We start from the raw sequence: 56,433 nt of genomic DNA on the forward strand, positions 1-56,433 counted from the left end.
CGTGGACAAGGCCAGCTCGTGCTCCTCGTCGACCACAAGCCAACCCTTGTCCAGGAGCGATTGCAGCACTGGGCGAATCTCGTCACCCAGCTCCTTCGCCAGGTCGTCATCGGTGGGGGAGAGGCCTTCCTGGGCGAGGCTCGCCACGTGGAACACGACGGCTTCCTCTCCCGCGGTGATGTTGAAGTCCATGACGTGAAGGTATGCGAGCTCCTTGGCCGTAACACGCCGAGGACCCTGTCGTAGCGGGCCGGCCGTCGCGGCTTGCTCTTGTCGATGGCACCGATGGCGTGGCTGAGGCCAGTGGGGGTGCAGCGAGGCCACGCGTGCGTGGTCCGTCGGCGCACCCGCCATGGTGGCTGACTGTCTTCGGCTGAGGTTCAGACGGGGCGTGCGAAGGAGCTGCTGTCGGTCGGGTGCGCCAGGGCTGGGCCGTCTCTGGGCCGTCCGAGGGCCGCCGAGGCCGACCGATGGCGACCGAGAGTGACAGACGATCTACAGGCGTCAGCGGCAGAACCCCAGGTCACAGGCCCCCGGCCGAACGGGTCTCCCCCGAGGGGTAGTCGTCAGGCAAGATGGGGCGCTTCTCACCACCTGGGCGCAGGTGCCGATCGACAAGCGTGCCGATCTCCCCTGCACGGGAACTGTTCCGCTGACATCAACGACCCCGCATAGTCGCAGCCTTCCGCGCATGCAGATGCCCCCGTGCGCGCAATTGGGCCCAGCCAAGGTCGAGTTGAAGGTAACCTACAAGGCTGGTGTCGGCGCAGATGCGTGCCGGATTGAACAGCGAGCCGCAGTCAACACGGGCGTCCCACAACAGAGGTCGCAGGGACTGTGGCACATTGTCGGGGTGGGGCAGGGCGCCACACACTCGACGTCTGAAGCGTCAGAATTCCTGAGCTCAGACCTGGCAATCCGCACTGTGCAGGGATCTTGCGAGCATCCGGGGCAGCGGTGTATCTCGCATTGCAACCGGCTCCCTAGAGAATCCCCGCATCGATGAGTTTTCGATAGTTTTGTTTGATATAACCCTTCCCTCTCTGATGGCGGCGCCGAAGGAGGAGCTCCCACTCTTTGGATTTATCCGACGAAATTCTAGTTTGAGCCGTCTTCAGGTTCGCCCAATGCCTATCGAAGTCGCGCTCAAATGCATACTGGGTGACCGTGAGGTCAAAAATAAGTCGCTCCAAGTGGCTCAACATGTTCTTTTGTAGGCGAAGGTGCCAGAGAGTTAGCGCATTCAGTCTGGCGGTTCGGTCTTGATTGACGCCGTTACGCTGTTCATTGAAAGCCACGATCCATTGTCCGTGTGCTAGGCAGTTCCTGGTATTGATGAGTGATTCCATCCAATCATCAATCACGGATTTCATGCCCGCAAAGTAAGCAGCACTGGTATAAGGAAGAGCTGAGGGTATTTTCGCGCGGGGTACGTTGTAGCGGACCGAAAAAGCCTCAATGAGAACCTGATTCCACATTTCGAGAACGGTTCGCTCGCTCATGACACGCTGCTCGCTAGATTCCGGGAAGCCAGGTGAGCTGATGATCGTCATCAGGCGATCCTCGAGCGTAGCGCCGAGGAGGAGCGCACAGGTCCGGGTCAACGCGACAACTTCGTGCTCGTCGCCGTGCCGAATGGCTTCCTTGCAAGATCTGCTAGCCACCTCGAAAGACATTTCGAGGGCTTCCATGTTGCGGATGTGCGCGCGATGGCGCTTCTCGCGATCCACGAATGTCTCTCCAGAGTGCAATTGCCGAAGTCGGCAGAATCTACCACTGTCATTGGCAAACTCTGCCGACCTCGGAATCGAACCGAGGAACTCTCACTAGGTGAGCGTGTTATCGCGCGAAATCGCCGGCTCGAATTCGCACACCATTACACCAATCGACACTGAAGTCGAATGCTTCAATGGCCGGAAACATTATCCTTCGCCGCAAAACTTATCGTAGTGATGCCTGCTTGTAAACCTCTCGGTCGGTCATCTCTTCCCTGCGTGGCGTGCGATGCCGAGCGTCGAATCGCGTGGCCGCCGGGGCTGCAGGGATGGGTCTGACGCTGGGATCAACGCGCTTCTGTCGCCTCGGGGTTCAACTCGATGCCTGTCCGTGGGCTATGTGATCAAGCAAGCCACTGCGGCGACCGACAGTCACTAGACCATCCGAACGCCACAACGTTTCCCTCACCGACCAATCAGCTCCACCAGTAAGGTCCGCACCATCCCCCTTGCACGAGGCTCCCCCTCGACCAGTCCGAGCAGGTCCTCGGCGACACTCACCCCACTACCCTGCAAAGCCACAACAGCCTCGCCAGCGCCCGCCACGGCCGTGCTGGTCACACCGGCGTCCGTGGACCGACCGGGGACCCGGACACTCCTTCCGGGGGCGGCCGGCAGTTTTTTCGCCGGCTGGCGCGGGTCTGGCCGGCGGCGGTTACACCGGCCACCTCACCGACTGGACCGACCAGCATCTCGGGCTCGTCCTCGACATCGTCCGCCGCAGCGAGGACGTCTGCGGCTTCCAGCCACTGGCCCGCCGCTGGGTCGTGGAACGGTCCTTCGCCTGGTTTCTGCGCAGCCGCCGCCTGGTCCGGGACTAAGAACGACGCACCGACACCACCGAAGCCGCCATCCACTGGCCGATGATCGCCCTCATGAACCGCCGCCTGGCCGCACAGCCCCATCGGCCTGCCGCCCTGTCGGCAGGGTGAACCTTCCGGGCTTTGTCTCCACCAGCCAGCCCCGTTCCGCCAGCCTCTTCAGCCGTGCTCGCCACCCTCGACCCGTGAGGCCGAGGCACTGTCCCAGCCGAGCACCACGGCCGCCCGCCGGGCACCCAGCCCGTCGCGGCTTCCCCCGCGGCGACCATCACCGCCTGGTAGTCCACCGACAGGTCTTCGACCCGCCCGCGTTCTGGCGATGCGGCACCGCACGGCGCGGGCCCACCGGCTCCCTCGGCGACGGGCAAACGACCGTCTCGGTCGGTTTGTTCCTCCTCGGCGAGCGCCTCCAGATACTGCTCGAGGCCGATCGTCCGAAGCCTGAGGATCTCCTCCGCCTCCGCCAAGTCCGCCCGCACCCGCTCTAGTTCGGCTTCGAGCTCCTCCACCAGCACGGCAGTGGTCTTCCGCCGCGTTTCCAGGACCGCCCGCATCGGCGGCATCCGCCACCCCCAGGCCGACTCGATCAGCGAAGCAGTCGGCATTGAGCGAACGTCTGCGCTCCACCGATAGCACTGCGAGGGCGGTTCGGGGGCTGCCGCAGGATCGAACTCTAAAGTGAGTGTCGCAAGCTCGAATCCTGCCGGGGCGCCAGCCTCCGCCCTCCCCTGGGGAGGGCTTGTTGCTTGTTCAGGGCATGTCTCGCTCGGTATAGCGAACCCCTGATCCCCTTCCCCGATGATCAAGGAAAAGGTTGTACGCTGTCCAGGTTTGGCCGAGTTCGAAGCGACCCTATCGATTACGTCTCAGAAGGCGGCAGTCCCTGACGCAACCTTCCCAGCGGCGACGTGATTAGAGATGATCAGCCTGTGACGACAGATGGCATCGACGGCACCTGGGCCCTCGGAGAGCTGGATCACTTCTTGCAGCTCACCGCGTTCCAAAGGGTGCCGGATCCTCCCGGCGTCGTGAGCGTCACGTCCCAGCTCGGAAATCGCGGCAGGCAGAGCGAAATCATCGAGTCTGCATATGTGATCGAGAAAATCCTTGATCGTGTCATCCCTGACTGGCGGACCTCGGTTCCCGACTCACGTAACAGGACGATCAATCGCTGGCACCAGCACCGAGAAGCGACTCAGCGAGCCAAGGTTGCCCTCCAGCGAGACGCAGAGATCGCCGAGAAACTGGGCGATGGCGCGCCCCGCCTCAACGCCGGCCACTTGCACCCATGGGTGTGGGAGGCGGCCCGGTCGCTGTGGCAGAGCGGTCACTACCGCGAGGCTGTGCGCGTTGCCTCGGTCAAGATCAACGCTGAAACACAAAACAAGGTCAACAGGCTGGATCTCTCCGAAACTAAACTATTCAACGAGGTCTTCTCTGAAAAGTCCCCAGAGCCAGGAAAGGCTCGTCTACGCGTCGTCCCGGACGACGGTAGCCCCACTTTCGGCAGCGTCCATCGCGGAGTCCGCGCCTTAGCAGAAGGCTGCTACTCCGGTATCCGAAATCCCACGAGTCACACGATTCAGGCGGAGCTACCGACTGATCACGCCCTAGAGCAATTGGCGGCCTTCAGTGTTCTGGCCCGGTGGATCGATGGTGCTTCGGTGGACCGCTGACCATGCAGCAGTGAGGCTCCAATCGCACGCTCATCCAACCGATTGAGCCCCGATATAATCCCTGTAGATCTAGGGTCCTGAGCATGGTGAACATGGCAGTTGAGGCAGGCGATGCTGCGACCTGGGCCAGCACACTGGTCGCCGTGCTCGTCGCCGTCACGACATGGTCGCAGAGCAAGAAAACGAGGGGCGAACAGGAAGACCGGGCACGTATGCAGCGCGAGGTCACAGACCTTGCGCATCGTCAGACCGAAGCCGCGGAGCGTCGGCTTTCGCAGTGGAGTCCGACACCGCTCAGCCACAGGTCAGCCTCAGAGCAAGCCCTAGATGCTCTTAGCTTCCCAAGCTGATGGTTCGCCGTTGGAGTCTGTAACGATCAGGCACTGCCCAGGCTTTACCCGCGGCGCCGATGTGATGCTCTGGTCATGGTCAGCGAGGACATTTCAACGCACCACACCAGCCCAGCCGATGGCTTCCCCGCAGAAGCCCCTGCCGTTCTCACGAAGCGTCATAGTGAGATAGCGACGAAGACGCTGGCTCTCACTGCGGCGATCGCTCTAGCTTGCGGCGCCAGCGTCGGATACCTCATCGCGCACTCCACTAGATCAACAAACGCATCAACGCCTGAGAGTGATCCGATAATTGCCGGGGTCAGCAAGAGGACCGTCTGCAAGCTCGTGAGCGATGCGATGCAACAGCAGCTCAGCATCAGCGAGGCATCTCCCGTGGCTGAGGAGAAAGGTGGCGCCTCGTGCTATTTGATGATCACGGAGGACGGCGCGGCTGATCCCGCTGGCTTCGTGGTCGCTTTCTACCCCACCACAGCGTCTTTGCAGCAGACAGTGGATGGTACGGACGTGATCCCGGAGAAGGCAGAGCCGCTGTTGGTCCAGGGGCGTGCCGCCGCTCGACAGGTCCTGTATGGCGACGCATGGAAAGCTCAACTGACTGTCGACGTAGGTGACGGGGGAACTCTCTACGTCGAACGGTTCGGCCCCAAGGACTCGCTGCCAGAACGAGAACTGCGTCGATCCGTCGACGACCTCGCGTCGAGCGTTCTCAAGGGGCAGGGCGCGTGAAACCAACGCGTGACGGGCCTGATAACCCTGAACACGATTGAACTCGACTGCGTGACAACGAGGACGTGCAGCGGCGGACAACTGCGGACGGCCACGAACCGACGCCGCAGGTGAGCATGAGGCAAGCCCAAGGCAGAGTCGCCGCCCAAGTTGCTTCGGGAAGAAAAGGCCGTGGGTTCAAATCCCGCCACCCCGACAGCTAAAACGCAGGTCAGGCCCGGTGCTAAGCAATCAGCATCGGGCTGCCTCGTTCTCCGGGGCCCTCTGGAGAAATCCTGGAGAAGATTTGAAGAGCCTGCTCGACCACGTGCCGGGGGAGGTCGCCCCACTCGACGAACCGCCCCAGTGCTCGCGCGTCACGGAACAACTTCGCCTCCTGCCCACTACTTGAGCCGAAGCCACGTCTCGCGTCTCGTCAGCGAGTGCTATGTCCGCTTATCGACGAGATTGCCTTTTTGTAGTCAAGGAAGGGGCCTGACGGCGCTTGGGGGTCGGTTGCAGGATGCTTCCCACGCTGGATGAACTCAGCCGTGGGAGCGGAGCAGGAGAGTGGCGAGAGGCACAGCCGTAGCTGCAGACCCGGACGCTGCACGTCGCTCAAGGGGGACCTGGTCAGCTTAGCGAGATCCGCCGCGAGCTGATCGCCGAGCGCCTTCGTGATGCTGGGGGGGGTGAAGCTTCGGTGGAACGCCGACCTCTCCGGCTCCCTGCTGTCGCCGTCGTAGCCCCCGTCGTCCTCTTCGTGGTTCTGCCAGCTGTGGGGCGACATCGCACGAGTTTCTCCGGCACACAGGTCACAATTAGCACTGCTCCGCGGTATGGTTTGGGCTGCACTGAACTGCTAGGAGTGGAAAATGCAACGGACGTCGGTTGAGCTCTTCGCGGGCGGGGGCGGGCTGGTCCAAGCCAGCACGAACACCGGCTTCCGACACCTGCTGCTGAACGAGTTCGCGAAGAGGGCATGCGAGACGCTTGAGGGCAATCGCTTCGACGCGTTTCCCGCGGACGTCGATTCCGATGTGCTGGCGAAGTGGCTGGACCAGATCGACAAGCAACGCGCGGAGGGCTTCGAAGCTGCGGGCGCCGTCGAGCGGCCCCACTACCCTCCCCTGGTCTCCGGCGACGTCCGAGAGTTGGACATGCGTTTCCTCAGGGATCGCAATGTTGACCTTCTGGCCGGCGGGCCACCATGCCAGCCGTTCAGCCTTGGTGGAGTCGCGAAGGGCGATGAGGACGAGCGGAACATGTTCCCGGAGATGTTCCGGGCGGTTCACGAGATCCGTCCCAAGGCCGTCATCTGCGAGAACGTCCGAGGACTCCTTCGCCCGTCCTTCGCTCCCTACTTCGAGTACATCAAGCGCGAGCTTTCCCTGCCGTCCGTGAAGCGCGGTAAGGGTGCCACGTGGCAGCAGCATGACCACGCGTTGCGGGAGCGGCTCGACGCGAAGGACACCGATCCGACGGAGACCTACGAGGTCACGCAACACGCCGTGAACGCCGCCGACTACGGGGTGCCGCAGATTCGCAACCGCGTGATCCTCCTGGCGTTCCGCGCTGACCTGGGCGTGGACCCGGAGTTGGTCAAGCGCGCTATCGCGCGCACCCACTCCCACGCGGCCCTCGCGCGGACCATCCTCGATGGCTCCTACTGGAAGCGCCACGAGCGGGCGGGCGCCGAGATTCCGGAGCGCGTCATCGATCTGGTGACCTCGCGCTACGCGAACGAGCAGCTGTCGTTCGAAAGCGGGGATGAGGAGCTCCAGCCTTGGCTCACCCTTCGAGACGCCATAATGGGGCTCCCCGAGATCAACACCAGCATGTTGGACAAGACGACGGAACAGGGCGGATTCCCCGACCACATCGGGTGGCCCGGAGCCAGGATCTACGACGGGCACACACCGAACGAACTTGACCGGCCGGCCAAGACCGTCAAGGCCGGGGTGCACGGTGTGCCCGGTGGCGAGTCGGTGATGCAGCTCGACAACCTGGTGCGCGACGAGAAGACCGGCCTACTGCGCCCCGAGCACCGGTACATGACCGTGCGCGAGGCAGCCAGGGTCATGACCTTCGGCGATGGATGGACCATGGCGGGCCCGCGGGGTGAACGCATGCGCCAGCTGGGCAACGCGGTTCCCGTGAAGCTGGGCGAGGTGTTCACCAGCGCCGTCGCGAAAGCCCTCGACGACGCGGAACAACGCTCGTGAACGCCGCCGCCGAGTCCCGGCAAGTGGGCTGGAAGGACAAGCCGCCGCCCGAGAGAGCCTGGCGGGGACGGCAGGGACGGACCAGGAAGGCGATCGTCGCCGAGCAGGATCGTGCCGCAGGTGGTCGCGAGGGCCGCTACGTCAAGCGTAAGGACGGCGACTACGCGCTGGCCTCGATCACGCTGAAGTTGTTGCCCAGGACTCGTCGGATCAGGGCCTATATCCGCTGGTCGGAGAACGGGCGTTCGCCCGCCCTGTATGTCGGAGAAGTGGAGCACCCGACGCGTGCGGCGAACCTTGAACAGGCTTGGCAGATCGCCAAGGGCCGGGGAATGGTCGGAGAGCGTCCTCTTCCGGAGGGGTCGTGGGCGTCGTCCCCTGCCACGCGGTCATCGATGCGCGGGAACCGAGGCCGCGACACGGCACCGGAACTCCGAATCCGCTCACTGTTGCATCGCGAGGGTCTGCGCTACCGCGTATCGGCACGGCCGCTTCCCGGAGTACGGCGAACCGCCGACCTCGTCTTCACCCGTGCTCGTGTCGCCGTCTTCGTAGACGGGTGCTTCTGGCACGGGTGCCCCGATCACTGCCGTCCAGCACGCACGAACAGTGACTTCTGGCGCAGCAAGATCGAAGGAAACCGCGCCAGGGACGCCCAGACCGACCAGTTCCTGGCGAACGCGGGATGGCGCTCCATCAGGATCTGGGAGCACGAAGATCCCGTACAAGCGGCGGGCCGGGTCACCGCCGCCGTTCGCGACTTTGCGGCACGGGATGATCACAACGTTTCGTGATTCAGGAGCTCGTTGACGGCGTCGGAGGCCCGGCACAGGTTGATGCGCCCGACCGTCGCCCTCGCTGAAAGCGAGGAGGCCGTCCCCAATGTTGACGCCAACCTCGACCAACAGCCCCAACGGTGGTTCGACGCGCTCATCGAGCTCTACGGGCACCCTCGCCGGTTCACTGATCACGGAAAGAGCCCCCAACGACCGCTGGCGTCTACCACCAGCATTACGGATCGCCGTGGGGCGTTGCGATTGCGACGGTTGGCGACCGGGTCTCGCAACCGCCATAAGCCACTCAACTGGATGGAGCGGCAGGGAACTTACCGCCGATTGTCAGCGGTTCCCTCTACCCTCTTCATCACGCGTACGGCTCTACCCGAGCCGCACACCGAAGCGCTGCCCGCGGTAGGGCTTTCTTCGGCGTGCCCGCGCGAGACGAGTACAGGGGGGTCCGTCCATCTATGAAGATCACACCTTCGGCGCGCGTGCTGCGCATGCTCGGTGAAATCGAGTTCGACGAGTGGCAGTGCATCGCCGAGCTGATCGACAACGCCTTCGACGACTTCACGGAGATCCATCGGTCCGGGACCCCCTGGGCGGGCGGGTATCGCGTCAGCGTCGAGCTCCCCGACTCCGCGCAGGGCCAGCTCGTGATCACCGACACCGGTCGCGGCATGACGTACGACCGGCTGGAGCGGGCTGTACGGGCCGGCTGGTCGGGCAACGACATGCACGACAAGCTCGGCCTCTTCGGTATGGGGTTCAACGTCTCGACGGCGCGGCTCGGCAAGCGCACGCGCGTCCTGACCACGCGCCAGGGCGACACCGAGTGGATCGGTGTGGAGATCGACCTCGACCGCATCGGGGACGACTTCGAGGCGGAGGACATCACGGAGCCGAAGGCCGATCCCAACGAGCACGGCACGCGTATCGTCATCAGCCGCCTGCATCCCACGCGCGCTCGGTGGCTGCAGAAGAACGGCTCGGCCCTGCGCAACATCCTGGGACAGGTCTACTCCTGGATGTTCCTGAACCGTCCGTTCGAGCTGTGGGTTGGCGGCTTCCAGGTGAAGCCTGTCCGCCACTGCCGTTGGGGAGACGACCGCTCGGTCCTCTACAACAACAAGGAGCGCATCCCCGCCTACATCGAGATCGACCAGAAGCTGGAGAACGGTCTCGCCTGTGGTGACTGCGGACAGTGGCAGCTCACTGATCGCGACGCCTGCGAAGACTGTGGGAGCGATCGACTCACCGTTCGTGAGCGCCGGGTGCACGGGTGGCTCGGCATCCAGCGTTACATGCACAAGCACGACTACGGAATCGACTTCCTGCGCAACGGTCGCAAGATCCTCCGCTGGGACAAGCAGCTGTTCACCTGGCGCAACCCTGACGGAGCGGTGGGCAACGAAGAGCCGGAGTATCCGGTGGACCTCGCCCACCAGGGCGGCCGCATCATCGGGGAGATCCACCTCGACCACGTCCCGGTCACGTACCAGAAGGACGCCTTCGAGTACGGCGACCGCAGCTGGCGCTCGGCCGTCGAGATCGTAAGGGGGGTCGCGCCGCTGCTGCCCCAGCGCGCGGCGAACCTTGAGTACGAGGAGAACACCAGCCCGCTCGCCCTCCTCTTCAAGGGATATCGTCGTAACGACGCCGGTCTGCGATACCTGGTCCCGGGAGACGGCCGCAAGCCGATCCACGACGACACCCGTCGGTGGGGACAGGAGTTCCACAGGGGCAACCCCGACTACCAGACCGATGAGCGCTGGTGGCAGGCTGTCGAGGACCACGAGGCCGCCAAGAGCAGGGGCAAGAACTCGAAGGCGGCAGCCGCCACCCCGGGAAAGCCCGACGAGGCGGCCGTGATGGAGGCGCTCGGTTTCGACGGCACTGAAATCAGTGGTCCGAGTGCCCCCGCGACCGGTTCGGACGAGACGCCGCCCGATGCCCAGGAGCAGGCCCCGACGGCCGGCGGCGAGTCCGCTCCCGCCGCGCCGGCCCCGGAGAAGCGCAAGGAGACGCGGCAGGAACGTGTCACGCGCTACACGGAGAACTCGACCACCTATCCGGCCCTGAGCCGCTCCTTCGGCCACCCGCGCGTCGGATTCGTCGAGGTCGAGGCACGTCGACTCACGGCGGGGGGCCTCACCGACGAGAACCTCCACCCCACCCCCGTCCTGCTGGACCAGCGCGGCGGCAACGCCCTCGTGGCGTTCCTCGACCTCGACCATCCGATCTTCCAGAGGTTCGGTGCGGACCCGGCCGACCTGCTGCTCGCGGAGATCGCCGTTCTGCTCAGGGTTCAGGCGGAGACGGAGTGGAGCCATTCCGAGCTCATCGCGGCGATCCGCGTGGAGTCGCTGCCCGCCACCGCTCTGGATGCCCAGATGATCAGCGCAGAGGCGCAGGAACTGCTTGCCGAGATCCGGCACCGCATGGCGATCGAGCTGGACCGCTCCGGCGAACCGGGGAAGGCGTTTCAGTTCCTCTCGCCCGACGAACTCACCCACACCGAGCACACCATGATCGCCAACGGCAAGGTCACCCGCACGACCGACCTCGGTGCGAGCGGCGAGTTCCTGCTGCACGTGCCCGCCCTTTTCCTGGTCCGGCTCGTCGAGTCGCTGCCGTCGCTGTTCATGGACAACCGCGTCTTCCAGGGCGTCTACGAGGGTGTCGCCTCCGCGTCCGCGCGGCGGCTCAGCCTCACGCGCACGGTCGGCTACCTCTCCGATGTCGCGACGCAGGCGACCTACGCCGGTGCCAGCCTTCCGGACCAGATGCTGCGGACGAGGCTGAGCATCCGTCTGCTGGCCGACGATCTCACGGAGGAGAGGTGAGCGCCGTCTTCCTCTCGGCCGACGAGCTTCTGAGGGGAGGACCCACAGGTCTCACGCACGCCGTCGAACGGGCCCTCTGGTACCTCGGCTTCAACGACGTGCGCGTCATCGACGGCGCCGGCGACCAGGGCGCGGATCTCTTGGCGGTACGCGGTCGGGAGCAGTGGGTCTTCCAGTGCAAGTGGAAGGCCGGAGGGAAGGTCGACCGGAGCGGTGTCGACGACCTGGAGCGCGCGCGTACGCGCTACCGCGCGGACAAGGCCGTCCTGGTCACCAACACCGACATCAACGCGGCGGCGGAGGCTCGCCGTGTGGCGCTCAACGGAGTCGGCGTGCCGATCACCGTCTGGCACGGCGCGACCCTGCGGTCGATCGGGGAGCGCATGCCCGAGACCGTTCCCGCGAAGTACGCCCTGCGCCCGTACCAGGCCGAGGCGGCGGACGCGGTGGTCCGGGACCTCGATGCAAACGGCACCGCGCTGCTCGTCCTCGCGACGGGTCTCGGGAAGACCGTGGTGGGCGGGGAGATCATCAGCCGCCACCTCACGACCAATCCGGACGCCAGGATTCTCGTCGTCGCGCACATGAAGGACCTCGTCGCCCAGCTCGAGAAGGCGATGTGGCGGCACATCCCCAAGTCCGTTTCCACGCGCCTCCTGACGGGAGAGAGCCGACCCGAAAACCTCGACGGAGTCGTGGTCGGAACGGTCGAATCCGTTCTCAGTGCCGTGCGCGTGGGCTACCGACCCGACGTCATCATGATCGACGAGACGCATCACGTGGCCGAGACCGGCAGGTTTGCGGAATTGCTCGACCTGTGTGGGGATGCCGAGCAGTTCGGTGTGACGGCGACACCCTGGCGAGGAGACAAGTTCGACATCACCTCCCGCTTCGGGTATCCGAGCTTCAAGATGGGCATCGCGGAAGGCATGGCCGCAGGCTTCCTCTCCGCCGTCGACTACCGGCTGTACGTCGACAATGTCGACTGGAACGCCGTCCGGGACGCCAGCGTGCACGGGCAGTCGATCAAGGACCTCAATAAATCCCTGTTCCTGCCGCAGCGCGACGAGGAGATCGTCGAGCACTTCCGTGAGGCGTGGCGGACCACGACGGAACCGAGGGCCATCGTCTTCTGTCAGACCATCGAGCACGCCGAGCACATGGCCAGGTTGTTCGCCGCGTCCGACGCGGCGTGGGCCAACGCGTCGTTCCTGCACAGCGCGCTCCCGCGGCAGCGACGCCAGATCCTGCTGAACGAGTTCCGGCTCGGCCGGGTGCCGGTGATCACGTGTGTCGACGTCTTCAACGAGGGCGTCGATGTTCCGGACGTGAACCTCATCGCGTTCCTGCGGGTCACGCACAGCCGGCGGATCTTCGTCCAGCAACTCGGGCGCGGACTCCGGCTCAGCCCCGGCAAGAAGGCCTTGAGGGTCCTCGACTTCGTGACCGACATCCGCAGGGTGGCGGCGACCCTGGAACTCCGGCGATCGCTGGAGGCCCAGGAGAGCGAGCACCTGCGCGTACGGATGCCACATGCCTCCCGTATCCAGTTCAGCGACCAGACCGTCGGGTCGCTGATGGACCACTGGATCCAGGACGCGGCGGACCTTGAGACCGCAGCGGACGAGGTCCGCCTTCAGTTCCCTCTGACGAATGGAATCGAATGACCAAGTACGCGATCCCCTCGGACCTGGAAGAAGAGGTCGTGCGTCTGCTCTACAAGCGGGCCGCCGACCTCAACTGGACCTATCTCACGGACACCGAGCGCACCCGTCACTATCAGGCGTGGACCTCCGACCCGCAGGTGGGAGGACGGCTCCTTCCGTTCATCGGGAAGCCGGAGAACGTCCGGCCGTGGCTCAAGGACAGGCCCATGAAGGAGTACATCCGGGCGACCTACGGGGTGGGCAAGTGGGCTCCGCTCGTGGTCAGGCCGGCCACTCCGGTCAGCGTTCTTGTTGAGAAGGCCCTCGGTCACGGTTGGGAAGTCGATCTTGAGACGCTCGACATCAAGCCGCTCTGCGTGACGATTCGCCACGAGGACGACGAGGAGATGGAGCAGCGCTTCGCATGGGCGCCCATGCGCGACTTCAAGCATCTCGCGTGGGCGGCCATCGCGGCGCAGGCCGGCGGCGACCCCTTGCCGTGGGTCATCTGCACGGTGGACTCGTTCGTCCGGAAGATCACCCCGGAGCAGAAGGCGACCAACGAGCGGATCGTGAAGCGGCTTGGTCTGATCAGCGCGCACGTCACCGATGGCTGACCGGGGCTCCGCCATGACGATGGATGGCGACTGGCTTCAAGCTGCTTTCGGCGCGCTTCCCGCCCGGTCACAGCGCATGATCGAGGATCGCGCGCTCGGGAAGACGCTCGGAAGTATCGGGCAGGAACATGATGTGACCCGCGAACGGGTCCGCCAGTTGCTCCTGAAGGCACAGAAGCAACTCTTCGCTAGCGCCGATGTCTTCGTGGATGACTGGCGTGATCGGCTCACTACCCTCACCGAGCGCTCGGCCGTGCCCCAGTCCGAGGTGGCGGCAGTGTTGGGCGTACGTGATCAGATGGGCGTAGGGCTTCTCGTCGAGGCGGTCGGGGCTGAGCACCCGCTGACGTGGGCCGGTCGTCTGCGCGGCTGGTGGACCCGCAGCCCCGGTGCTCTGGAAGTGCTGCTTCGGCGAGGAGTGGAGGAGGCACCGCTGCGTGGGGAGGACGTAGCGGTGACCTTCGCGGCCGCCGGAGTACCGGATGAGGTCCCTTTGCTGGATCTGCTGGGACATCCGGACAGCCCTCTGGTGCCTGGCTTCGAGGGAACTTGGCTACGCCGTCGCGCCCGCGGCAGGGACGCGGCGTACCTCTTCCTCCTGGCGAACGGTGAACCCTGCCGCGCGGAGGAGTTGCTGGCACCGACGGGGATCAGGCGGAAGCCCGCCGTCGCCGAGGCTCTCAGGCGGGACGAGAGGTTCGTGCAACTCCGATTGGAGGGGAAGTGGGCGCTGGCCGAATGGCCCCACCTGAACGTCACGCCGTACCCGAACGCCATGGAGGCCGTCGTCGCTGTGCTGACCGAACTGGGGCCGCTACCCAGGGACGCTCTCTTCGTGAAGGTCTCCGAGCGCTACCCGGTGACCCTGTGGCGCCTGCACCAATGTCTGCTGGACGACAGGGTGGGCATCACGGAGGACGGTTTGATCGAGCTGGTCGCGCGAGGTGCTACCCCGATCGAGGAAAGCGAGCCGGCAAAACCGGCGAGGATGGCCGTCGATCCTGCGGGAAACGTCTTTGGCGTCCGGCTCACGGTGGACAAGGACGTCCTTCGGGGTAGCGGCGTCGTCGTCAGCAGCTGGCTCACATGGCAGCTCGGAATGCGACAGGCCCCCATGGCCAGGACCTTCTCCATCGCCGGTCACCCCACACCGATCGTCCTCAAGCGGGCGACGAGCGCGGCCCAGATCTCCAGCCTGCGGGTACTGGCGAAGGAGAACGGAATGGTGGGCGGCTGCGAATTCGTCCTCTTCCTCCGCACGGACGACTCGACGGCACGAATAGAGCACGCTTGTGCCCGGCACACCTGCCCTGCGATGAGCGAGCCTTCCAGGATCGAGGGAGGAGCTTGACGCTTTGTCCAGCAGTGGCCCACCATCCCGGATCGGCTGAGGCGCCATGTCGGCGGGCACGGATACAGCAAGGCGCGGCCGAGTAGCCAGCTCGGGACAAGCAGCCATACCAAGCGAGAGCTTGTGCCAGGGATCGTGGACCACCCGTGGACGCGTACCGCATGATGAGTTAGGTGTAGGGCCGTGACCTGCCGCGTTGCACTGCTAGCAAGGGCCCTCCGGAGCCGTGTGCGCAGGTTCGAATCCTGCCGGGGGCACTCGCCTAGGAACAGCAGAAATCAAGCGCTGACCAGGGCGGATGCCGAGAGTAGAGGGCGGGAGTCAGTCTCACTGACTCCCGCCCTCTCTCGTTGTCTCGCACGGTTCGTGTGTGAGGAGCGTGTGGGATCGCCCTCAGAGAGGGCCTGGGCCCTAAACAGTTGGCCCGGCGGGTCGAACTTCTCAGGTGCTAGCTTCACTAGGCTGATCAACGATCAGGTCAACGGCCGGCTACTGCTCGCACGGATCACGGGTGGGGGATGAGTGGCAACATACTCAACAGTTCTGGATATCGATCAACGCCTCATCGAAATCGATGCTGAGATATCGACAGTCCGGTTCATCAAGCGATGCACACTACTCTGGATATCGGTTGGAAATCCGTTCATCCTGAGTGGAATTGTGGCCGGAAACTACCTGATCGACTTCTCGCATCCGGGCGGCGGCCGCGTAGCCTTGAATGAGCTTGGCGGCATCGGCCTCATAATTTCAATAATCGCATCCATTGCCTGCTGGTGGTATTGGCGCAACCAAATGACGGAGAGAACAGTAGAACTGCGCCAGCTTGAAGCAGAACGAATCTCTCTCCAAGCACGGGATACAGGGGCAGAAAACCTGCCTACCGCCTTCCATGTCTACTATGAAACTGCACCCAGCTATCGCGATGAGTACCGCCGGAGCGCCGAAAAATACAGAGGAAGACATAACCTCTTCCAGCTAACCGTAATCGTCGGTTCAATCCTCACCTCGGTAAGCACCACAGCTTCGGCAGAGCAAGGGGTTTGGAGTTGGCTCGCGGTGGCCCTCAGCGCCTTGGTCAGCATCTCCGCAGGAATCATTGCGTACTTTAAATTCCGAGAGCGCAGCCTCAACCTGCAACAGACAGCAGACGCAATCGATTTGGAGATCCAGGCTTACTCTTTGCGCATTCGACGTTACAAGAATCTAACACCAGAGGAAGCATCAACTCTGTTCGCAGAAGAGGTCGAGCGAATTCGGGAAGAGCAACGGAAGAAGGAACTTCAGCTAGAGCAACCTCCCGAATCCGCACCCGATCAGCGACCGCAGCTAACATCCAACTAACGGGGCAGACTCGGCAGGCCCTCAAGAGAACCTGCCGAGAAACCAAATGCTGTGAATATCTCTCACTCTTGAGATTCGGCGAGCATCCAACCCATCACTCGCTCAATTCTCCTATTGTTCTCTTCAGCGCTGTCGTCAATTACGCCTGCATAGCGACGGTGGATAACCTCCGGTGAGTTACCTGCACGCCGGGCCACCTCTGCAACTGGAAGGCCGGCACGGAGCCAGTTCGTGATGCACGTGGCTCGGAGGTGGTAGGGCTTCCGAGCCAAGGGCGAAGTCACCTTGTCCGGCGGGAGTGCCAGTGGCCGGGCTTCCTGCCACACCCGCCAGTAGCTAGAGGTACCGAGTAAGTCCCCCCGCTCATTGGGGAAGATCCGCCCGTCCTTAGCGGTGCCGAACTCCTTCAAGTGTGCTCGTAGCATCGCCACCAGAACGGGCGGGATTGGTACCGGCCTGTCCGTTCCAGACTCCCGCGACTTCAGCCCTCGCTTGTCGTGCCGCTCGCCCGAGTCGGTCCACTTCTTACCCGAGATCGGACGCGTCTCCCAGAGAGTGAGCATCCCCCATCCCTTTTCAGGGAGCTGGCAGTCAGACAACCGGAGTCCGACCGCTTCGGCCGGACGCATCGCCGCGTACAGGATGCAACCGAAGAAGGCGACAAGGCGCCGCCCCCGGTTGCGGTGCACCGAGCCGACGTACGAGACGGCGGTGAGTAGCTGCCTCCCCTGTGTCTCATTGACCAGCACCCGCGGATCCACAGCATCGCTCCTGCCGGAAGCAGGCCGCTTCACTCCCGCCAGTGGATTCCCTTCCAGATATCCCTCCTGAACCGCGTAGTCCATGGCCGTGTTGAATCCGCGACGTCGGCGTTGGTACGTATCCGCTGCCGCCGGTTTGCCGTCCAGCTTGAACGACAGTCGGTAGTGGACGTCACGCACGACCTTGGAGTCACTGAGAGCCGACAGGGGAAGTAGATGCTTCGCCAGCCACGCGCAGACTTTCTCCATATCCGGCGAGGGCTCTTCACCCTTGTGCGCGGGTACGACGGCCCACCGCACGGCGCGCCGCACGTCTTCGACGGCTGGCGCCCCGGGGCTCTCCCCCATCATGCCGAGGGCTGCGGTAGCGAGGCTGTCCGCCAGGCCTTCACGGGTCTTCGCTGCGGCAGTGCGCCAGCGCACCGCCATGTATTCGCGAGAGAAGTCCCACCATGACGGATCCGGCTTGGTGCTCGCCTTCTCTGCCGCTGCCCGGATTTCTGACTGGGGCAGCCCGGTTTCTACGTCGAAGGCTTCGCCTTTGCGCATGGCGTGCCACAGTTCCGAGCGGCGGCTCTCGGCAAGTGCCGTTGTCGTGAAGGTCGCATGGCGAACTTTGCCAGCGACCACCCAGCGAAGTTGGTACGGCGCTGTCTTGCTGGAAATCTTGCTGACTTTCCAGACGCGGACGTCGGTGGAAAAGTTGGGTTCTTCGCGCCTGGCCGGGCGCTCGCCTCCGCGAGCGCCCGGAGCCGCGCTGGCCCTGCGGTTGGTCACGCGGCTTCCTCCAGGGCTGCGATCCAGCGCTCCAGTTCTGAACGGCGTATGCGTACGCCGCCGTTCGGGAGCTTGATGGCCTTGGGGCCTTTCCTCTGCTGTCGCCAGCGATAGAAGGTCGACAGAGGCACATCGATTTCCTCGATGACCTGGGAGATCGTGAGCATCTCGTCACGCGCCACGGTCGGTTCCTTCCGGGTTCTCGCGAGGGGAACGGGAGTCGGACAGGTGGGACAGTCCCGATTCCGGCTGCCCCACCTGTTCGTGCAGGTCAGATGAGATATTGGGACAGTCGGACAGCTGGGACACCCCTGGCGTTCCCTGTGTCCGGCTCTCGGTGTCCGGGTAGTACCGGCCGCTGGCGTCCTTGGCCAGCTGTCCGTCTGCGGCCATGCGGGAGCAGGTACGGCGGACGTTCTCGGCATCGAGCTGCGGCAGCGCGGCGACGACGTCCCGAGGGCGCGTGCCGGGGTTCTCCCGGACGTGGCGGAGGATGGCGGCGCGGGTGTCGCCGATGGTGTGGTCGGTGACCGGGCCGTCGAGCATCTGCCAGGCGCCGGAGGCAGCCTGGAACTGAAGCGCGTACTCGGCTTCGTCCACGTCGCGTCCCGTCACGTGCAGGATGCCGTCCGCCTGGCCCCGCGCCCGCTTAAGGACGAGCGTGGCGTCCGCGGCGCCGGCGACTCCGTTGGTGCCGGACACCTCGGTCAGGAAGTCGTCCGAGCCTGCCTTGCGGACGTGGTGGACGAGCACCACGGCGATGCCGTAGTGATCGGCGATCCGCTTGGCGTAGCCGACCGCGACATAATCCGCGTCGTACGCGGACACGCCCTGCGGGGCCTGGCCGCGCATCTTGGCGAACACGTCGATGACGACCATGCGGGCGTGCGGGTTGCGCTCCAGCCAGTTGGCGATGGCGTCGCTGCCGCCCTGGGGGAAGGGCGGGCATTCGGTCACCAGGGTCAGGCCGGCTGGAGCTGTCTGTTCCCCGAGCATCTTGCCCATGCGGGTCTGGAGGCGGCGCGGGGTGTCTTCCAGGGCGAGGTAGAGCACCGGGCCGCTGTCGACGGGCAGGGAGCCGAAGGCGTTTCCGCCAGCGGCGACCGCGAGGGCCAGGCCGAGGGACAGCCAGGACTTGCCCACCTTGGGTGGTCCGGCGAGCAGGCTGACGCCCTCGGCGAGGATGCCGGGCACTGCCCACTTGGGTTCGGGGAACTCTGCGGCCATGAGTTGATCCGCTGTCCAGGCGGTGCGCGGGCGCTCCCGTTTGGGTAGCTCGTGCGGGGCCTGTTCGGGATCGCTGGGCACCGAGTACAGGTGCAGTGGAGGGATCGGGTTGGTGCTCATGCCGCCCCGTCCATTGCGGTGTTGAGGCCGTTGGCGACGGCGCGGCGGGCGTACTTCTCGGGGACACCGACGGAGACGGCCGCATCGATGATCTGGGCGCCGATGGCATCCAGCCCGCAGGGTCCAGGGCACTGCGCGTGCCGGCTGGCCTGGAACCGGGCTACCTGGAAGGCCTGTGATCCCGCGCCGGATTCGGTGTGGCTGCGGACCAAGGCGAGCCCGTGGTCCAGGCCGGTGCGCACGTACTGCTCGGTGTGCCTGCACCCGGTGGCAACGGTCCGGTCCCACCCCCCTCGCGCGCTGGAAGAAGAGGCCACCCTCCCCCGGGCGGGGGTGGCCTCTTCTCGCACGGCGAGCGCGTGGACGGCGGACGGCAGGTCCGTCATGATGCCGTCGCCGGGGCCGAGCCAGCGGGCGTAGGCCATGAGCGACTTGACGTCCACGCCGGGCCGGACCGCGTTGGCCGACCGCATGGCCCCTCGGTAGAGCCAGTGCTGACCGCGGGTGGTCGGCACCGTATGGGTGGCCGGGAGCGCCGTGCGCGCCCACGCGATGGCCGCCGCGTTGTCCAGGTCGACGACGGTCAGTCCCGCGCCGCCCGGGTGGTAGGCGACGGATGCGGCCTGTTGCCATGCCGGGGCCCACGCGCGGGAGGTGACCACGTCAGGGTCCGTGGTGGCAGCGGCCCATCCGTGGCACGCCGAGGGGCACTGGCAGGGGCCCGCGCTCTTCATGTGCGGCCGGCCGCCGCAGGCGCCGTTCGCGCAGGCGCGGCAGTTGCCGAACGGCACTTTCCCTGCCCGCAGGGGCAGCACCGGCACTCCGGCGCTGGCCAGGTACAGAGCGGTGCGCAGGGGGTTCTCGTCCGGGTGGCCCGAGGAGGGCGGGGACGCGGTCTTGCCTGTGGGTGTCATGCTGGACGTCTCCTGTTCTGTCGAAGGGACAAGAGAGCCGGGGCGGCCGTGGTCTTGTGGTGAGAGACGGCCGCCCCGGGCGTCTCTAGAACGGCGGCTCGTCGCCTGTCGCCGGGGCGCCGGCCGGAGCGGATGCGCTCCATCCGCCGGGAGCGGGTGCGGCGTTGTTCCAGGGGTCGTCGGCTGGGGCGGATCCGGCGCCGTTGCGCTGGGCGCGTTCGACCTTGGCCGTGGCGAAGCGCAGCGAGGGGCCGATGTCGTCGACTTCCAGAGCGAGCATGGAGCGGTTCTCGCCCTGGTCGGTCTTCCAGTTGTGCTGACGCAGGCGGCCGGTGACGACCACGCGCATGCCCTTGGTCAGGGACTCGGCGACGTGGTTGGCGAGGTCGCGCCAGGCGGTGCACCGCAGGAACATCGCGGTGCCGTCCTGCCACTGGTTGGTGGTCTTGTCGTAGCTGCGCGGGGTGGAGGCGACGGAGAATTTGACGATGGCGGCGCCGCTGGTGGTGAAGCGCAGTTCGGGGTCTGCGGCCAGGTTGCCGACGATGGTGATGGGGGTCTCTCCCACGGACATGTGGATCACTCGCTTTCGGTGTGGGTGGGAATCTGGCGGATGACGCGTATTTCGAACACGCTCGGGTCCTTTGTCAGGCGGTTTGATCGGCGGTGTCGTCGCCGAGGGGTGGTTGGTGCCAGGGCGGCAGGGTGGTCAGGGTCCGCGTGCGCCACTGGAGGGCGTAGGGAAGGCAGTTGGCGCAGTTCTTGTGGCTGTGGCCGGGCAGGGGTGCTTTGCGGCGTGCGTCGTAGGACCAGGCGAGGGAGTCGGCTGAGGTGAGGTCGTGCCCGCAGCTGCGCAGACCGAGCGTCTTGAAGCCGAAGCCGTGCAGCCTCATCCCTCTCGCTGCGAGGGTTTTGACGATGGTCGTGGCTTCCCCGGTGGCCTGACGGCGACAGACGGAGCCAAGCCCGACAACGGGTTCGGCGGTCAGGTCGATACCGGCCCGTTGGTAGGCGTCAGCGCAGGCGAGGTAGTCATGCAGGTGCCAGCCCTGGAGGACGGGGACGATCGGCAGATCCGGGGCCGTCTCGCGCAGGTGGAGGTAGTTGTCGATCGTGCGGCGTTGATGTTCGCCGACGCTCAGACCTGTCAGGCCGGTGATCCAGGGCTCGCACATCCAGTCCATGGGTGCTGCCCACGTCAACTGGCCGATCTCGTCCCGGAAGCGGCGGACCGCGGTGAGGTAGGTGCGGGCGGGGGTGCGCCAGGTTCCGTACATGGACAGTTCGGTGAAGCCGCCGGAGTCCAGGGCCCACGGGGCTGTCGCGCGGGGCAGCGTGCGCCGGGACGCCAGGCGCCGGTAGGAGACGAACAGGGGGACGTTCGCGGTGCCCAGCCATCCGGGCTGATGCGTACCGAGGAAGAACCTCACCGCGTCCTCCGATCGTCACTGGCGGGAAGTTGCGGAAGTCCCGTCGCGGTGAGCGCCTGCGCGTCGAAGCCGGGGAGTGCGGCGCGGGCGGTGAGGGCCTGCGCGAGGGCTTCGGCGTACGCGGCGCCGGTGCGGGCCACCTCGATCTGCGTGGTGCCGCGGATGGTCTCGACGCGTTCGAGGTGGGCGCGTTCCTCGCGGCGGTCGCTGACGTGCCGCTCGTGCGCCACGCGGGTGCGGCGGTCGGTGCGCCAGTAGCGGGCGGCGAGGCTGTAGGCGCCGGCGGTGGCGACGGACCACAGCAGCAGCGGGAGCGGGAGCCCGTCGGCGTATCCGGCGACGCCGGCGAAGGCGAGCGCTCCGGAGGCGGCGAACGCGGTTCCCGCGATGACCGGGTCTCCGGCGCGGCCGACGCTCGCGCACGCGCCCGCCGCGGCGGCGCCGATGGACAGGGCGGCCATCAACACGGCGTTGCCGAGGGAGTGTTCGGCGCCGTGGGCGTTCCAGAGGCGGGCGAGGGCGAGGACGGTCGTGGTGGCGAGTGCGGGTGCGGTCTTGGGCGCGGCGAGGGCGAGCCAGTGCCGGGCGACGATGGGTTCGTTCACGATGGTCTCTCCCGTCAGTTGCCGAGGTCGGCCAGTGCGGTGGCGGACGCCTGGACGAGGTTGTGGATGGGTTCGTAGGCGCCGGTCCCTGCGGCGAAGAAGCCGAACAGGAACAGCACCAGGGCGGCGCCGCCACCGGCGGACTTGGTTTTGACGGCGAGGGCGGACGCGGCGCCGAACAGCAGCACGGCGGAGATGTTGAGGATCACGGGAACTCGCTTCCGGGCGAGGTGGGTGGGTGGATGGGCTCTGCGCGCCCCGGGTGCTGGCAAGTTCGGGGCGACAGACCGGCGACCGTGCCTGCCTGGCTCCAGCTAGGAGCGGGGTCCGTCTGATGACGGGCGGTCGCCGGTCGTCTGCTCAGTCGGTGCCGGCGCGGTAGATGCGGGCCCAGCGGTTGTAGAGCCAGCGGCCGGCGCGGATGCGCTTGCCGGTTGCCTTGCAGCGGCGGCAGTCCTTGCCGCGCTTGAGGCGTCCTTTGCGGTCGGTCTTGAGTGCGTGGCCCATGCCGCGGCAGCGGCGGCAGTTGCCGAACGGCGAGGCCGCACACAGTCCGCCGTAACTGAAAGTGACGGCGATCAGGCAGGCGACAGCGGCGAGGATGGGGGTCATGACGGGCCCTCCGGGCGGGTTTTCGGGGTTTCCGCTGGTGGGCCGCTAGGCACTAGCGGCCTGATCACGCATGATGTGGGGTGCTAGCGGTGCCGCTAGACCTAGCGGGGTGTGGTGCTAGGTCTAGCGGCGGTTTCCGCTCAGCCCGCGTCCCGGTTTCCATCACGCTCCGCGATCGTCGCGGTGATGCGGGCGCGTTCGATGCCTCGCCGGTTGGCGCCCTTGCCGGACTCGGTCTTGCCCCACACCTGGCCGGTGGCGATGCCGTGGGGCTTGAGGGCTGCGGCCAGTCCTTCGGCGTCCCAGCCGCCGTAGACGTCCGGCCGCAGTTCGGCAAGCCGGGCGACGACGGTCTCGGACCACACCTTGGGTTCCTCGGCGGGGACGACGGCGAGGATGTCGGCGAGCAGGTCGTATCCGGCCGCATCGCTGACCGGCGGTTCCTGCCCGAGGGCGTGTCCGGCGAGCGTGCCCGCCTTCTCGCGCAGTGCGCGGGCACGCAGGGCGATGGCCTCGGCCAGTACCGAGTTGACGTTCACGGAGCGCACGATGCGGGCGTCCGAGCCCTCGCCGACGAAGTAGCAGATGCCCTTGTCGGCCCAGGCGAACATCGTCGCGCGCACCCCGCGCTTGTACGACGACGTACCCAGCACCATGTCGTTCTCCAGCTGACCCATGACCTTCAGGCACCAGCGGGCCGAGGCGTTCGCAGAGATGCCGGTGGGCAGCGACTTGGCATCCGGGCGCTGCGTGGCCAGCAGCAGCACGATTCCGGTGGCGGGGCCGCGCTTGACCAGGTCGGTGCAGATCTCCTCGAACTCCGCCCCGTACTTGGGGTGTTCGAACCACTTCTGGCACTCGTCCACCCCGATCACGATCGGGTGCAGTCCCAGCGACGGCTTGTCCGCCAGCTCGGTGGTGACCTTGGACTCCGGGCAGATGTCCCGCGGCAGGGAGCGGATCACCTTCGCGCGTCGGCGCAGCTCGCCGCGGACCTCGCGCATGTCCGCGAGCGCGTACTCGAAGTCCTCCTCGTCCTCTCCGGCCCGGTGGCGGTAGGAGACCTGGTCGCCGACCGGGTCCAGGTCGCCGGTGCCCTTCATGTCGTAGCTGTGCACTTCGGCGCGCGGGTCCAGGGCGGCGAGCAGCAGGAGCAGGCGCAGCAGGAAGGTCTTGCCCATGCGCGGGATCGCGCCGATGACTCCGGCGATGTACATGAGGGTGACCTCGACCCAGCGTCCGCGCTGGTCGGTGGCGAACGCGGCGGGCTTGAACAGGTCCACCGTCCCGGACTTGGCCAGCGGCCACGCGGGCACCCTGGTCTTGGACATGTCCTGATCGCCGACCCACAGCACCAGCCGGCCGGTGTGCTCGTCCGGCACCGCCTCGGGCCACACGCAGCCCAGCGGACGGCGCAGCCCGGAGGCGAGGCGTTCGCGGCGGTCCATCACGTCGGTGACCGTCACGCCGTACGGCAGGTCGCCCTCGGCACGCCAGCCGGGCCCGTCGCGGGTGATCGGGGCGGTGAAGGCGAACCCGTCCCGGCCCTTGCCCTGCGCCTGGTTGATCGCCGGAATACCGAGCGCACCGAGGGCCCGCAGCACGATGTCCGAGGTGAGCTTGGGCGCGTTCGGAAGTTCCACAGCCCTGTGGACGACCGGGGCATCCGCTTGGCGTCCGGCGGAGCCTAACGCCATCACGACCGCGCTCACCGACACCGCCTGGAGCCAGTCCGGGGCGAGGACGTAGAGGGCGAGCGCGGCGCCGATTCCGGTGAACAGGGCGAGCACGGCCACGATGGTGCGCAGCCTCACCCGGCCGTCGCGCTGCCGCGACAGCTTGAGGTACTCGGCGGCGTCCTCGCGGCGGACGGCGGCGAGGCGGACCGGCTCGCCCTCGCGGTCGGCGACCCACCGCATCGTGCCGCCCACGAACCGGGCCGCGCCCGTCGGGGCCCGGAAGGTGAGGCGGGCGGCATAGACCGGGGTGCGAAGGGCGTGGTAGCCGACGGTGTGCGCGTAGTGGCGGGCCACCCACGCGGACGCGGTCTTGAGTTCCGCCAGCGACTTCAGCCAGAGCGGGACGACCGCCCGGCGCTTGGCTCCGGCCAGCCGACCGAGATAGCCCGGACCGGTGACGGCCGGTGCCGACCGGTCGACCATCACGCGGACGGTCGGGTCGGTCGACTCCGTGCCCGACCCGCCCGTGCCGGAGTCGGGTGACTGGTCGGCCGACTCGGTCCGCGCCGACCGTGCCTTGCCGAGGTCGACCACCTCGGCCCGGGGGTCGGCTGTCATCTCTGCTTCCAGCCGGTTGAAGAGTTCGTTGTCGTCGGGGTGGTTCACTGAACTTCCTTCCGCTTTCGGGTGTGAGGGAGAGCGGGCCCGGTCGACGCTGTAGGAGGTGGGCGGCCGGGCCCGTGCCATGACTCTTGCTGGTGGCCTAGGGCGTTGCTAGGCCATGCAGCGGCCACCTGTGGCCAGCCGGCGGCCACGCCATGTCAGGCGGCGTGGGCGGCGGTGCGGGCCAGTGCTGCGGTGACGCGTTCGCCGATCCACTGGGCGACGTTGCAGGACACGGCGTTTCCGGCCTGCATGGTCTGCTCGCCCTTGTTGCCGTGGACGATGTAGTCGGCCGGGAAGCGCTGCGCGAGCAATTGCTCGCGCGGCTGGATCATCCGGTAGTGGCAGTCGTCCAGCTCCGGTGCCGGGCCGAGCAGTCCGGCGGAGTCCTTCGTGCCGAGCGTGTGCAGCGGCTCGCCGGCCGACTTGGCGAGCGCGTTGCGGTAGGGGATGACGAGCCAGTGGTGCCGCCCCTGCCCGGTCACCGTGTCGACCGGCGTGGAGACCGGGCGGGCGGTGGCGTTGCGGCGCAGCGTGACGATGAACGAGTCGTCGACCGGCGGCGGGGTCAGCAGTGCCTCGAACCCCTTGGGGTTGGCCAGCCTTGTGCGCATCGGCTCGCCCGTCAGGGTGGGTTGGGTGTTCCAGGTTCCGCCGGTCGGTACGAGGACCGCGTCCCCGATCTTCACCGTGCGGGCCGCGAGCGGCGCCGTGTTGGCGGGGACCGCGCGGCCGTCGTGCCCGCCGTGGTTGACCGTGAGGACCATCCGCGCCTCACCGAGCAGGTTCAGCCCGGCGCGGATGCGCTTGATGGTGTTCGCGGCCAGCGGGCGCAGCCCGTGCGCACTACGGTCGCCGATCCGCACCCCGAGGTTCGTCCAGTCGATGATGGACGCGGCCGGACGCACGTACGGCTCCACCAGGGCGTGACGGCAGACAGTGTTCGGGCAGCGGTAGTCGTACTGCTGCTTGTACTTGCCCACCCGGCGACCGTTGCGCCAGGTCTGCACCGCCCCAACGTCTTCACCGCAAACGGTGCAGTACGCCAGCGGCGACGGTGTCAGGTCCGGGACGGGGACGTCGGTGCGGGTGAACGCGACGTAGATCCGGTCCCGCCACTGCGGGGCGGGCAGGTTGTCTCCTCCCCCGACGTGGGCGGAGGAGACGGACACGACCTGGGAGCGGTAGCCGAGCAGTTCCATGCCGCCGCGCCACCAGTCGAACAGCTCCCAGTCCACGGCGAATTCGAGGACGTTCTCGCACAGCACGGCGGCGTAGCGGTGGACTTCCGTCGCGCGGATCACGTCGTAGGCGGTGGCCCGGGTGCGTTCCCAGCCCGCGTCTTCCACCCGCCCGTACTCCTCCAGTTCGAGGGCGAGCTGTCCGTGCGTGCGGCGCCTGCCGCCGGCCGGGGAGATCTCCGTGCAGATCGGTGACGCCCACAGGATGTCCGTCCGGGGCAGGCGCCGCATGTCGTAGTTGTTGATGTCCGCGCACAGGTGGTCCGCCTGGCGGTGGTTGGCGGCGTGCGTCTCCACGGCGCGCTGCCAGTGGTTCGCGGCCAAGCGCAGTTCAAGGCCCGCGCCGACCAGGCCGGTGGAGGACCCGCCCGCGCCGCAGAACAGATCGGTGAACGTCAGGCTCATGCCTGATCTCCCCTTCAGGTCAGAGGTCGAACAGGCCCGGTGCCTCGACAGGCTGGGCCTCGCTGGTGCGCGCCGAGCGTGCGGCGGCGGTGTGGCACTGCGGGCACCAGGCCCGCAGCTCCGACGTAGGCAGAGCGGCCGCATTGACGGGCGAGGTGAGCGGGTCGGCGGGCGCGGCGATCAGGCGGATGCGGTGGCCGTGCTTGCTGGTGTAGCCGTCGTGCTCGCGCGGGCAGCGGCCGTCGGTCTTGGCGTGCTCGTTGCCACACGCGCCAACGCACTGGCAGCGGTGCCCGGCCGCTTCCATCACGGGCCGCCAGGTGCCGACAGCCGCGAGGGGCTCGCTCATGCCGCCACCCCCACAACCGGCCGGTCCGTCCGTGCGCCGGTACGCCCGGCACGCCGTCCGGTGACGGTGGCGAACAGCCGGCCCAGCCCCGCGCGGCGCAGTCCGGCACGGGCCTGCTTGGCCGCGTACATAGCCTCGTCCGCCCGCCGCAACAGGCTGGACAGGTCGTCGGCCGGGAAGTCCGCTGCCCGCACCCAGCCCAGCGAGACCGTGGTGCGTATGGCGGGGTCCTGTCTGTCGACAGGGCGGGCGAGGACCCCGCGCAGGACGGTGAGCAGGTCGGCAGCGGCACCGTGCTCGTCGATGAGGACGGCGGCGAACTCATCGCCCCCGAGCCTCCCGGCGACCCCAGCCCGGCCGACGTGCTGAGCGAGCCGGTCCGCGGTCGCCTTCAGCAGCGCGTCACCAGCGGCGTGCCCGTGGGTGTCGTTGATCTGCTTGAAGCGGTCCACGTCAGCCAGCACCACGACCGACCGGGAGTCCTTGAGCAGGGCGGCGGCGCGACGGGTGAACCCGTCACGGGCCCATAAGCCGGTCAGCGGGTCACGCCGTGCCGTGTCGAGGCGGGAGCGCAGCCGCCACGCGTGGACAGCCCAGCCCACAGCGGGCGACAGAGCGGAGAGCAGAGCGGTTACCTGAGTGTTCATGCCACCGCCTCCTGGTCGCCCTCGATGCTGTCGGTGATGGGGTGCAGGCGTCGACCGTCGGCGCGCTCGCTGAGCAGCAGGTCGCGCAGCACTCGGGAGTTCGCGGCCGAGCAGTGCAGCGTGGTCCGGATCGCCTCCGCGTTGATCGCGTCATCCGTCCACTCCGCCGTGGCCGTCCGCGCCTCCGCGAGCAGCTCCGCAGGAGTCCGGGGCGCTTTGCTGGTCTTGGCCTTGGCGGTGCGGCGTTTACGCGCCGGCTTCGCGGCGTCCTGGTGGGGCGGCTCCGGGTCCTGCGGCAGCACGGGCGGCAGGTTCTCGTCGGCCGGAGCCAGTTCCCCCAGCTTCAACAGAACCCGCTCGGGGCGAGGTGTCTTGGAACGCCAGCGACGACCGTGCTGCTGCCGCAGCTGTGCACGGGCCAACTGCCGTTCCCGCTCGCGCCCCAGTGCGTCCGCGTACGAGGTGATCTCCCACAGCGTCATGCGGCGCCACAGAGCGAACGTGGACAGCGGGGCGAGCAGCCAGCGAGAGCGGCGGATCTTCTCCATCCGCCGGCCGGTGACGGCGCCGATCCGGGAGGCGTAGACGTGCGCGGCCACCTCGGACAGGACCACCCACAGCAGCGGCATCGTGCCGTGCGCCACCTTCGCGGACAGCGAGTGTCCGGCCGCGATGTTGAGCCAGCACGTCACCCCGGTCAGAGCCCACGGAACGAAGCGCACCCAGCTCAGCGGCATGTCCGTACGGATCAGCAGCAGGAACGCCGCCGTGAACACCGGGATGGCCACGTCGATACCGACCGGCAGCATCCACGGAGAGGCGAACCCCCAGCGGGCGCCTGCCGCCGATACCGCCTCGAACGAGGACGCCAGGCCCAGCCCACCGACCCCGGCCGCCGTCACGGCGACCGTGCCCAACAGCCACAGCTCGGGCCTCGACAGCTGCGGCACCGCAGAGACAGGCGTCTCGGTCGCGGTGCTCATGCCGCCGCCCTCTTTCGAGGAGTGCGGCGCCGCGCCGGTCGCGGCAGTTCGACGATGTTGAACAGCTGCGGCGCGTAAGCCTCGATCGCCTCGGCGGCGAACCGGCTCACGCGGTCGGGCAGGTCTCGGTACTCGGGGGTGGCGAGGATGTCGCGGGCCGCGTCCAGCCGGGCCGCTCGCTCCTCGTCGCTCTCGCCGTCGACCCCGAGCCACAGCTCAACCGGGGTCCCGAGGGCGAGTTCGAGGAAGTCGGTGTCGTTCACGGCCTGATGGCCGCCGATGTAGGCACGCATGACAGCGCTCCTGATGTCGAAGGGGTGGAGAGACGCCGAGCGGTCGTGGCCTGGTGGTGAGAGGCGACCGCTCGGGATGTGCGCCCTGACCGGCTTGGCTGCCATCAGGGCGAAGTGATCAGCGCTGGACGACGGGTTTGTCCAAGTCGCGGTGGTGGACGGACACGTCGTGTCCGGCGTCGCGCAGCAGCTCGGCCAGTGCTCGGGCAAAAACGGGGGCGCGGTGGCGGCCGCCGGCGCACCCGTCGGCGACGGTGACGGTGCCGTGGGACGGCCCGGACGCGAAGGCGTCGACTGCGGCTGCGGTCGCCAGTGCCAGTGCCGCGATCCCCGGGGTGGCCAGCACCGCGGCGCGGACGGGTTCGTCGTTCGCGGTCATGTACCGCAGTTCGGGGCTCACGTGCGGGTCGCGGAAGTGGTCGCGCAGGTCGATGGTCAAGTGCGCGGCGGGCGGCTCGTCGTGCAGGTAGCCGAACGAAACAATCTCAACGGCAGCGGGCATGAGGGCTCCTCTGAGGTGGAGGGAGGGGCGGCCGTGGTCAGGATGTGGTGAGAGACGGCCGCCAGCAGCACCCCCAAGACGGATTCGATCCGTCGCCATCACGGCGCGTCGGGGCCGCAACGCCAAGGGCGCTGCTCAAGGACTGGTTGCGCTGTACCTCACGAGGGACGAAGTCCCACGTGGCTGCCTACTTGGCCGCGGAGAGGCGGCGTGATCCCCATTCAGTTGTCAAAGATCAACGGCTTCCTTCGGACCCGTTTCATGGGCCCTCCAGATTGGGAGGAACATGTATTACGTGTTCCTCATCTTGCAGCGAGGTGTCCGCTCCGTCAAGCCCTTCGGCTGTTCAGGCTCCGCGGGCCTCTCGCGCTCGATGTACCTACAGATTGGCGCCGGACACGGCGACGCTCGACTCCGCAGCTGTACGGCCTGGGTCGTTCTTGGTTAGCGTGAAGTCGTACCAAGTCGTCCCAGCAGCACGGAGGTTGGTGTGGCGAACGAGCGGTTACGCGGCGCCATAGTGGACTTAGGCCTGACCCTCGACGAGGTGGCTCAACGGCTCGGGGTCGCGGCCAAGACGGTCGAACGCTGGATCAACGAACCCGAACGCAAGCCATACCGACGCTTCCAGTACGCGACGGCCTCGCTGTTGAAGTGCGAGGTGTCGTACCTGTGGCCCGACGAACGCACGTCGGCAGAGGTCACCGCCTCTGGCAACGCAGAGCTGGTCAGGCTCTATCCACACCGGTCCGTGGTGATGCAGACGCTCTGGACAGATCTCTACTCCAGGGCGCGACGCCAGTTCGACGTGCTGGTTTACTCCGGCTTCTGGCTGACAGAGGACGCAACGTTCCACCGCATCGTGAAGGAAAAATCGGCAGAGGGCGTGCCTGTCCGACTCCTCATGGGAGAGCCCGCCTCGCCAGCGGTAGCCGCGCGCGGGGCCGACGAGGGCATTGGTCCAGCGATGGCAGCGAAGATCCGAAACGCCCTGGTCAATTACGGCCCGCTCTTCGGCCTTCCCGGCGTTGAGTTCCGGCTGCACAGCACCACGCTCTACAACTCGATCTACCGAGCTGACGACGAGATGCTGGCCAACGGCCACATCTATGGCGTGGGCGCATACATGGCCCCTGTACTCCACTTGCAGCGCGTCCCTGGCGGCGAACTCTTCGACGCCTACGCTGAGAGCGTGGAACGGGTGTGGGAATCGGCCCGTCCCATCTCCTCGCCGGCCGACTGGGAAGGCGCGAACTGATGAGCCGCATCGACTACTTCCGTGACCCGAACGCCCCGAAGGCCAACGCTGTGGTGCCCTCGGTCACGGCGATCGTGCGGGACGACGCGGGACGTCTCCTGCTCATCCACAAGACCGACAACAATCTGTGGGCCCTGCCGGGCGGCGGCCACGACATCGGCGAACGCATCGCCGACACTGCCGTTCGCGAGGTCTTGGAAGAGACCGGTATCCAGGTCGAGGTGGACAACATCGTCGGGCTCTACACCGACCCTGAACATGTGCTCGCATACGACGACGGAGAGGTTCGGCAACAGTTCTCCATCTGCTTCCGAGCCCACCCCGTCGGCGGTTCCCTGCGCACCAGCAGCGAATCGAAGGAGGTCCGCTGGGTCACCCCTACGGACCTCGATGGACTGGACATCCACCCATCGATGATGCTGCGCATCCGGCACGGCCTCGACGAGTCGCGACCTGATCCCTACATCGGCTGATCGGCAACCGAAGCTTGCGTCAACCGCGCTTCAACCCGATCCGCAGCTGCATGGATCTCGGGCGCCGCGCGCCGAATGAACCGCCAGACGATCGTGTCTGGACCGTATCGCTCCTCGATCTCGCCCAGCCGTTCGGCTGGCGTGGTCTGCGCCCCGTCCGGTGTCGTCGTCATGTCGCAGAAGAGCAGAGCGTCAACGAGGTCCGGCCGCTCTAGCTCGAACTCGCTCTCCAACTCTTGCCGCAGCCCACGTTCCTCTGCTTCCAAAAGCGCACACGAGTGGTGGGCCACCAACCGAACGACCCGCTCGTCCGCACCCTCCTGGTCCCGGAGGAACCGCGCGCCATCCAGCGGATGGAAGCCGGTAACTGCAAGGGCCGGCGAGTAGCCGATGTCATGCAACACCGCGGCGGCTTCCAAGAGTTCGGCGTCGTCGCCCACGATCGGGCTCAGAGAACGAGCGCGCTTGGCGACCCCCAGAGAGTGCGCCCAACGACGCGGGAGCGGATCGGACAGCAGCGATTCGGAGAGCGAGTACGCCCACTCAGTGAGTCCCATGGCGGTCAAGACTACGGCCGGGCAGGGGAAGCCGGGAGAGCGCGCACCGTACGCCCCTTGCCGTGGACAGTGGCCAGTAGACCGTTCCCTTCCATCTGCGCCAGGACTCGACGCACGGCCGTGCGCGAGGCGCTGAAGCGGTGGCAGAGCTTCGATTCGGACGGGTACGGATCACCCACCGACAACGACTCCTCGGCGATCAGGTCCGACATCCGTTCGGCAAGAGACCGCCGATCACCATCCCGCACGATGCGCCACCCAATTCCGGGAGCGGACTGCAGAAGACCCTCAGCTTCAAGAACCTGGAGAGCCCGCCGGACGGTGTTCCGGCCGACACCATGCTCACGCATCAGGTCAGCCTCCGACGGCAACACTTCAGCGTTCCCCTCCACTCCGATCCGCTCCCGGAGCTTCTCTGAGATGACCAGGTAAGTTCCGCGCGGGCTGGCCTCTGACACTCCGGCTCCTCTCACTGCCTTCACTGCCCGTTGCCAAGAGTGCCATGAGGTGCGCACGGGATAGCTAGACCCGTCGTGTCCCACCTGTCCGACTGTCCCAATATGGCACTTGACCTGCACAATTAGGCGGGACAGGGAGATTTACCAGAGTCCCACCTGTCCGGCCTGGGGCCAGGTTGCAACACCCGAGGTGTTGCAACCCCTCATGCTGTCGTCCACAGGGAGCGCCTACGGCGTCCTGCTTTACGAGCGACAAGCCGTTGCCGGAGGGCTTGTCGGGTACTCACTGCCCTCCGGATGTTCAGCACGGGCTGCCATACCCCCTCCGACCGTGCACGACCTGAGATCGCGTGTCGTGCAAACGCCAGCTGCAGCGTCAGCTGGGCCACGCTGACGGCAGCACTAGCCCAGCCGGCAGGGGCGCCTCGTGCGGCAGGACTACGTTCGCGGGTGCTGCGCCATTGGCGCCGGACAGATCGACAGTGCCACCAGAAAGCACCGCGCCCGCAAAGACAACAGTTCCTCCGGAAAACGTCGCATTGTCAAAGCTAGCCAGGCCACCTTGGAATGTTGCGCCGCGGAAGGTAACACTGCCTCCGGAGAACACCGCGTCACGAAAGGCGATCCTGCCGTCACGGCAGGAGATGTTGTCGAAGCAGACCGGGCCACGGGAGAACTCTGCATCGGGAAAGATCACCCGGCCGCCTGAGAAGATCGCGTCACTGACGCTGACCCAACTGCCCGAGAACTTTGCCTCGTGGAAGTCAACCGTGCCGTCAGTGAATTTCGCAGCATCGAATCCGACGAATCCGTCAATGAAGGCCGCATCATGGAATAGGACACGGCCTCCAGAGAACACCGCATTGTTAAAGGTGACTTGGGAACCGGGACAGAACTGTGTGTAGCTGAAGTCGACCTCGCCGCCTGAGAACACCGCACCGGTGAAGCTGACCGTACTGCCGGAGAACACCGCACCAGAGAAGTCTCCGCCGTCAAAGATGACACCAGTGAAGTCAAAGTCATGCCCTTGCCAGGAGTGCTGGTGGTCGGAAGATCGGCGCAAGCGGTCGCGAATCAAGCGGATCACGGTATGACGCACTTCTCTCAGGGCCAAGTAGGCGTGCCTGGCCTCCATGGCATCAGCTGGGAGATCGGCCTCGAGGGGATAGGGCAGACGAAGGTAGGAGCACAACACATCAATGCATGTCTGCCGTAGGTCGCGCGTCGGCGCGTCGTCGGCGAGGCCTGCCAACGCATGCACTCCTCCCAGGCGCACTGCGGCGGAGTCGTCGCCGAGCTGGCCCACGGCTGCGGTGAAACGTTCGGTGTGTAGGCGGGAGGCCTCGCGCAGAGCGCCATCTTCGTCTACGCGCTGGCGTCGATAAGCGACAACCAAGGCGACCAGGGCTCCGGCACCAGCGACTACACCAAAGGAGAGCTTCACCAGGTCAAAGAGAGTTTGGGAGTCGATGCGGCGCTCAGGCTTGAGCCCGCGCGCATCAAGCAAGTCCCACCCGGTATAGAACACCGCAGTGGCCACCAGGACCGCCACAGTGAAGGCCAAGACGAGCACCCGGCCTACTGGCCACAGGCGCAACCCCCGCCGTTCCACCCGGCGCCGCAACGTAGGTACTCCCATACTCGGTCAAGACTGTTGTCGTGACGAGTCGGTTGCAGTCGCCTTACCCATCTGACGGAGATGGCCCGGTGCCGTCGTCCGAACTACGGACTTCGCTGAGGTGGTCACCAAGACCACGCACCGTGTCTTACCTCTTCGTTGCAGGGGCCGGCTTTACGGTACCGAGCCGCCAAGCTGGACAGACACCCTTCCCTCCTGCTCGATCGAGAGTGAGACACCCAACGCCAGAGGACCTGGACGAAGTGGCCGGGTTCCTCACGCGACATAGATCTTTGGCAGTACACGGAACGCGGTGTCCCATCTGCCCCACGGTCCCAACACTTCCGCCGATCTGCGGAAACAAGGACAGCTCAGAACCAGGCTGCCCCAACTGTCCGACGCTCACGCTGGAGACTGGGCACTCCGGTCATTAATGTGCGGGCCGAGGTGTGCGTGAGTTGCACCGCCATCCACACCCACTCGCCGACCGCCCACAGGCGATGGCGGACGCACGAGCAAGCGACGGGCAGTTGCCTCCCAAACCAGAATCCCAATCACGCTGATGATTCAATGACCTGCGCTCCCCTTTCCTCGCCAGCGGGTCATTTTCTCGGCCAACAATGGGTGAATTTCCTGCGCAACGACTGGAACGTTACCGTCATTAGTGCGCACTGGAATGCTGAAGAAGTTCCTCTTCATCTTCCCAGAGACAACCTCTCCTGTCACAATGAACGGTTTGACTCGGTTCTCCTGATTTGGAATGTGAGCATAAATAATCTGCCCCCTCCTGTCACTGATCACTTCAATCCTCAGCCCCTCAATCGTTGGATAGATGTGCGCTAGCGCGATAGCTCGCAACTGCTGCACCACCCTAGGAACTGGTTGAGCAATCTGCGGATTCTTGTCCAAAGGACAGAGTTTAGAAAACGTCTCAGCACCACCCTCGTCTACCTCAGTCTTTGCGCCAATCAAAAGGATGCCTCCCGCGGAGCCATTCGCGAACTGTGCAAGATCCTTCGCGAACTCAAGTCTTCCTTGGGCATCCAAAAGGTCAACCCTTTCTTTGACATCGAACCACTCGTTTTCCACAAGCCATCCGCTCAAGAGTTCAACGTGTCCAAGATGGATGATTCGGAGAACCTCATCGAGCGAGGGCTGATCTGGCCACACGGCCGAGTGGGACGCGAGCGTAAGGAGCTTGGCGCATTCTCTCACCTCACGCAGAGGCAGGTCCTCACTAAGACACACGGCCGAGACCAACCACGAATGATATAGGTAATCTTCCTGCTCTTCCACTGTGCGCAACTTCAGCCCGCACCTCAGCAAGATTCTTTCCGATCGCCGTTCAAATTCAGCTTCATCTACTGTTTGAGCGAACGGGATAGAGAAGCTGGCCAGGGGAGGCTGCCCATGCAGCCACTCAATCCCAGACCAACTGTCGTCGCCATTCAAGTCGAGAGATACCATAAATCCCGGCTTCTTCGAAATTTCCGTCAACTCACCCCAGCGTGACGGAAACCTCAACGTGGAGAGGTCCGGAATTTTTTCGCTGAGCACCTTGACAAGTTCAATCAAACGAACCTCCATTCCCGACGGGTCGAGACACTGCACCTCCAAGTCTTTATCCGGGTACCCATAGTCAATAAATCCGAACAGGTCTATCCCGCCCGCATGAACCACGCCTTTCGCAAAACGGCCTCCGTTCTCCAATTCTTCAATCTCAAGCATCATCCGAATAGCTCACCCGTTCGACTTGTAGAGGGTCCCAGCCTGTGAAACCTCATCATCTACCATCCTGTTTTGCTTCCGCTGCCTAATTCTGAAGCTTTGAGTCCTGCTCGTGATAGCTGCAGCCAGACGGAGTGCCGCGCAGTGAGCCGCTTCGCCGGCGGGCTGCAACACCCTGGTTGTCGCAGCCCCTCACGTGGTCGCCTCTCTTCCAGTCCTCAACACACCTGGAAGTAACCCTCCCCGCGTGCGTGTGGGGGGCGTGTGAGCGAAGCGAGGCGCCGTGCCACACACGGCCTCTTTGCAGGTCAGAGTCATAATCAAGCACGGTGTGACCATGCTCTCCGGATGGATGACGTACGACAGCGGCATTCACGGGGCAGCTCAGCGCTACTTCATTCAGGCGTTGCGTATGGCTCAAGCCGTCGGTGACAGGCTCCTGGGCAGCAGCTTCCTTCTGCGATGAGCCACCCGGCAACCTTCGTCGGAAGTTACCGGGGAGCCGCCGCGCTGGCCCGCGCGGCGAGCATGGGCCGGCGCAGGTCTCGCCCCCACGCTGGCAGCGCAGTTCCGCGCCATGGAGGCGAGAGCACTTGGCCGCATCGGCGACGCACGCGAACTGCAGCAACGGGACTCCTGCACGTGCTGGATGTCAGTACGATTCGCGCATGGGGAACAGGGAGCGCGATGCGCAATGGGGCGAGGAGTTGGCGCAGCACGCCGACGTGCTGGCGGCCGTAGTCCGGGAGTTGATCTCCAAGTTGGAAAAAGTGCCGTTTACGCAAGTGCTTGCCAATCCGAAGGCAGCGCTGTTTCGGGCGTGCCTGCTCCGCCAAGCTGAGTCCATGGAAGCGACGTCGCTGCTGGCCAAGAGCGGACTGGGTCACATGGCCGTGGTGTATGTGCGGCCAGCCTGCGAGGAGTTCTTCTGGCTGAAGTACCTCTCGACGCTCTCGGACGCGCACGTCGCAACGCTCTTCATCAACCTGAGCGGCCAAGAGGCATTGCGTGCCCTGACGGCCCAGCAGCAATTCGCGGGCAAGAAGGGCATGAAGAATCTGGGCTTCCCCACGGCCTTCGTGAACCTCATAACCGGCAAGGCTTCAGCTACTCGGGAGGTTATCGCCGCGGTTGGCAGGGATCTCAATTGGCCCGAGCCAACCGGCCCGAAGAGCACTCAAATACCCTCGACACACTGGATCGCCAATGCGATCGGCGAGGGGAGGCTGTACGACTTCCTATTCTCCGCCACCTCCCGTGCGGTGCACTTCTCCATGCATGAAGCGGCGCGCAAGATCTGGGTCAACGATGACGGAGACCTAGACCTCGAATCCAGTATCCATGTTCGGTACCGGACCCACTTCGGAATCTACTGGACCTGTGACCTGCTGGCCCGGACGCTTGAACTCACTATGCAGGCGGAGTGGAGCAAGGACACCGCTATGACGATAGAGGTATCGGACGACTTCTTCGAGCGTCTTAAGTCGGCCATCAGCGGAGTCCGTAAGAAAGGTAGCCCGCCCATCGTCATCCCGGAGGAGTTCAACCTCCACAGGAAGGCACCATCAGCAAAGCCCGCATCCACGAAGGATGGAAGCTCTAACCTCAATCCCTAGTGACGGTTCACCGACGGAATTGGCGCACCGCCTCGCTGTGTGGCTGATGTTGGGCATGTCGAGTGCCCGAGCATCGCGTCGAGCGGGGGCCAAGCTCCGCTTCTCCGGGCTGGGTAGCCGCCGGGACGGAAAGTTGCTGGCGCGTCAGGGACACTTGCTGCCATAGGCGGAACCCTTTGCCCGTTCGAAAAAGTCGCGAGACTCTATGGCCTGCATTGGTCCGCAAGAGGTCCGTCAACTTCTCCCCAAGCGGGCGGCAGCACCCGTTCCCACCACGTACCAGCTGGCCCTCTGTGCGGACTCGATCACGACTTTGCTCTTGAGGTCAGCCAACGCGCGCTCAATGGCGCTGCGGCTCACGTGATAGAGCTCCATCAGCTTCGCCTGAGACGGCAGCTTCTCAGGAGTCTTGCCCTTCTCGATCTTCCGACGCAGAGAATCCGAGACCTCTAGGTACGCGTCGCGCGGACTGGCCGACGGCACCTAGCCTCCCTTTCGATGTCCTCGCTTGGCAGCGGCTCATTGCTTCCAGCTTCTCTCGGTGGCCCTCGGTCGATGTAGGGCGCCGTAGGGACTGTCCCACGTGTCCGACTGTCCGGTTAGAGCGCTGACCTGCATAAATGAGTGGGACAGTCAGATTCGCCAGTGTCCCACCTGTCCGGTCTGAGTACCGGGCTACAACACTCCGAGGTGTTGCAGCCCCTCACGTCGTCGCCTCCCGTCGGGCCTCACCAACCGGAGGTGAGCTCCCGCCCCTCCCTCTAAGCGCGTGTGAGGGGCGTGTGAGCGAGACGAGATCTTGCGCCGCGCGCGGCTCCCTTGCAGGTCAGAGTCATAGTCAAACACGGCATGAGCATGCCCTCCGGAGCCGTGTGCGCAGGTTCGAATCCTGCCGGGGCACCGCTCATGAGGTACCCGAAGACCCCCGTCACCAGTGGAAACGCTGAGGCCGGGGTCTTCGCGTATGTGCAGCCAGGTGCTGCCCGAAGCGGCTCTGTGTCCGGGGCCATGGATGGGGCGTGGGTGGGGTCTTGGAGCATCGCTGCGGCTAGCTGGCTGGTTCTCGCGCTCGGCTTGCCTGCCCCGATGACCGCAACCGGGCCACCCCAGACGCGAGGCCCGCCGCATCCGGCTGCTTAGATCGCCGGTATGACGGACTGGTCGCAGCTTCACCACGCCTACGGCACGGCAGAAGACATCCCTGGCCTGCTGGACACCGTGAGGTGGCTGCCGACGGATGCGGCTTGGACCGCGCTGTGGTCCCGGTTGTGCCATCAGGGCACCGTCTATTCAGCGAGCCACGCCGCCTTGCCCGCCCTGCGGGACATCGCACGCCAGTGGTCGCCCGCAGACCGGCAGATGCCGCTCCTGCTGGCCGGCGCCATCGCCGCCAGTACCGACCAGCCGTACGGAGAACCAGATCCTCACGTCGCCTACGCCTCGGAGATGTCCGACCTGAAGCAACTGACCGAGGAAGCTCTCCAGGATCCGGCCCTCAGCCACGACTCCAATACGTACGTCTACCTACTGGCCGCACTCCTCGGCTTCGAGGGGGACGAAGTCTGGGGTGCACAACTCGACGGACTGAACGATGACGAATACGAAGTCCCTTGTCCCGCGTGCAGTTCAGAGAACTTCATAGCCTTCGGCGAGTCCGGCTTCTTTTCGACCCTGGACAGCATGTACATGAATGAGACTGCGGCGAGGAAGATCCCTCTTCAGCCCGCGGCTCCCCCGTTGGAAGGGGTTGCCCACAGGCTTCACAGTCGCGCGCTCGCGGATGGTCAGGCCGAGGTCGCGCAAAAGTTGACCTACGTTTTCGGCGAAGCGCAGTGCGCCGACTGCGATGCCATATTCAGCGTCGCGGAAGCCATCACCACCCCATGGGATGCGTGACTCACAGAAGAGTTGGGCGCTGCTCCACGCCTGCGATGACGAGCAACGCTGTACACCTGCTCGACCTGCTCCGCCCTCTGTACTCCTGTGAGGGGCGCCAGTGCCGCCACCTCGCGCTCCGGCTAGACGCGCACGCTGAGCTACGTGGCCACCACCTTGAGATCCGTCACGCCGACGAAGACAAGCATCGGCTCCACCCGTACAGGAAACGATCGCCGTGCCGTCAGGCAGGTTCGCGTCCAGGCGCTCATGTCCGTACGGCTTCCAGCGCGTGACCTTCAGCTCCACGAGCCCCCCTCGTCCGGCCTCATCCGCCCTCGGCTCGAAGCGTTGCAGCAGATGGGGCTCGAAACGAGGGAGGCCCCGGACAAGATGTCCGAGGCCTCGCAGGTGAGCTGAGTGATCAGACTTGGATCTCGCGAACCAGGGTGTCGTCTCCGTCGTAGAGCTCCAGGGAGTAGCTCAGCCCCAGGCGGTCGAGTTCGCCGCCGAGCTCGTCGAAGCGCTGCGGGTCGACGTCTCCGTTCAGCAGTAGGTTCGAAGCCACGATCAGGTCGAGCTCCAGCTGGCACCAACTGATTCGCGCAGCTGGTCAGCCGCGCCTCAACGCTGTTGCCGGCGCGCTCAGCCACCTCGGTGGGATCGGCACCGGCAATGAGCAGGAGATGGTCGGGGATTGTGGGGGTGGGTTACTGGAGCATCAGGGCTGCGCCTACCACCACCAGGACCGCGCCGGCTCCGGCTGCCACCGGGGAGCGGGTGATGGCTGCGACTCCCAGGAGGCTTGCGCCCACCAGGGCGATTCCCGCGCCCCGTTGGAAGGTCGCGCTCAGCAGCGTCTCGCCGTTCCGGGTGTTCTCCTGGTTCGCGGTGCTGTTCAGAGTCAGGAGTTCGGCCAGGCCGATGTTCTGGTCCTGGGCCACGCCCTTCAGGGTGGTCATGTTGTGCGACGGCACGCCCGCCGTGAGCATGAGGTTCTCGAGTACGGCGTCGTCGAGCTGTCCCACGAGACTGATGGCGAACTCCGCGTGGGAATCGGCCACCGCTCCCAGGGTGTCGATACTCGCGGCGAGCTGGTCCGCGGCTCCCGCCTCCCGCTGCCACACCTTCGCGATGTTCTCCTGGAACGGCACCTGCTGAATGCTCTCCGCGATCCGGTCGGCCCGGGCGGCGTCCTCGTGTGTCACGCGCAGCGGCACCGCCGGCTTCTCGTCCCGCGCCTCGCGATCCGCCTCGCGGGGCAGCGCGTCGTCGGCCACGGTCATGGACTGGTAGGTCAGGCCCAGCGTGACGATCGGCCTGTGTGCGAGGACCGTCCGGCGTTCGACCGAGCCTCCCGGCTCCGGCGACCGGACCTCCTCAGCACGTGACACGGCCCGGATCACCGCCACGAGGAAATCGTCGACCCCGACGACCGGCTCTTTTTCACGAGGCATGACGTTCTCCTGTCTGGGGCGGCTCCGCCACCGTCACCTGTTCCGGGGTCGGCCCGATCGTCGTGGTCACGACCTGCGGGCAGCGAAAGCACGCCGCCGCGCCCTCTTGGTGCCACCAGCGGCACGCGGCGCGCGCGTGGCAACGTGGCAGGACACCGATCACCGGTGGGAGGACCTCGGTGAGGCGTTTCGCCAGCGTGCAGTCCCGGCCGTCGAAATGCCGGCACCTGTCCTCCACGCACTCGGCCGAGAACCGGAACACTTCCGTCGGGAGAAGGTCACCCGCCAGCGAGGTGATCTCGGCGACCGCGGGAATCGGGCGCGCCAGATACCGGACTTCCGGAGCATCCGCACTGCCCGCGAGGATTCCGAGCACCGTGCTTCCCGGCATGTCGGGTTGTGCGCTCGGGCAGGTCCTTCTCGGTGCGTCGCTGTGCATCCGTGCACTCCCGGCAGGCCTTTGACATAGGCGCACGCTCGGGGCGGATGCGCCGTCCTCATCGTGCGGCGCCGTCCTGACCGGCTGCAACGGCAGGAGGGCCGTTGGGGTGTCGGGCCTCCCGAGCGTCCGCGTGGTCGGCTATGCCGTAGTCCGGCGGGATGTGTGGAGCAACTGGGGCAGGAGCAGCGCGCCCGCTGTCGCGGCGCCCACGGCTCCCGCCGCGAGGAAGGTCCGGGACGAGCGCCAGGACAGGACCGACCAGGTCGACTGGGCGGAGAGGACCGAGCCTGTGCTCAGCCAGGAGCCGGCCGAGATCAGGGACAGGGAGGAGCCGATCGAGCCGATCGACAGGGCGCTTCCGATCGAGCCCACCGACAGGGCCGATCCCACGGAGCCGACGGACAGGACCGAACCCACCGAGCCGATCGACAGGACCGAGTCCTTCGACCACAACGAGAGCACCGAACCATGGAAGGGGCGACCGGTCTGCCGTGCGGGCTGCTTTGTCATGAGGTCATCCTGCCTCCCCCCGGCCCTTCCGTCTCGGGGGTCCATGAGCCGATGGGGTTGGGGGGTGGCGTGCGCGCGCCGCTCATCCTTCGCCACGCGTCGCCGGGTTCTCCATGCAGCCCCGCGTCGCCGGGTTCTCCTTGCAGCCCCGCGTCGCCGGGTCCTCCGTATGCAGCCCCGCGTCGCCGTCCTCCGTATGCAGGAGTGCGGGGTACCGACGTGGCCGTAGCGGCTGCGCACGTATGCCGTGGTGGGCGGGGATCCCGCGGTCGGGTGGGCATGCTCGTCCGGGGAAGTGGTGGCGAACGGTGGGGAGTTGAGGCGGGATGCGGGCCTGGTTGCGGCAAGGGATCTTCCAGGGGCCTCAGTCCCGGACCCATCTGGAGGCCCTCAAGAGGATCCAGCCCGAACCGCAGGACATGTACGCCCACGACTACCTCTACGGGTGCCTGAGCGTGCTCGACTCCAAGGCTCAGGTGCTGCTCGGCTACGACGGGTTCCTCGTGTCCGCCGCCACCGTCGTCCTGACCATTCTTCCCGGGGGTGCCGGTTCCACGGCGCTCCTGGTCGCCGCCCTCGTCGCGAGTGGTCTGTCCGGGGCGCTGAGCCTGATGGTCGTCTCCGTGCACTGGACCGACACCTACGACCTGGAACACCCTCAGGAGATCTTTCCCCGGCTGCTCGAGGTCCGTAATCACCGGACGCTCAGCTATCGCCTCTCGTGGGGCATCGCTCAGATCGCCTCCCTGCTTCTCGTGTGCGGCGTTCTCGTGCATCTGCCGGGGTGGTAGCGGTCGCCGCGGGACGGGCTCCCGTCCGGCCGCGATGGCCCTCGGTTCCCGGGGCCCTCGTTCTCACGCCGACGTTCGCTTGCGCGGTGTGGTCTTCTTCGCCGTCGCTTTCGTAGTCTTCGCCGTCGTCTTCTTCGTGGCTGTCTTCGTTGCTGTCTTCGTGGTCGACTTCTTGGCCGTCGTCCCGGAATCCGTCGTCCCGGTGGTCGACTTCGTCGTCCGTTGCTCGGGCGTCCGCTTCGCCGTCGTCGCCTTCGACGTCGACTTCCTCGCCGTCGTCTTCTTCGCCGCTGTCTTCTTGGCCGTCGACGTCGACTTCTTTCCCGCGACCTCCTTGGGCGCCGTACGAGCCGGTCCGCGGGCCCGCGTCTTCCCGGACGCGGACGGCAGTTCGGTGACCTGGGCGTCCTCGCCGGTTCCGGTGGCGTCCTCGCGCGACTCCTTGGCCGCGCGCACGCTCTTCTCCAGGGCCGCCATCAGGTCCAGCACCTTGCCGCCGTCCTCGTCGCCGGCGGGAGCGGTGGGTGCCTCGTGTCCCTCGGCCTTGGCGGTGACGAGTTCCTCCACGGCCTGGCGGTAGTCGTCGTGCAGGTCGGCGAGGTCGACCTCGCCGAGGGTGTCCATCAGGGCGTCGGCCAGGTCGAGTTCCTTGTCGCGGACCGTGACCGCGGCGTCCGGGGCGACCTCGTCGGTGGCCCGGATCTCGTCCGGCCAGAGCAGGCCGTGCATGGCGATCACGTCGTCGACGACCCGCAGCATGCCGAGCCGCTCCCGCCCCCGCAGCGCGAACTTCGCCACGGCGACCTTCTGACTGCGCTTGAGCGCCTCGCGCAGCAGGATGTACGGCTTGGCGGCCGGGACGCCGTTCGCCGCCAGGTAGTACGCCGTGTCCATCTGGAGCGGGTCGATGCGCTCGGCCGGGACGAAGGCCACGATCTCGATGGTCCGGGTGGTCGGGACGGGCAACGAGGCCAGGTCCTCGTCGGTGATCGGGATCAGGGTTCCGTCCACGTCCTCGTACGCCTTGCCGATCTCGGCGGACGAGACCTCGCTGTCCTCCAGCTCGCAGACCTTGCGGTAGCGGATGCGGCCGCCGTCGTCGAGGTGGATCTGACGGAAGGAGATCGCGTGGCTCTCCGTGGCGTTCATGACCTTGATGGGGATGCTCACCAAGCCGAAGGAGATGGCGCCGTTCCAGATGGATCGCACGTGCAGCACCCTTCCGATCACTTTGAGCAGGGTTTATGCCGTTTTCGTGGGATTGTCATGGTATGACGCCGATCACGGAGGTGGAGGGCAGGAGGCTCGCGCTCACCAATCTCGACAAGGTCCTCCACCCGGCCACCGGATTCACCAAGGGCGAGGTGCTGCACTACTACGCCACGGTCGCGGACGTACTGCTCCCCCATCTGCTGGACCGGCCGGTCTCCTTCCTGCGCTATCCCGACGGGCCGGACGGGCAGGTCTTCTTCACCAAGAACGTGCCGCCCGGTACGCCCGCCTGGGTCACCACCGCCGAGGTCCCGCGCACGGAGGGGCCCGCGCGCATGGTCCTCGTCCAGAATCTGGCGTCCCTGATGTGGGCGGCGAACCTCGTGACGGAGTTCCACACCCCGCAGTGGACCATCGGCACGCCCGGGGTCGCCGACCGGATCGTCTTCGACCTCGATCCGGGGGCCCCGGCCACGGTGGTGGAGTGCTGCGAGGTCGCGCTGTGGCTGCGCGAGCGACTGGCCGCCGACGGGATCGAGGCGTACGCGAAGTCGTCCGGGTCGAAGGGGCTGCATCTGCTGGCCGCCGTGGCGCCGACTCCGTCCGCCGACGTCAGCGCGTACGCGAAGGAGCTGGCCGTGGAGGCGGAGAGGGCGCTGCCGCGGCGGGTCGTGCACCGGATGACGCGGACCCTGCGGCCGGGGAAGGTGTTCGTCGACTGGAGCCAGAACGCCGGCCGCAAGACGACCGCCACCCCCTACACGCTCCGGGCCCGGGCCGAGCCGACCGTGTCCGCTCCCGTGACCTGGGAGGAGGTCGAGGAATGCGGGTCGCCCGACCGGCTGGCCTTCCAGGCGATGGACATCCCGCCCCGCGTTCAGGACTTCGGTGATCTCCTGGCGCCGCTGTTCGACGCGGAGCGTGCCGGTCCGCTGCCATGAGCGCCGAGCAGCGGGCGCGGAGAACCGGAGGGTGTGGAGAGTGTGGAGGGTGCGGGAGACGCGGAGAGTGGGGGTGAGCGCGGAGGGTGCTTGCCGGGCGGGCGCGGAGAGCAGGGATGGGCGCGGAGGGTGGGTGCCGGACGGCCGCGGAGAGTCGGGATGGGCGCGGAGGATGTGTGCCGGGCGGCCGAGGAGAGTGGGGGTGGGTACGAGGGGTGGGTGCGGGCTCTGCCCCGTGACCCCGGTCCGGCAGGGCCCGGCTCCGCACGGCTCCGCCTGGCACGACCCGGCCCGGCACGACCCGGCCCGGCCCAGCACGGCTCAACCCGGCACGACCCGGCCCAGCTCGACCCGGCCCGGCACGGCTCAGCCCGGCACGGCCCCGCCCGGCACGACTCGGCCCAGCACGGCCCCGCCCGGCACGGCTCAACCCGGCACGACCCGGCCCCGCACGACTCAGCCCGACACGACCCGGCCCCGCACAGCGCAACCCGGCCCCGCACAGCTCAACCCGGCTCAACCCGGCCCACCAGGACTCACCCCGGCAGCACTCGCCCCGGCCCGGCTCAGCCCCCGCTCACACACTCAGCCACGTGTGCCGGTCTCGGGCCATCGCGTGCAGGGCCTCCACGTCCGCCGGTTTCAGTACCCCGCCGAACCGGGCGAGGCCCGCGAGGTCGGTGTCCCGCAGGACGCGGACCTCGCGCGCGGGTGCCGGGACGTCCAGGCGGGTGGCGCCGACCACGGCGAGGACGGCGCGGACCTCGGCGGTCAGGGCGTGCGACGCGCGGTCGGCGTCGGCGCGGACCCGGCGCAGCAGCGGGCGGGCCTCACGGCGGCCGACGGTGACCATCGGGTCGGTGACCCGGACGCGCTGCTTGTGGGCGGGCAGGGTGTGCAGGCAGAAGAGGCCGGCGGGGCCGATCAGCAGATGGTGGATGCGGTCGCCGCCCGGGAGCGGGACCGAGTGCAGGGTGTGCCAGCCGCCTCCCTCCAGCCGGTCCAGCGCCGTGCCGACGGTCTGCTCGGCGGCGAGCGCGCGGCGGCGCGGGTCGGGGCGCAGCCGGTGCGCCGGGCCGGGGTCCCGGTCGAGGTCGATCACCAGGGCCTCGCCGGGCCGGTTGGGCGCGAGGTCGTCGTCGGGGTGGAGCGCCAGTCGGGCCAGCTCGGCCGAGGTCGGGACGGGCGGCGGTCCGACGGTCACCGGGCCGGTCAGGAACGGTCGCAGCACGTCGAGCACGTCCTCGCGCCGGTCCTCGCTGAGCAGATTGACCCTGGCCGTGTCACGGTCGTACCAGGCGACGCTCCTGCCGTCGGTCAGGCACACGTACAGGCGCTCCTGTCCGTGCCGCCGGGCCGGTACGACGCGCAGTCCGCTCATGAACCATCACCCCATGACCATGGGAACAGGCGGGGTGCTCCAGGGGCAAGAACCCGGTTACCTTTGGCAGGAGTTGGGGCGGTTGGGTGGGAGGCGCTGTTGCGAACTCGCAGAAGATATCCGGATGTTCCGACTCCGGACAGCCCGTGGAGTGAGATCGTGCCCGGCCTGTGGATGGGCGGACACGAGTTCGCGGGGCGTTCGGGACAACGGCAATCCGTCGTCGTACACGATGAGTTCGACCTGGTTCTGTCGCTGCTGCGGCAGCCGGGGCACGGGCCCGATCCGGGGGTCGAGCACCATGTGTGGCCGATACCGGACGGGCCGTTGGACGGTACGCAGCTCACCGGGGTGATGCGACTGGCGCGGGCCGCCGACGACGCGCTGGAGGACGGGCGCCGGGTGCTCGTCCGCTGCCTTCAGGGGTACAACCGCTCGGGGCTGGTCGTCGCGCACGCGCTCGTCCTCGCGGGGCACACCGCCGACGACGCGATACGGCTGATCCGGGCCCGGCGCTCGCCCTGGGCGCTGCACAACGAGCTGTTCGTGGAGTACCTGCGGGCCGGACTGCCCACGGCCCGCCTTCTCGAGGAACTCGCCGAGTAGACCGGGCGGCCCCGCCAGGTCGTTCCATGCGTGCGGACAAAAAGGATTTCTGCATGAATAAGGGGTACGGGACGGCCGGTCGTCCCGTGTCGTGCCCGGTCGCCCGGGGTGTGCCCGTGCTCGGCGGTCACCCCTCGGACGGCCTCCGGCCCTTCCCCTTCGCCGGTCTCGTGCGGTAAGCGGCGCGGCAGCGCCCGCGGACGGGGCCGCGCCCGGCCCCGGGAGCCCCGTGACCCACAGCCGCCCCGCGCGAGGGCTCCGCCTCCGGCCCCGGGGAGCAGGTCGTCCGGGCGGGTCCGGCAGGTCCCGGACCCGCCCGCCCGGCCGGACGGCTCGTGCCCTCCTGTGCGCCGTCGCCGCCCTCCTCGCGACGGCCCTGGCCGGCTGCGGCGACGCCGGGGCCCTGCACAGCGCCGGCGCGACCCCCACCGCGATCGGCCCGACCCGGCTGTGGCCGCAGCTCCCGCCCGCCGCGACACCCGCGATCGACTACGGCGAGGCCGACACCGAGACGGTCAAGGGCGTCACGGCGCCCGACGACGACATCCACGCCCTGGACCCCGTGACGGTCGTACGCGCCCAGGTCGCGGCCCATCCGGACGAGTACACCGGACCGCACGCGGCGTACGCCGAGACGGCGCGGCTGCTCGACGACTGCGGGAAGCCGGGCGCCCTGGGCCGGAAGTGCCCGGTCCTCCGGGCGTACTACCGCGATCTCACCGGCGACGGGAAGCCCGACATGGTGCTCGGCATCCGCTTCCCGGCCCATCAGCTCGCGGTGCGCGTGTACACGTTCCTCCACCACCGGCTGGTGCAGGTCATGGGCACCGCGGACAGCGTCGTCAGCGTGGAACTCGCGGGTCGCGATGTGATCATCCGCTCGCCCTCGACCCTGCCCGGATACGAGTTCCGTACGGTGTGGTCCTGGGACCCGCACCAGAACGCGATGCTGGCCACCCGCGACGAGATCCTGCGGGTCGGACCGCCGACGCCGACGGGCTCACCCGCCCCGGGCAGGTCCCCCTCCGCCCGCCGGGCCTCCCCCGCGGTCCCGCCGGCACGGTCTCCTTCCCCGAGCCAGGCCTCCCCCACGGCACCCGCGGTCCCACCGGCGCTCTCGCCCGCCGCGAGCGCCCCATGAGGCGGTCGCTGTGAGGCGGTCGCTGCGTCTGCCGCGCTGGACCGGCACCCTCACCTGGAAGGCGGCCGCGTTCATCGCGGTCATGTGCTGCTGCCTCGTCGCCCTCCTCGGTGTCCTCGTGCACGTCTCGGTGACCGACCAGACCGTCGGCGAGGCCCGGGGCCGCGCCCTCGACCGGCTCGCCGACGTCACGACCGCCTACGAGGCGGGCGACCGGCTCCCGCCGGACGCGGGCGTCGACCCTCCGGGGCTGCCCGCGCGGCTGCGCGAACTGGCCCAGGACGGCAGGCGCGGCACGATGGTCGGCGAGCACGACACGCACCCCACCATGTGGGCCGCCGGTCCCGCGGGCGGAGGACGCGCGCTGGCCGTCCGGTTCGACTACGCCCAGGGCGCGCACGCCATCGACGCCCTGGACCGGGCGATCGTGTGGTCCTCGGCCCTCGCGATCGGGGTGACGCTGCTGGTCGGGGTGTTCGCGGTGACCCGGGTGACGCGCAGGCTGCACGCGACCGCGCGCGTGGCACGGCGGATCAGCGCGGGCGACCTCGACGCGCGCGTCAACGACCCGCGCGCCCAGGATCCGACGCGCCCGCAGGACGAGGTGGCGGCGGTCGCCGGCGCGCTCGACACGATGGCGTCGTCGCTGCAGGGCAAGCTGCTGAGCGAGCAGCGCTTCACGGCGGACGTGGCGCACGAGCTGCGCACTCCCCTGACCGGGCTGCACGCGGCCGCCGAACTGCTCCCGCCGGGGCGGCCGACGGAGCTGGTGCGCGACCGGGTGGCCACCCTGCGCACCCTCACCGAGGACCTGCTGGAGATCTCCCGGCTGGACGCCGGCAGCGAGCGTCTCGAGCTGGACTCGGAACCGCTGGTGCCGCTGGCCGAACGGGTGGTGCGCGCCTCGGGGACCGACACCGCGGTCCGGGTGGTGCGGGGCACGCGGGTGGAGACCGACCGGCGGCGGTTGGAGCGGGTGCTCGGGAACCTGGTGGCGAACGCCCACAAGCACGGCAGGGCGCCGGTGGTGCTGACCCTGGACGGTCCGGTCGTCACCGTACGGGACCACGGGGACGGCTATCCGGGCTATCTCGTGGAACACGGCCCGCAGCGCTTCCGTACCGAGGGCGGCGCGACGGGGCACGGGCTCGGTCTGACCATCGCGCTCGGTCAGGCGGAGGTGCTGGGGGCGCGGCTGGAGTTCGCCAACGCCCCGGACGGCGGTGCGGTGGCGACGCTGACGCTCCCTCAGGACGGGCGGCGGGAGCCGGGCGGCCCCGATGGCGGTCTGTGAACTGCGCTCCCCGGCTCCCGCTCCTAATGTGGCGATAAGTCAGCTTCGCCCCCTTCCTGGAGGAGCCCTCCATGTCCCTGCGGTCCACATACACCCGAATCGGTATGGCGCTGGCCGTCGGCAGCCTCGCCCTCGCCGGCGCCACCCCCGCACTCGCCGACAACGACGGCGGCACCGGAAGCAGTGACAACCACCAGTGGAGCGACGGCACCGGCGGTCACCAGTGGAACAACGGTGGCGGGGGTGGAGGCGACGACGGCCGCGAGCAGGGCACCGGTGGCGACGGCGGCGGCCAGTCGTGGAACAACGGCGGGGGCGGTGGCGGTGGCGGCCAGTGGAGCAACGGCGGCGGCGGTGACGGCGGGGGCGGCCAGAGCGGGGACAACGGTGGCGGGGGCGGTGGCGGCACCTGGGACAACGGTGGCGGCGGCAACCAGAACTGGAACAACGGCGGGGGCGGGAACCAGAACTGGAACAACGGTGGCGGGGGCGGGGGTGGCGGGGGCCGCGAACCCGGGAACGGGAACGGGAACGGGAACGGCAACGGCAACGGCAACGGCAACGGCAACGGGAACGGGAACGGGAACGGGAACGGGAACAACCAGAACAACGCGCCGCTGTACAAGGGCCGGGTCACCGCCCGCGGCGGGCTGGCCCTGCGCAGCTCCCCGACCCGCGGCAGCCAGCTCATCCGGGTCGCGCGGCAGGGGGAGATCGTCTCCATCTTCTGCAAGACCCCGGGCGAGACCGTCGGCGGCAACCCGCTCTGGTACCTCCTCACGGACGGCACCTGGGCCTGGGGCGCCGCGCGCTACATCGACAACATCGGCCCGGCCCCCCGCTGGTGCTGACACCCGGGGCTCCGCCATCCCGTAACGGGACATCGGGTCGCCCGCTTGCTACGTTCCGGACATGATCCAGCCCGGAATGTCCGGAACGGCCGTAGCGGCGGACCCGGCCCCACCCGCTGAACGCCTGCCCAGGCGCCGTGGCATCGAGCTCGCCCTCATCGTCGTCGCCGTCCTGCTCTGCGTGTACGGCTACTGCGCCGTCGGCCTCGCCAAGCACGGCACCGTCCCGCCCGGCGCCGCCGGTTACGGCGCCGGGCTCGGCGTGCTCGCGCTCCTCGCCCACGTCGCCGTGCGCCTGCGGGCCCCGTACGCCGATCCACTGCTGCTGCCCATCGCCGTCCTCCTCAACGGCCTGGGCCTGGTGCTGATCTACCGGCTCGACCTGGAGACCCCGGACGACCAGGCGGCCCCCATCCAGCTCATCTGGTCGACCCTCGGCGTCGCGTTCTTCATCGTCGTCGTGCTCTGCCTGCGCGACCACCGTGTCCTCCAGCGCTACACCTACGTGTCGGTGGTCGGCGCGCTGGCCCTGCTCGTCCTGCCGATCTTCTTCCCGGCGGTCAACGGCGCCCGCATCTGGATCCGGGTCGCCGGATTCTCCATCCAGCCGGGCGAGTTCGCGAAGGTCCTGCTCGCCGTGTTCTTCGCCGGCTACCTCGCCGCCAACCGCAACGCGCTCGCCTACAGCGGCCGCCAGATCTGGCGGTTCCGGCGGCTCCAACTGCCCACCGGCCGCGTCCTGGGCCCGATCGTGACGATCTGGCTGCTCAGCGTCCTGGTCCTGGTCCTGGAGCGCGACCTCGGCACCTCGCTGCTCTTCTTCGGCCTGTTCGTGATCCTGCTCTACGTCGCCACCGGCCGCACCGGGTGGATCGCGGTCGGGCTGCTGCTCGCCTCCGTCGGGGCGCTCGCCGTCGGCCGCCTCGAACCGCATGTGCACAGCCGGGTGGAGGACTGGCTCGACCCCTTCGCCTCGATCACCGCGGGCCAGGGAGCCAACCAACTGGCCCAGTCCCTCTTCGCGTTCGCCGCCGGCGGGATGCTCGGCACCGGCCTCGGGCTCGGCCATTCGGTCCTGATCGGGTTCGCCGCCAAGTCCGACTTCATCCTGGCCACCGCGGGCGAGGAACTCGGACTGGCCGGCCTGTCCGCCGTCTTTCTCCTCTACGCCCTCCTCGTCGAACGCGGCTACCGCGCGGGCCTCGCGCTGCGCGACCCCTTCGGCCGGCTCCTCGCGATCGGCCTCGCGTCGATCGTGGCGCTCCAGGTCTTCGTCATCGCGGGAGGCGTGACCGGACTGATCCCGCTGACCGGCATGGCGATGCCGTTCCTCGCGCAGGGCGGCTCCTCCGTCGTCACCAACTGGATCATCGTCGCCCTGCTGATCCGGATCAGCGACTGCGCGCGCGGTCAGTACGACGGGACGCCGGCGCCATGACCAAGTACATCCGCCGGGCCATCGGACTGTGCGCCGTGCTGCTCGTGGCCCTCCTGGTCAACGCCGCCCGCGTCCAGGTCGTCCAGGCACCGTCGTACGACCGCAATCCCGCCAACCGCCGTCCGGCGATCGCCCGTTACGGCCAGCCGCGCGGGGACATCGTCGTCGAGGGCCGCCCGGTCACCGGCTCCAGGGACACCGGTGCGCAGTTCCGCTACGAACGGACCTATCTGGACGGCCCGTTGTACGCCTCCGTCACCGGCTTCGCCTCGCAGCTCTACGGGACCACCCTGCTGGAGGGCACCGAGGACGGGATCCTGTCCGGGAGCGACCCGATGCTCGCCCCGCTCCCCCTGCTGGACGGCCTCACCCGGGCCCGCGGTGCCGGCGGCAGTGTCGTCACCACCCTCGACGCGGCCGCGCAGCGGGCTGCCTACGAGGGGCTCGACGGCCGCCGGGGCGCGGTCGCGGCGATCGAGCCGTCCACCGGCCGGATCCTCGCACTGGTCTCCACCCCGTCGTACGATCCCGCCCGGCTCTCCGGGACGGGGGCGGCCGCGTCCACGGCCTGGGCGAGGCTGAACGCCCAGGACGACAAGCCGATGCTCAACCGGGCCGTCCGGCAGACGTATCCGCCGGGGTCGACGTTCAAGGTGCTGACCGCCGCGGCGGCGCTGGACTCCGGGGTCGTCGAGGACGTGGACGCGCCGACCAGGTCACCGAACCCGTACCGGCTCCCCGGCACCACGACGAGGCTCACCAACGAGATCGAGGGCTGTGAGGACGCCTCCCTGCGGTACGCGTTCACCTGGTCCTGCAACACGGTCTTCGCCAAGCTCGGTGTCGACGTCGGGCTCGACGGCATGACGAGGACGGCGGCGAACTTCGGCTTCAACGACCGCAAGCTGCGCATCCCGTTCTCCGTGGTGCCCAGCAACTTCGATCTTCGGCTGGACCAGGCCCAGTTGGGGCTCTCCTCCATCGGCCAGTTCGACACACGGGCGACGCCGTTGCAGATGGCGATGATCGCCGCGGCCGTCGCGGGCGACGGCTCGGTCAAGACGCCCTACCTGGTGGAGCGGACGACCTCGCGCACCGGCGCGACGCTGACCACGACCGGTCCGCGGACCCTCCACCAGGCGATGAGCGCGTCCACGGCCCAGCGCATGCGGGAGCTGATGACGGACGTGGTGGAGAAGGGCACCGGAACCGTGGCCGCCATTCCCGGTGCCACCGTCGGCGGCAAGACCGGCACCGCCCAGCACGGCGTCGGCAACTCCGGCACCCCGTACGCCTGGTTCATCTCCTGGGCCCGCGCCGACGGCTCCCCCGAGCCCGCCGTGGCCGTCGCCGTGGTCGTCGAGGACGCGGCGGCGAACCGCGGGGACATCACGGGGGGCGGGTTCGCGGGGCCGATCGCGCGGGGGGTGATGGAGGCGGTGCTGGGAAGTTGAGGGTGTCCGCGCCGGGCGGTGGGACCACTCCACGGGACAGGGGGTGTGGCCACCCGGTCGGCCCGCCTGGCGTTCGGCCGTGTTCCCGCCCTCGGCGATCACTGGCTGATCATCGACCTGACCGTATGGCAGGACAGGGGAGGTTCGAGCGGAGGGAGAGCGCCGGGTTCAGGCGCCTCCGGGCACCGCCTCCCTGCGGCTCAGCCAGTCGGCGGCGACCGTGTCGACACCGGTGCGGGCCGCCACGATCCCGCCGGTGATGGCGCACGTCGTGTCGACGTCGCCGAAGCCCTCGGCCGCGCTCCAGAGCGCCGCCGTCAGGTCGTCGGGATGACGGGCGGCGCACCAGATCGAGAAGGGAACGGTGTCGTCGGCCCGCACCCGCTGACCGCTGCCCAGGATGTCCGACGCCTTCCACGGAGCGGTGGAGAAGGAGAGGTCCGCCGCCCTTTCGAGGCCGTCCCGGACAGCGCTCCGCGGGGTCGCCGCCGCGACGGCCGCGAGGCCCTGCTCGCCCCGGGCGGACAACGCGGCCGCCGTCGCCACCGCGACCGCGCCCGCGATGCCCTCCGGGTGCGCGTGCGTCACCTCGGCCGACAGCGCGGCCTGCTCCGCCACGTCCGGCAGGCTCGCCTGGAACCACGCCCCCAGCGGAGCGACGCGCATCGCCGCGCCGTTGCCGAGACTCCCCTCGCCGCCGAACAGACCGCGCGCCGTCTCAGGCCACCTGTGCGGCTCCTGGACCAGCCTCGGCAGGAGTTCGCACATGCCGCGGCCGTAGCCGCGGGCCGGGTCCGCTTCGAAGGCGAGCGCGAACGCCTGGGCCAGCTCGGTCTGCCGGATCTCTCCGTACTCGTCGAGGACCCGCATGATGCCGAGGGCCATCGCCGTGTCGTCGGTCCAGTGCCAGGTGGGCTCCTGCGGGGTCTGCCGGGCCTGGATCTCCTCGTAGGCCTGGAGCCTGTCCCGGAAGAGGGGGAACCAGCGCTCCCCGAAGGCGTCGCCGAGGGCCAGGCCTTCGAGGCTGCGTCGGGCGGCTGGTCGGTTCGGGGTGATCGACGGGGTCATGAGGGGATCATCCCGCGTCGGAGGTGGGCGCGGGGAGGCCAATTCGAGCGGATCCCGGGTCCGGCGGGGTGGGAGGCAGGGCGCGGCGGTTCGTCGGTCCCCGGCGCCGTCAAGCGCGGCCCTCGTCGATCGTCGTTCCTATCTCCGCGATGCGGGCCCGTTCCTCGGTCGCGAAGCGTTCCGCGTCCAGTTGTTCGGCCAGTTCCTCGTCCTGTGCCATCAGGAGGTCGAGGTTGGAGTTGCCCATCTCGAAGACGCCTATGTCCACGTAGGCCCGCTGGAGGCGTTCGCCCCACAGGCCGATGTCCTTGACGCACGGAACGATGCGGCTGAAGAGCAACTGGCGGAAGAGGTGCAGGAATTCGGAGTTCTCGCTGAATTCCTCGGCCTCCGCCTTGGGGATCCCGAAGTTCTCCAGGACCTCGACCCCGCGCAGCCGGTCCCGCATCAGGTAGCAGCCCTCGATCACGAACTCCTCGCGTTCGCGGAGCTCGGCGTCGGAGAGCTGCCGGTAGTAGTCGCGCAGGGCCATGCGGCCGAAGGCGACATGGCGTGCCTCGTCCTGCATCACGTAGGACAGGATCTGCTTCGGCAGCGGCTTGTCGGTGGTGTCCCTGATCATCCCGAAGGCGGCCAGCGCCAGGCCCTCGATCAGGACCTGCATGCCCAGGTAGGGCATGTCCCATCGCGCGTCGCGGAGCGTGTCGCCGAGGAGGGCCTGGAGGTTGTCGTTGATCGGGTAGAGCATCCCGATCTTCTCGTGCAGGAAGCGGGAGTAGACCTCCGCGTGCCGGGCCTCGTCCATGGTCTGCGTGGCCGAGTAGAACTTGGCGTCGAGGTCGGGGACCGATTCCACGATCCGCGCGGCGCAGACCATCGCTCCCTGTTCGCCGTGCAGGAACTGGCTGAACTGCCACGACGCGTAGTGCTTGCGCAGTTCACCCTTGTCGCGGTCGGTCATCTTCGCCCAGTACGGCGTGCCGTACAGGGTCAGCGCCTCGTCCGGGGTGCCGAGCGGGTCCTCGGGGTCGACCTCCAGACTCCAGTCGATGCGTTTCTGGCCGTCCCACTGCTTGTCCTTGCCCTTCTGGTAGAGGGCGAGCAGCCGGTCACGACCGTCGTCGTACTCCCAGTTGAAGCGGGCCGCCCCCGAGGCCGGTATCTGCCAGAGGGGATCTCCCGAGTCCGCGGCGTACAGCTCATGCGTCGGCATACCTCGCAGGCTCACACGGAGTAGACGCGTCGTCAACAAGTCCGGCACAGGGGATTGACGAGCTTGCTGACAAGCAGTCTCATAAGTTGTGACCGCCGGTAACTTCTGAAGTGATCCCGTACGACGAGGTGGGAACAGCCATGACGACGGTGCCCGAAGCCGATGTGCTCCGTGACGCGCTCGGTCTGCTCAAGGACCGGGAGCAGGTGGCCGAGCGCCTCCTCGACTCCTCCGCCAAGCACTCCTTCGACCCCGACAAGGAGCTCGACTGGGACGCGCCCTTCGAGGAGGGCAAGTGGTTCTGGCCGCCCGAGCTGGTGTCGCTGTACGACACGCCGCTGTGGCGCACGATGGGCGAGGAGCAGCGGATCGCGCTGTCCCAGCACGAGGCGGCCGCGCTGGCCTCGCTGGGCATCTGGTTCGAGATCATCCTGATGCAGTTGCTGGTGCGGCACATCTACGACAAGGCGGCGACGAGCGCGCACGTCCGGTACGCGCTGACGGAGATCGAGGACGAGTGCCGGCACTCGAAGATGTTCGCGCGGCTGATCACGCGCGGGGGCACGCCGCACTACCCGGTGAGCCGGGCGCATCTGAATCTGGGGCGGTTGTTCAAGACCATCTCGACGACTCCGGGGTCGTTCACGGCGACGCTGCTCGGTGAGGAGATCCTCGACTGGATGCAGCGGCTGACGTTCCCGGACGAGCGGGTGCAGACCCTCGTCCGGGGGGTCACGCGGATCCATGTGGTGGAAGAGGCTCGGCATGTCCGGTACGCGCGGGAGGAGTTGCGGCGGCAGATGCTGACCGCTCCGCGGTGGTCGCAGGAGTTCACCCGGGTCACCTCGGGTGAGTTCGCGCGCGTGTTCTCCGTGGCGTTCGTCAATCCCGAGGTCTACACGAACGTCGGGCTCGACAAGCGCGAGGCCGTGGCGCAGGTGAAGGCCAGTGGGCACCGGCGGGACGTGATGCAGACCGGGGCCCGGAAGCTGACCGATTTCCTGGACGAGATCGGGGTTCTGCGCGGGGCCGGGCGGCGGTTGTGGAAGTCGTCGGGGCTGTTGGCCTGAGGGGGCGGTCACGGTCCTGTGGGTCCTGCTGATTCCGGGCGCTCCGGGATCGGCTGGGGCTTCGCGGCGGGGCCGGACCGTGCTGGGGCTTCACGGCAGGGCCGTGCTCGGCTGGGGCTTCGTCGCGGGGCCCGGGTTCGGGGAGGGGCGCCGGGGCCGTCGTGGGGGCGGGGCCGCGCCGGTACATCCGCCCGCATCCGAACGGATCCCAGCGGGGTTGAACGGTGAGAGTTGATTCTGATCCGTCCGGCCTGCGGGCATTTGATGTACCGGCACGTCCCCTCGCGTCGTACGGCGGCCGCGGGAGCGTGGGGGCGGGGCGCGGCCGCCACAACGGCCTGGGGTTCGGTTTCCGCTGCACGGGGAGCTGTGCTGGTGTGCGGTTACGCTGCCCGACATGACCTCGCAGGCTTCCACCCCCGCTTACCGTCGGCTCAGTGTCGAGGAACGGCGCAGTCAGTTGCTCGAAGCCGCGCTGTCCCTCTTCGCCCAGCGCGTGCCCGAGGACGTGTCGCTGGACGATGTGGCGGAAGCGGCGGGGGTGTCGCGGCCGCTGGTGTACCGGTACTTCCCGGGCGGCAAGCAGCAGTTGTACGAGGCTGCCCTGCGGTCCGCCGCGGAGGAGCTGGAGCAGTGCT

Annotated in this window: 54 protein-coding genes and 1 pseudogene (2 of these 55 only partly in view); 23 read left to right on the top strand and 32 right to left on the bottom strand. The window is 67.5% G+C overall.

All coding sequences use genetic code 11. The annotated features are described in order from the left end of the window. The 3 genes and pseudogenes from ACZ4TO_RS36915 to ACZ4TO_RS36925 form a co-directional block, all read right to left on the bottom strand. On the bottom strand, positions 1-192 hold the 5' portion of the coding sequence (locus ACZ4TO_RS36915; RefSeq protein WP_468026467.1) for a hypothetical protein. 60 nt of this gene lie to the left of the window's left edge; only the first 192 of its 252 coding nucleotides appear in the window; its start codon is at positions 190-192; its stop codon lies beyond the left edge, outside the window. Positions 193-983: 791 nt separating this feature from the next. Next, on the bottom strand, positions 984-1,730 hold the full coding sequence (locus ACZ4TO_RS36920) for a hypothetical protein (RefSeq protein ID WP_468026468.1): 747 nt from the start codon (positions 1,728-1,730) through the stop codon (positions 984-986). 918 nt (positions 1,731-2,648) lie between these two features. Then, positions 2,649-3,150 (bottom strand): annotated as a pseudogene (locus ACZ4TO_RS36925) (hypothetical protein). Positions 3,151-3,525: 375 nt separating this feature from the next. On the opposite strand from ACZ4TO_RS36925, the gene ACZ4TO_RS36930 reads away from it, so the two are divergent. The 9 genes from ACZ4TO_RS36930 to ACZ4TO_RS36970 all read left to right on the top strand — a co-directional run bounded on the left by ACZ4TO_RS36930 (position 3,526) and on the right by ACZ4TO_RS36970 (position 16,135). After that, a complete protein-coding gene (locus ACZ4TO_RS36930; protein WP_468026469.1) occupies positions 3,526-4,272 on the top strand; it encodes a TIGR02391 family protein in 747 nt (248 codons plus the stop codon). A 425-nt stretch (positions 4,273-4,697) separates the two neighbouring features. Beyond that, the gene (locus ACZ4TO_RS36935) at positions 4,698-5,351 is read left to right on the top strand and encodes a hypothetical protein (protein WP_468026470.1); all 654 of its coding nucleotides are present in this window, start codon (positions 4,698-4,700) and stop codon (positions 5,349-5,351) included. Positions 5,352-6,205: 854 nt separating this feature from the next. After that, complete coding sequence (locus tag ACZ4TO_RS36940) at positions 6,206-7,555, top strand: DNA cytosine methyltransferase (RefSeq protein ID WP_468026471.1); 1,350 nt, start codon at positions 6,206-6,208, stop codon at positions 7,553-7,555. Continuing rightward, on the top strand, positions 7,552-8,349 hold the full coding sequence (locus ACZ4TO_RS36945; protein ID WP_468026472.1) for a very short patch repair endonuclease: 798 nt from the start codon (positions 7,552-7,554) through the stop codon (positions 8,347-8,349). The genes ACZ4TO_RS36940 and ACZ4TO_RS36945 overlap by 4 nt, the downstream gene beginning before the upstream one ends. A gap of 452 nt (positions 8,350-8,801) precedes the next feature. Next, positions 8,802-11,180 carry an ATP-binding protein gene (locus ACZ4TO_RS36950; protein WP_468026473.1) on the top strand — a complete coding sequence of 793 codons (2,379 nt, stop codon included), beginning with the start codon at positions 8,802-8,804 and terminating at the stop codon, positions 11,178-11,180. Further along, positions 11,177-12,847 carry a DEAD/DEAH box helicase family protein gene (locus tag ACZ4TO_RS36955; RefSeq protein WP_468026474.1) on the top strand — a complete coding sequence of 557 codons (1,671 nt, stop codon included), beginning with the start codon at positions 11,177-11,179 and terminating at the stop codon, positions 12,845-12,847. The genes ACZ4TO_RS36950 and ACZ4TO_RS36955 overlap by 4 nt, the downstream gene beginning before the upstream one ends. Continuing rightward, positions 12,844-13,443, top strand: a complete 600-nt coding sequence (locus ACZ4TO_RS36960) for a hypothetical protein (protein WP_266616532.1) — start codon at positions 12,844-12,846, stop codon at positions 13,441-13,443. Before ACZ4TO_RS36955 ends, ACZ4TO_RS36960 begins: the two co-directional genes overlap by 4 nt. Positions 13,444-13,462: 19 nt before the next feature. Then, positions 13,463-14,794 (top strand): sigma factor-like helix-turn-helix DNA-binding protein, encoded by a 1,332-nt coding sequence (locus ACZ4TO_RS36965; RefSeq protein ID WP_468026548.1) that lies wholly within the window; start codon positions 13,463-13,465, stop codon positions 14,792-14,794. Between the two features lie 522 nt (positions 14,795-15,316). Then, the gene (locus ACZ4TO_RS36970) at positions 15,317-16,135 is read left to right on the top strand and encodes a DUF4231 domain-containing protein (RefSeq protein WP_468026475.1); all 819 of its coding nucleotides are present in this window, start codon (positions 15,317-15,319) and stop codon (positions 16,133-16,135) included. Positions 16,136-16,197: 62 nt separating this feature from the next. On the opposite strand, the gene ACZ4TO_RS36975 is transcribed toward ACZ4TO_RS36970, so the two are convergent. The 16 genes from ACZ4TO_RS36975 to ACZ4TO_RS37050 form a co-directional block, all read right to left on the bottom strand. Continuing rightward, positions 16,198-17,673 carry a tyrosine-type recombinase/integrase gene (locus ACZ4TO_RS36975; protein ID WP_468026476.1) on the bottom strand — a complete coding sequence of 492 codons (1,476 nt, stop codon included), beginning with the start codon at positions 17,671-17,673 and terminating at the stop codon, positions 16,198-16,200. Further along, positions 17,670-17,840 carry a helix-turn-helix transcriptional regulator gene (locus ACZ4TO_RS36980; protein WP_468026549.1) on the bottom strand — a complete coding sequence of 57 codons (171 nt, stop codon included), beginning with the start codon at positions 17,838-17,840 and terminating at the stop codon, positions 17,670-17,672. The genes ACZ4TO_RS36975 and ACZ4TO_RS36980 overlap by 4 nt, the downstream gene beginning before the upstream one ends. Positions 17,841-17,844: 4 nt before the next feature. Then, positions 17,845-19,020, bottom strand: coding sequence for an AAA family ATPase (locus ACZ4TO_RS36985; RefSeq protein ID WP_468026477.1), 1,176 nt, complete (start codon positions 19,018-19,020; stop codon positions 17,845-17,847). Beyond that, positions 19,017-19,934: a bifunctional DNA primase/polymerase gene (locus ACZ4TO_RS36990; protein WP_468026478.1), complete on the bottom strand. Its 918-nt coding sequence runs from the start codon at positions 19,932-19,934 to the stop codon at positions 19,017-19,019. Before ACZ4TO_RS36990 ends, ACZ4TO_RS36985 begins: the two co-directional genes overlap by 4 nt. Positions 19,935-20,019: 85 nt before the next feature. Beyond that, positions 20,020-20,508, bottom strand: coding sequence for a single-stranded DNA-binding protein (locus tag ACZ4TO_RS36995; protein ID WP_468026479.1), 489 nt, complete (start codon positions 20,506-20,508; stop codon positions 20,020-20,022). A gap of 73 nt (positions 20,509-20,581) precedes the next feature. Then, the gene (locus ACZ4TO_RS37000; protein WP_468026480.1) at positions 20,582-21,364 is read right to left on the bottom strand and encodes a deazapurine DNA modification protein DpdA family protein; all 783 of its coding nucleotides are present in this window, start codon (positions 21,362-21,364) and stop codon (positions 20,582-20,584) included. Further along, positions 21,361-21,969, bottom strand: coding sequence for a hypothetical protein (locus tag ACZ4TO_RS37005; protein WP_468026481.1), 609 nt, complete (start codon positions 21,967-21,969; stop codon positions 21,361-21,363). Before ACZ4TO_RS37005 ends, ACZ4TO_RS37000 begins: the two co-directional genes overlap by 4 nt. Positions 21,970-21,983: 14 nt before the next feature. After that, positions 21,984-22,178 carry a hypothetical protein gene (locus ACZ4TO_RS37010; protein ID WP_398394298.1) on the bottom strand — a complete coding sequence of 65 codons (195 nt, stop codon included), beginning with the start codon at positions 22,176-22,178 and terminating at the stop codon, positions 21,984-21,986. A gap of 151 nt (positions 22,179-22,329) precedes the next feature. Continuing rightward, positions 22,330-22,581: a hypothetical protein gene (locus tag ACZ4TO_RS37015; RefSeq protein ID WP_468026482.1), complete on the bottom strand. Its 252-nt coding sequence runs from the start codon at positions 22,579-22,581 to the stop codon at positions 22,330-22,332. A gap of 140 nt (positions 22,582-22,721) precedes the next feature. Further along, complete coding sequence (locus ACZ4TO_RS37020) at positions 22,722-24,926, bottom strand: cell division protein FtsK (RefSeq protein WP_468026483.1); 2,205 nt, start codon at positions 24,924-24,926, stop codon at positions 22,722-22,724. 155 nt (positions 24,927-25,081) lie between these two features. Beyond that, the gene (locus ACZ4TO_RS37025) at positions 25,082-26,569 is read right to left on the bottom strand and encodes a DNA cytosine methyltransferase (RefSeq protein ID WP_468026484.1); all 1,488 of its coding nucleotides are present in this window, start codon (positions 26,567-26,569) and stop codon (positions 25,082-25,084) included. 19 nt (positions 26,570-26,588) lie between these two features. Beyond that, positions 26,589-26,918, bottom strand: coding sequence for a hypothetical protein (locus ACZ4TO_RS37030; protein ID WP_468026485.1), 330 nt, complete (start codon positions 26,916-26,918; stop codon positions 26,589-26,591). Next, positions 26,915-27,565 (bottom strand): GGDEF domain-containing protein, encoded by a 651-nt coding sequence (locus ACZ4TO_RS37035; protein ID WP_468026486.1) that lies wholly within the window; start codon positions 27,563-27,565, stop codon positions 26,915-26,917. The genes ACZ4TO_RS37030 and ACZ4TO_RS37035 overlap by 4 nt, the downstream gene beginning before the upstream one ends. Further along, entirely contained in the window at positions 27,562-28,548 is a 987-nt protein-coding gene (locus tag ACZ4TO_RS37040; RefSeq protein WP_468026487.1) for a DUF2637 domain-containing protein, read from the bottom strand. The genes ACZ4TO_RS37035 and ACZ4TO_RS37040 overlap by 4 nt, the downstream gene beginning before the upstream one ends. Continuing rightward, positions 28,545-28,841: a hypothetical protein gene (locus tag ACZ4TO_RS37045; protein WP_468026488.1), complete on the bottom strand. Its 297-nt coding sequence runs from the start codon at positions 28,839-28,841 to the stop codon at positions 28,545-28,547. Before ACZ4TO_RS37045 ends, ACZ4TO_RS37040 begins: the two co-directional genes overlap by 4 nt. Before the next feature lie 118 nt (positions 28,842-28,959). Beyond that, the gene (locus tag ACZ4TO_RS37050) at positions 28,960-29,343 is read right to left on the bottom strand and encodes a RapZ C-terminal domain-containing protein (protein ID WP_468026489.1); all 384 of its coding nucleotides are present in this window, start codon (positions 29,341-29,343) and stop codon (positions 28,960-28,962) included. Positions 29,344-29,833: 490 nt separating this feature from the next. Between ACZ4TO_RS37050 and ACZ4TO_RS37055 the strand changes: the two genes are divergently transcribed. Together ACZ4TO_RS37055 and ACZ4TO_RS37060 are read left to right on the top strand one after the other, a co-directional pair. Beyond that, positions 29,834-30,601 (top strand): helix-turn-helix domain-containing protein, encoded by a 768-nt coding sequence (locus ACZ4TO_RS37055; protein WP_468026490.1) that lies wholly within the window; start codon positions 29,834-29,836, stop codon positions 30,599-30,601. Then, on the top strand, positions 30,601-31,074 hold the full coding sequence (locus tag ACZ4TO_RS37060; RefSeq protein WP_468026491.1) for an NUDIX domain-containing protein: 474 nt from the start codon (positions 30,601-30,603) through the stop codon (positions 31,072-31,074). The genes ACZ4TO_RS37055 and ACZ4TO_RS37060 overlap by 1 nt, the downstream gene beginning before the upstream one ends. Here the strand turns inward: ACZ4TO_RS37060 and ACZ4TO_RS37065 are convergent. The 4 genes from ACZ4TO_RS37065 to ACZ4TO_RS37080 form a co-directional block, all read right to left on the bottom strand. After that, positions 31,062-31,631 carry an HD domain-containing protein gene (locus ACZ4TO_RS37065; protein WP_468026492.1) on the bottom strand — a complete coding sequence of 190 codons (570 nt, stop codon included), beginning with the start codon at positions 31,629-31,631 and terminating at the stop codon, positions 31,062-31,064. The two genes, ACZ4TO_RS37060 and ACZ4TO_RS37065, sit on opposite strands and share 13 nt — an antisense overlap. An 11-nt stretch (positions 31,632-31,642) precedes the next feature. Further along, positions 31,643-32,089, bottom strand: a complete 447-nt coding sequence (locus ACZ4TO_RS37070) for a GntR family transcriptional regulator (RefSeq protein ID WP_468026493.1) — start codon at positions 32,087-32,089, stop codon at positions 31,643-31,645. Between the two features lie 376 nt (positions 32,090-32,465). Continuing rightward, the gene (locus ACZ4TO_RS37075; protein ID WP_468026494.1) at positions 32,466-33,662 is read right to left on the bottom strand and encodes a pentapeptide repeat-containing protein; all 1,197 of its coding nucleotides are present in this window, start codon (positions 33,660-33,662) and stop codon (positions 32,466-32,468) included. Between the two features lie 612 nt (positions 33,663-34,274). Beyond that, positions 34,275-35,438: an AlbA family DNA-binding domain-containing protein gene (locus ACZ4TO_RS37080; protein WP_468026495.1), complete on the bottom strand. Its 1,164-nt coding sequence runs from the start codon at positions 35,436-35,438 to the stop codon at positions 34,275-34,277. A 665-nt stretch (positions 35,439-36,103) separates the two neighbouring features. On the opposite strand from ACZ4TO_RS37080, the gene ACZ4TO_RS37085 reads away from it, so the two are divergent. Beyond that, positions 36,104-37,051, top strand: a complete 948-nt coding sequence (locus ACZ4TO_RS37085; protein WP_468026496.1) for a DUF5677 domain-containing protein — start codon at positions 36,104-36,106, stop codon at positions 37,049-37,051. A gap of 234 nt (positions 37,052-37,285) precedes the next feature. On the opposite strand, the gene ACZ4TO_RS37090 is transcribed toward ACZ4TO_RS37085, so the two are convergent. Next, positions 37,286-37,534: a GntR family transcriptional regulator gene (locus ACZ4TO_RS37090; protein ID WP_468026497.1), complete on the bottom strand. Its 249-nt coding sequence runs from the start codon at positions 37,532-37,534 to the stop codon at positions 37,286-37,288. Positions 37,535-38,200: 666 nt separating this feature from the next. Between ACZ4TO_RS37090 and ACZ4TO_RS37095 the strand changes: the two genes are divergently transcribed. Beyond that, a complete protein-coding gene (locus ACZ4TO_RS37095; RefSeq protein WP_468026498.1) occupies positions 38,201-38,947 on the top strand; it encodes a hypothetical protein in 747 nt (248 codons plus the stop codon). Between the two features lie 403 nt (positions 38,948-39,350). On the opposite strand, the gene ACZ4TO_RS37100 is transcribed toward ACZ4TO_RS37095, so the two are convergent. The 4 genes from ACZ4TO_RS37100 to ACZ4TO_RS37115 all read right to left on the bottom strand — a co-directional run bounded on the left by ACZ4TO_RS37100 (position 39,351) and on the right by ACZ4TO_RS37115 (position 41,335). After that, positions 39,351-39,494 carry a hypothetical protein gene (locus tag ACZ4TO_RS37100; protein ID WP_382787409.1) on the bottom strand — a complete coding sequence of 48 codons (144 nt, stop codon included), beginning with the start codon at positions 39,492-39,494 and terminating at the stop codon, positions 39,351-39,353. Between the two features lie 142 nt (positions 39,495-39,636). Beyond that, complete coding sequence (locus ACZ4TO_RS37105; RefSeq protein WP_468026499.1) at positions 39,637-40,383, bottom strand: hypothetical protein; 747 nt, start codon at positions 40,381-40,383, stop codon at positions 39,637-39,639. Next, positions 40,373-40,822 (bottom strand): hypothetical protein, encoded by a 450-nt coding sequence (locus ACZ4TO_RS37110; RefSeq protein ID WP_468026500.1) that lies wholly within the window; start codon positions 40,820-40,822, stop codon positions 40,373-40,375. The genes ACZ4TO_RS37105 and ACZ4TO_RS37110 overlap by 11 nt, the downstream gene beginning before the upstream one ends. 141 nt (positions 40,823-40,963) lie before the next feature. After that, positions 40,964-41,335, bottom strand: a complete 372-nt coding sequence (locus ACZ4TO_RS37115) for a hypothetical protein (protein ID WP_468026501.1) — start codon at positions 41,333-41,335, stop codon at positions 40,964-40,966. 326 nt (positions 41,336-41,661) lie between these two features. Here ACZ4TO_RS37115 and ACZ4TO_RS37120 point away from each other — a divergent pair, with 326 nt between their 5' ends. Then, entirely contained in the window at positions 41,662-42,126 is a 465-nt protein-coding gene (locus tag ACZ4TO_RS37120) for a hypothetical protein (protein WP_382787417.1), read from the top strand. 63 nt (positions 42,127-42,189) lie between these two features. Here ACZ4TO_RS37120 and ku read toward each other — a convergent pair whose 3' ends face one another. Further along, positions 42,190-43,335, bottom strand: coding sequence for a non-homologous end joining protein Ku (ku, locus tag ACZ4TO_RS37125; protein ID WP_468026502.1), 1,146 nt, complete (start codon positions 43,333-43,335; stop codon positions 42,190-42,192). Between the two features lie 62 nt (positions 43,336-43,397). Between ku and ligD the strand changes: the two genes are divergently transcribed. Next, entirely contained in the window at positions 43,398-44,279 is an 882-nt protein-coding gene (gene ligD, locus ACZ4TO_RS37130) for a non-homologous end-joining DNA ligase (RefSeq protein WP_468026503.1), read from the top strand. Between the two features lie 577 nt (positions 44,280-44,856). On the opposite strand, the gene ACZ4TO_RS37135 is transcribed toward ligD, so the two are convergent. Beyond that, entirely contained in the window at positions 44,857-45,660 is an 804-nt protein-coding gene (locus ACZ4TO_RS37135; RefSeq protein ID WP_468026504.1) for a nuclease-related domain-containing protein, read from the bottom strand. Between the two features lie 99 nt (positions 45,661-45,759). Between ACZ4TO_RS37135 and ACZ4TO_RS37140 the strand changes: the two genes are divergently transcribed. The 6 genes from ACZ4TO_RS37140 to ACZ4TO_RS37165 all read left to right on the top strand — a co-directional run bounded on the left by ACZ4TO_RS37140 (position 45,760) and on the right by ACZ4TO_RS37165 (position 52,444). Next, on the top strand, positions 45,760-46,266 hold the full coding sequence (locus ACZ4TO_RS37140) for a protein-tyrosine phosphatase family protein (RefSeq protein ID WP_382787423.1): 507 nt from the start codon (positions 45,760-45,762) through the stop codon (positions 46,264-46,266). A 229-nt stretch (positions 46,267-46,495) separates the two neighbouring features. Beyond that, on the top strand, positions 46,496-47,407 hold the full coding sequence (locus ACZ4TO_RS37145) for a hypothetical protein (RefSeq protein ID WP_468026505.1): 912 nt from the start codon (positions 46,496-46,498) through the stop codon (positions 47,405-47,407). Positions 47,408-47,489: 82 nt separating this feature from the next. Continuing rightward, positions 47,490-48,701: an ATP-binding protein gene (locus tag ACZ4TO_RS37150; RefSeq protein WP_382788038.1), complete on the top strand. Its 1,212-nt coding sequence runs from the start codon at positions 47,490-47,492 to the stop codon at positions 48,699-48,701. Between the two features lie 71 nt (positions 48,702-48,772). Next, positions 48,773-49,552: an SH3 domain-containing protein gene (locus ACZ4TO_RS37155; protein ID WP_468026506.1), complete on the top strand. Its 780-nt coding sequence runs from the start codon at positions 48,773-48,775 to the stop codon at positions 49,550-49,552. A 61-nt stretch (positions 49,553-49,613) separates the two neighbouring features. Beyond that, positions 49,614-50,990 carry an FtsW/RodA/SpoVE family cell cycle protein gene (locus tag ACZ4TO_RS37160; protein WP_468026507.1) on the top strand — a complete coding sequence of 459 codons (1,377 nt, stop codon included), beginning with the start codon at positions 49,614-49,616 and terminating at the stop codon, positions 50,988-50,990. Further along, positions 50,987-52,444: a penicillin-binding transpeptidase domain-containing protein gene (locus tag ACZ4TO_RS37165; protein ID WP_385043140.1), complete on the top strand. Its 1,458-nt coding sequence runs from the start codon at positions 50,987-50,989 to the stop codon at positions 52,442-52,444. Before ACZ4TO_RS37160 ends, ACZ4TO_RS37165 begins: the two co-directional genes overlap by 4 nt. Before the next feature lie 168 nt (positions 52,445-52,612). Here ACZ4TO_RS37165 and ACZ4TO_RS37170 read toward each other — a convergent pair whose 3' ends face one another. Together ACZ4TO_RS37170 and ACZ4TO_RS37175 are read right to left on the bottom strand one after the other, a co-directional pair. Continuing rightward, positions 52,613-53,512, bottom strand: coding sequence for an ADP-ribosylglycohydrolase family protein (locus tag ACZ4TO_RS37170; protein WP_468026508.1), 900 nt, complete (start codon positions 53,510-53,512; stop codon positions 52,613-52,615). A 109-nt stretch (positions 53,513-53,621) separates the two neighbouring features. Continuing rightward, positions 53,622-54,725, bottom strand: coding sequence for a ferritin-like domain-containing protein (locus ACZ4TO_RS37175; RefSeq protein WP_468026509.1), 1,104 nt, complete (start codon positions 54,723-54,725; stop codon positions 53,622-53,624). Between the two features lie 140 nt (positions 54,726-54,865). Here ACZ4TO_RS37175 and ACZ4TO_RS37180 point away from each other — a divergent pair, with 140 nt between their 5' ends. Both ACZ4TO_RS37180 and ACZ4TO_RS37185 read left to right on the top strand, forming a co-directional pair. Continuing rightward, the gene (locus ACZ4TO_RS37180) at positions 54,866-55,795 is read left to right on the top strand and encodes an AurF N-oxygenase family protein (RefSeq protein WP_385043146.1); all 930 of its coding nucleotides are present in this window, start codon (positions 54,866-54,868) and stop codon (positions 55,793-55,795) included. A gap of 397 nt (positions 55,796-56,192) precedes the next feature. Then, a protein-coding gene (locus tag ACZ4TO_RS37185; protein ID WP_382787439.1) for a TetR/AcrR family transcriptional regulator crosses the window boundary here: on the top strand, positions 56,193-56,433 show its 5' end (the start). 485 nt of this gene lie beyond the right edge of the window; 241 of the gene's 726 nt are visible here — the first part of the coding sequence; it begins with the start codon at positions 56,193-56,195; its stop codon lies beyond the right edge, outside the window.

The sequence above is a fragment of the Streptomyces sp. NPDC028298 genome, from assembly GCF_055565895.1.

Excerpts from the sequence above, each read along its gene's own strand:
- ACZ4TO_RS37045 (WP_468026488.1), bottom strand. The coding sequence starts at position 28,841 with ATGCGTGCCTACATCGGCGGCCATCAGGCCGTGAACGACACCGACTTC.
- ACZ4TO_RS36985 (WP_468026477.1), bottom strand. The coding sequence starts at position 19,020 with ATGAGCACCAACCCGATCCCTCCACTGCACCTGTACTCGGTGCCCAGC.
- ACZ4TO_RS37165 (WP_385043140.1), top strand. The coding sequence starts at position 50,987 with ATGACCAAGTACATCCGCCGGGCCATCGGACTGTGCGCCGTGCTGCTC.
- ACZ4TO_RS37115 (WP_468026501.1), bottom strand. The coding sequence starts at position 41,335 with ATGACAAAGCAGCCCGCACGGCAGACCGGTCGCCCCTTCCATGGTTCG.
- ACZ4TO_RS37085 (WP_468026496.1), top strand. The coding sequence starts at position 36,104 with ATGGGGAACAGGGAGCGCGATGCGCAATGGGGCGAGGAGTTGGCGCAG.
- ACZ4TO_RS36940 (WP_468026471.1), top strand. The coding sequence starts at position 6,206 with ATGCAACGGACGTCGGTTGAGCTCTTCGCGGGCGGGGGCGGGCTGGTC.
- ACZ4TO_RS37040 (WP_468026487.1), bottom strand. The coding sequence starts at position 28,548 with ATGAGCACCGCGACCGAGACGCCTGTCTCTGCGGTGCCGCAGCTGTCG.
- ACZ4TO_RS37080 (WP_468026495.1), bottom strand. The coding sequence starts at position 35,438 with ATGATGCTTGAGATTGAAGAATTGGAGAACGGAGGCCGTTTTGCGAAA.
- ACZ4TO_RS36950 (WP_468026473.1), top strand. The coding sequence starts at position 8,802 with ATGAAGATCACACCTTCGGCGCGCGTGCTGCGCATGCTCGGTGAAATC.
- ACZ4TO_RS37155 (WP_468026506.1), top strand. The coding sequence starts at position 48,773 with ATGTCCCTGCGGTCCACATACACCCGAATCGGTATGGCGCTGGCCGTC.
- ACZ4TO_RS37135 (WP_468026504.1), bottom strand. The coding sequence starts at position 45,660 with ATGAGCGGACTGCGCGTCGTACCGGCCCGGCGGCACGGACAGGAGCGC.
- ACZ4TO_RS37180 (WP_385043146.1), top strand. The coding sequence starts at position 54,866 with ATGACGACGGTGCCCGAAGCCGATGTGCTCCGTGACGCGCTCGGTCTG.
- ACZ4TO_RS37095 (WP_468026498.1), top strand. The coding sequence starts at position 38,201 with ATGACGGACTGGTCGCAGCTTCACCACGCCTACGGCACGGCAGAAGAC.
- ACZ4TO_RS37015 (WP_468026482.1), bottom strand. The coding sequence starts at position 22,581 with ATGACCCCCATCCTCGCCGCTGTCGCCTGCCTGATCGCCGTCACTTTC.
- ACZ4TO_RS37025 (WP_468026484.1), bottom strand. The coding sequence starts at position 26,569 with ATGAGCCTGACGTTCACCGATCTGTTCTGCGGCGCGGGCGGGTCCTCC.
- ACZ4TO_RS36980 (WP_468026549.1), bottom strand. The coding sequence starts at position 17,840 with ATGCTCACGATCTCCCAGGTCATCGAGGAAATCGATGTGCCTCTGTCG.
- ACZ4TO_RS36990 (WP_468026478.1), bottom strand. The coding sequence starts at position 19,934 with ATGACACCCACAGGCAAGACCGCGTCCCCGCCCTCCTCGGGCCACCCG.
- ACZ4TO_RS37120 (WP_382787417.1), top strand. The coding sequence starts at position 41,662 with ATGCGGGCCTGGTTGCGGCAAGGGATCTTCCAGGGGCCTCAGTCCCGG.
- ACZ4TO_RS36965 (WP_468026548.1), top strand. The coding sequence starts at position 13,463 with ATGGATGGCGACTGGCTTCAAGCTGCTTTCGGCGCGCTTCCCGCCCGG.
- ACZ4TO_RS36935 (WP_468026470.1), top strand. The coding sequence starts at position 4,698 with ATGGTCAGCGAGGACATTTCAACGCACCACACCAGCCCAGCCGATGGC.
- ACZ4TO_RS37105 (WP_468026499.1), bottom strand. The coding sequence starts at position 40,383 with ATGCCTCGTGAAAAAGAGCCGGTCGTCGGGGTCGACGATTTCCTCGTG.
- ACZ4TO_RS36995 (WP_468026479.1), bottom strand. The coding sequence starts at position 20,508 with ATGTCCGTGGGAGAGACCCCCATCACCATCGTCGGCAACCTGGCCGCA.
- ACZ4TO_RS37065 (WP_468026492.1), bottom strand. The coding sequence starts at position 31,631 with ATGGGACTCACTGAGTGGGCGTACTCGCTCTCCGAATCGCTGCTGTCC.
- ACZ4TO_RS37160 (WP_468026507.1), top strand. The coding sequence starts at position 49,614 with ATGATCCAGCCCGGAATGTCCGGAACGGCCGTAGCGGCGGACCCGGCC.
- ACZ4TO_RS37030 (WP_468026485.1), bottom strand. The coding sequence starts at position 26,918 with ATGAGCGAGCCCCTCGCGGCTGTCGGCACCTGGCGGCCCGTGATGGAA.
- ACZ4TO_RS37060 (WP_468026491.1), top strand. The coding sequence starts at position 30,601 with ATGAGCCGCATCGACTACTTCCGTGACCCGAACGCCCCGAAGGCCAAC.
- ACZ4TO_RS36960 (WP_266616532.1), top strand. The coding sequence starts at position 12,844 with ATGACCAAGTACGCGATCCCCTCGGACCTGGAAGAAGAGGTCGTGCGT.
- ACZ4TO_RS37035 (WP_468026486.1), bottom strand. The coding sequence starts at position 27,565 with ATGAACACTCAGGTAACCGCTCTGCTCTCCGCTCTGTCGCCCGCTGTG.
- ligD (WP_468026503.1), top strand. The coding sequence starts at position 43,398 with ATGACGCCGATCACGGAGGTGGAGGGCAGGAGGCTCGCGCTCACCAAT.
- ACZ4TO_RS37050 (WP_468026489.1), bottom strand. The coding sequence starts at position 29,343 with ATGCCCGCTGCCGTTGAGATTGTTTCGTTCGGCTACCTGCACGACGAG.
- ACZ4TO_RS37150 (WP_382788038.1), top strand. The coding sequence starts at position 47,490 with ATGTGCTGCTGCCTCGTCGCCCTCCTCGGTGTCCTCGTGCACGTCTCG.
- ACZ4TO_RS37175 (WP_468026509.1), bottom strand. The coding sequence starts at position 54,725 with ATGCCGACGCATGAGCTGTACGCCGCGGACTCGGGAGATCCCCTCTGG.
- ACZ4TO_RS37110 (WP_468026500.1), bottom strand. The coding sequence starts at position 40,822 with ATGCACAGCGACGCACCGAGAAGGACCTGCCCGAGCGCACAACCCGAC.
- ACZ4TO_RS37170 (WP_468026508.1), bottom strand. The coding sequence starts at position 53,512 with ATGACCCCGTCGATCACCCCGAACCGACCAGCCGCCCGACGCAGCCTC.